Here is a 56,309-nt window from a genome sequence, read left to right on the forward strand (position 1 = left end):
GTTTGCTTGATAGATTGTTAAAGAGCGTTGACCGTTATCGGGTCAGGGCTGCGTATTCTACGCAATCCTTGGTATTCGTCAAGCGGTTAAACCGAAGTTTTTACTGCTTGTTGACGTTGGCGTGTTGCGCCGTGTCAGTGAGGGCGCATTATAGGGAGCCGCCGGATTTGCGCAAGGGCTTTTTTGCAAAAAACGACCATGCGCTCAGTTAACCATCAGATTGAAGTTTATCAGACCAGATTGGGGGTGTTTTGTGCAAATTCCACCAGGGAAGGATAAACGGCATGAGCCATGGCTTCGCCCTCAGGAGTGACCACCTTGCCAGTGCGCACCAGTATCCTGTGCCCCACCCCCGCCGCCTCGGCAGCCTTCAGGTCCGACACTTTGTCGCCTACCATGTAAGAGGCGGTCATGTCGATGTTCAGTTCCCTGGCCGCGTCCAGGAACATGCCCGGGGCCGGCTTGCGGCAGTCACAGGCCATGGTATCGGGTCCGTTACCTTCAGAGGGATGATGGGGACAGAAGTAGATACCGTCCAGATCTACACCCCGGTCCGCCAGGGACCAGTCCATCCATTCGGTCAGGCGCATAAAATCGTCTTCGGTAAAGAGCCCTCGGGCGATTCCCGACTGGTTGGTCACCAGCACCAGCAGGTAGCCCTTCTCTTTGAGCTGCTTGAGGGCATCGATAACGCCGTCGATAAAGACGAAATCATCGGAATGGGAAACATAGCCGGTGTCCTGGTTGATGACACCGTCCCGATCGAGAAAAATTGCCGCTTTTGCCACTGGAAGTTCCTGCCTTCAAAATACTGGTACTGATCGCATAGTATCACAGCCCTGACCCTTGTCAGGCTGTCGCTGACCACTGGCAATCTCCCGGTGGAAATGACAGGCTACCTGATGCTGTCCTTCTTCCAATAGCGGTACTTCCTTGGCACAACGCTCGCCCGCATAGGGGCAACGAGTGCGAAAGTGACAACCGGACGGCGGATCAGCCGGCGACGGCAGCTCGCCGCTTAACATCAGCGGGGCCTTGCGCCGGCGGGGATCCGGTTCGGGAATGGCGGCCAGCAGCGCCCGGGTGTAGGGATGCAACGGGGAGCGATAGAGGGTTTCGGCATCCACCAGCTCGACGATACGTCCCAGGTACATCACCGCTATCCGGTCCGAAACATGCCTGACCACCGACAAATCATGGGCGATAAACAACATGGCCAGCCGGTATTCCTGCTGCAGCGACAGCAGCAGGTTGAGGATCTGCGACTGCACCGACACATCCAGGGCCGACACCGCCTCGTCACATACCAGCAACCGGGGCTTGAGCACCATGGCCCGGGCAATGCCGATGCGCTGGCGCTGGCCGCCGGAAAATTCGTGGGGGTAGCGTTCCAGCGCCGACGCCGGCAGTCCCACCCGTTCCAGCCATTCCGCCGCCCACCGCCGCCGTTCATGGGCTGAGCCAAGACCATGAATAACAAAGGGTTCCTGCAGTATGGTGCCTATGGTATGGCGGGCATTAAGCGATTCGAGAGGATCCTGAAATACCATCTGCATCTGCTGTCGCAAGGATTGCATCCGGACATGGGAATACCGACTGATTTCTTCGCCATCAAAGAAAACACGTCCTGCACTCGGCTCGTTCAGCTTCAGCAAGGCCCTGGCCAGGGTCGACTTGCCGCAACCCGATTCCCCCACCAGCCCCAGGGTTTGCCCTGCCTCCAGCTCAAAGCTGATTCCATCCACCGCATACAAGGTCCGTCCACGGCGCAGCAATCCACCTCCCAGGGTGAAATGCTGCTTCAATCCTTGCACTTTCAGTAATGGGGTCATGAAGGTCGATCCCGCCAGTGATGGCACCACACCTGGTGTGATTCCCCAGCCAGTGAGACCACCGGTTGCTGCTCACACAGATCGGAAGCCCGGGGACAACGGTTGGCAAATCGACATCCCGCCTTTTGCTCCTCAAGGGAAGGGACCTGTCCCTTGATGGTCGGTAACATTGTCTTGCCAGGCCTCTCCAGCCGGGGGATGGCAGACAACAACCCCTGGGTATAGGGGTGCAGGGGGCGCTCGAAGATATCGAACACCCCGGCCTGCTCGGCGCTGCGCCCGGCATACATCACCAAAACCTGGTCGCACACCTGGGCCACCACACCAAGATCATGAGTGATAAAAATAACTCCCATGCCGGTCTTTTGCTGCAGTTCACGGATCAGATGCAGGATCTGCGCCTGCATGGTGACATCCAGCGCCGTGGTCGGTTCGTCACAGATCAGCAAATCCGGCTCACAGGCCAGAGCCATGGCGATCATCACCCGCTGGCGCATGCCGCCGGACAGCTGGTGGGGATAGGCAGCAAGCCGGGCTTCGGCTTCCGGGATGCCAACCTGATGTAGGATGGCCAGCGCCGCCTCACGCCGCTGTGGTTTGTTCAGCTCGGGACGATGCAGCTCATACACCTCCATCAACTGGCAGCCAATGGTATACACCGGATTAAGCGCCGTCATCGGCTCCTGAAAGATCATGGCTATCTTGTTGCCTCGCACGCGGTAGCGCTGCTCGGCGGTCAGGGCTAGTAAATCCTGGCCCTGAAACTGCGCCCGCCCGCCAACCACCCGACCGGCCGGCCTGGGTAACAGCCCCAGCAGGCTCAATGCGGTCACGCTTTTGCCGCAGCCCGACTCCCCCACCAGCCCCAGGGTTTGGCCCGCCGTCACCGTAAAGCTGACGTCGTCCACTACCCGGAAACAGCCCGCTTCGGTGGTAAAGCTTACCGCCAGGTTATCCACGCTCAATAATGTGGCCATCAGGGCTCCTGCCGCCGCCAGGTTTCCACCACCTCCAGCACGGGTTCATAGCGTTTGCCGCCCGCCTTGATCTCGGCCTTCAGCTCCTGGTCGATCCAGAACAGGCCACCGGTGCTGTGCGGATAACCCTCCATCGGCCAGAACAGGGAGGGCGACTGCCGGGTGCCCCGGGATTCGGGCAGTTTAACATAGCGCCAGTAGGCTTCCCGGGTATAGGGCACCTGATAACCGGGAATAAAAATGGCCAGCTCATGCACCCGCTGCTGGATCCGCCGGGAGATAGCCGCCTTGGCTTCAAGGGCCATGGTCACCCGGTATTCTTCGATCAGGTTGTCCAGTTGCTCGTCGCTGACATTGAACAGGTTGTTGGTCTGGGGCTGGCCGGCATTGGCCGAATGGAAAAACTCCCAGTACTGGGGGTAAAGCCCCCCGCCGCCCCAGCCCAGCCAAGCGGCTTCGTGTTTTTTCTCCAGCATGGCCTTGAAGCCGGTGGCACCGTCCACCAGGTTGAGCTGCAGATCCAGCCCTGCCTTGCGCGCCTCTTCCCGCAGTATCGCCAGCCGGGCGGTGTGCTCCTGAGTGGTGTAGGTCACCGCCAGGCTGAGGCGATCGCCCTGGGCGTTCATCAGTATGCCGCCGGGGCCCTGGCGATCGTAGCCGCCCTCGGCGAACAGGGCCCGCGCCCGCTCGATATCGAATTCCCGGGCCCGGATATGGGTGTCGGTAAAGTCGCCATAGCCGGTGCCGAAGGTGTGCATGCGCTCGTAATCGCCGCGCAATATAGTGTCCAGCATGCGCTGCATATTGATGGCATGGGCAATGCCCTGGCGTACACGGATATCTCCCAGCCGCGGGTGGGCGATGTTGAGGTGCAGCCCCTGGGCTCCCTGCTGAATGTCGTTGTAGAACCAGATGCGGTTGATAAGGCCATTGCGGTACTCGGGGGTATCGGTTTTGTCATGCCACCAGTCGGGCAGGATCAGGCCGAAGGTGTCCACATCGCCCCGCAGAAAATGCCGGTAGGCGATATTCATGTCCCGCACCACCGTCAGGCGTATTTGATCCACATTGAAGCGATGTTGGTAGTAGCGGAGATCATTGCCCCACCAGTCGTCCAGACGCTCAAAGGTGATGGAGCGGCCCCGCTTGACGTCGCTGATCACATAGGGACCGGTCACCGGCACCAGTTCCCAGTTGTAGCGGCGCACCCAGTCCTCACTCAGTTCATAGTAGTGGGCCGGCTGCGGCACCAGGCCAACGGTATTGAGCAGTTCGCGCCGGCTCTTGGGGCTGCCGGCGGTCACCGATATGGTGTGCTCGTCGTACTTGGTGATATCGACGATTTCTTCCGTGTAGTAGTTGTTGTACCAGGGCGCACGGATCACCTCGGAGCGCATGAATTCGAGCGCGAACAGGAAATCGTCGGCAGTGACCGGCTCTCCATCGGACCAGCGGGCCGCGGGGTTGAGCCGGAAGTACATGGTCTTGTCATCGTCGCCAAAGGCCCAGTGGGTAGCCAGCGCCGGTATGGGGGTTTCGGTTTCCGGATGTAGGGCGTAGAGCCCGAGCTGATTTTCCAGGATAAAGGAGCGAAAGGCGGTATTGGAGTCCGGTCCCACGGTGCGGAAGGTGAGTGGAAAGCTCAGCAGCATCATGTTGAGCTCCCCGCCCCGCCTGGCCTCGGGCGAGGCGAAGATGGGATCCGTGTCATTGGTCTCCCACTCCAGATCGGCGGGCAGTTCGGCGGCCGACAGGCCGAAAGCCAGGCAACATAGGGTCAGTATCGCAGTCAGTTTTTTCATCGCCATCCCTGCCTATTCGTAACGGGAAAAATGTTTGGGGTCAAAGGCTTCACGAATCGCTTCGCCGATAAAGGACACGGTAATCAGCACCAGCGACACCGCCACCACCACGGAGCCCACTATCCAGGGCGCATCCAGGTTGTTGACTCCCTGGCGCAACAACTCGCCCCAACTGGGAGTCGGTGGTGCCAGGCCAAAACCCAGGTAATCGAGCGCCGTCAGCAAGGAAATGTTGGCCACCACGGTAAAGGGCGCCAGGGTCACGACCATCATCAGGGTATTGGGCAGTATGTGGTGCACTATGATGCGCCAGGTGCCCGCCCCCAAAGCCCGGGCCGCCAGCACATAGTCCCTGGCCTTTTCCTTGTAGGTGAGGGTACGCATATACCAGGTAATGCCCATCCAGCCGAACAGCACGTTGATGCCCACGAACAGCATGAAATTGGGCTGGGTGAGGGACACCAGTATCATGATCACGTAGAGGAAGGGTACCTGGGACCAGATCTCGATAAAACGCTGGAACAAGAGATCGAACTTGCCACCGACAAAGCCCATCAGGCAGCCCAGCATGACGCCGATGGCGTAGCTGGCGGTGAGCGCGATAAAGGCGAAACCCACGGCGGTACGAAAACCGTACACCAGCCGGGCCAGTATGTCCCGCCCCGAGCTGTCGGTACCGAGGAAGTGCCGGCTCTCCAGGCTGGGGGCATTGGGCGGAAAGCTGTCCGCGCTGTAATCCTGTTCATAGGGGCTCCAGGGCACCGGAGGCAGCAGCACCCAGTTACCGGGCTGCTCTGACAAACGCCGCTTCAGCTCCCGGTAGTCGGTTTCGTACTGATAGCCCAGCCCGAAGGTATCACCGGTAATCACCGCCCCATAGGTGGGAAAATAAAGCTGTCCTTCATACTTGACCAGCAGCGCCCTGTTGTTGACCCACAGCTCGGCCAACAGCGCCAGCAGCACCATCAGCATAAACAGGCAGAAGGCATAATAACCGCGGCGGATACCGCGAAAGCGCCGCAGTTTTTTCAGGGTCGGGGCGGAGAAGAAGCTAGCCATCGAAACGCACCCTGGGATCCACCAGCGCCACACAGATATCCGACAGTATATTGCCCACCAGCATCAGCAGCGAGGTAATGGCCAGTATGCCCATCACCACCGGATAGTCCCGCTCCACCACCGCCTCGTAGCCGAGCAGGCCCAGGCCGTCGATGTTGAAGATCACCTCAATCAGGAAGGAACCGGCGAAGAACACCGAAATCACGTTGCCGAAATGGCTGGCGATGGGGATCAGGCTGTTGCGCAGGGCGTGGCGGGTCACGGCCTTGCGAAAGGGCAGGCCCTTGGCCACGGCGGTGCGCACATAGTCGGCGGACAGGTTTTCCATCAGGCTGTTCTTCATGGTCATGGTCAGTACTGCGAAGTCGCCAATGGCGTAGGCGATAAGCGGCAGCAGGGCATGCTGGAACAGGTTGACCACCTTGGGCCAGAAGCCGTCCAGGTAGTAAAAGTCATCACCCACGAAGCCGCCCATGGGAAACCAGCCGAGCTGGAAGGCGAACACGGTGAGCAGGAAAATCCCCACCACATAGGCGGGCAGGGCGTAGCCGGCATAGATCAGCATGGAGCTGATGCTGTCAAAACGGCTATTGTGATGCAACGCCTTGAGGATGCCGAGGGGAATGGATACCAGGTAGCTGAGCAGGAAGGTGCAAATACCAAAGAAAGCGGACACCGGCAGCCGTTCCTTGATCAGCTCCCACACCGGCAGGTAATAGCGGGTCGATTCGCCCAGATCCAGCCGTACCAGCTTGCCCAGCCAGTCCCGGTAGGCTTCCAGTACCGGCTTGTCGAGGCCGTAAAACGCATTCAACTCCGCTATCTGGTCGGCCGACAGCACCTGCCCGCCCCGGCTGCTCTGGCGGAATTCACTGCTTTGCAACTGACTTTCCATCAGCATGCGTTCCACCGGACCGCCGGGCACGAAACGGGTAATGGCGAATACCACCAGGGTAATGCCCAAAAAGGTGGGGATCAGTAACAGTAAGCGGCGCAGAAAGTACTGGCCCATAAGTATCCTTTGCTCTTGTTCCCTGAACGCGGAATAGCCGGAAGAGGTGAACTACCCTATCCCATTCACAACTTCCTTAGCAAGATGAAGAGGATAGGCAAGCCGTGGGAAATATCCGTTGACTTGGACGTCCAGACGGCTTAGCATCCTCTGCCATCATTCATGCTTGCATGACTTGTCTCTATTCCCATCTGTTATTGCAGTGGATAACCATACCGGAAGGGCTCATCCTCCGATGATCAAACTGACCAATATCACCAAACGCTACGGCGAGGGCGCCGCTGCCGTCCATGCCGTCAAAAATATCGACCTGGAGGTTGCCGCCGGCCAGATCATGGGCGTGATCGGCGAATCCGGTGCCGGCAAAAGCACCCTGATCCGCTGTGTCAACATGCTGGAACGTCCCACCGAAGGGAGCGTTATCGTCGACGGCCAGGATCTGACCCGGCTCGGCAACCACCAGTTGCCCCGGGCCCGCCGCAATATCGGCATGATCTTCCAGCATTTCAACCTGCTCTCTTCCCGTACCGTGTTCGCCAACGTGGCGCTGCCCCTGGAACTGGCCGGCATGGACAAGGCCGCCATCCGGCAACGGGTGGATGAGTTGCTGGAGCTGGTGGGGCTGTCGCACCGGGCCAAGGCCTACCCGAGCGAGCTGTCCGGCGGTCAAAAGCAGCGCGTGGCCATCGCCCGCGCCCTGGCACCCAATCCCAGGGTGCTGCTGTGCGACGAGGCCACCTCGGCGCTGGACCCCCAGACCACCCAGTCCATCCTGGCCCTGCTCAAGGACATCAACCAGCGGCTCGGCCTGACCATATTGCTGATCACCCATGAAATGCAGGTGGTCAAGAGCATCTGCGACCGGGTTGCCATCATCAACGACGGCGAACTGATCGAGCAGGGCGAGGTGGCCTGGTTCTTTGCCAACGCCAGGACCGAGCTGGCCCGTCGCTTTATTGCCTCCACCATCCACCTGGAAATCCCGGAGGAATACCAGCGCCGGCTGTCGGCGGAGCCGGTGGCGGATGCCCTGCCCCTGGTGCGCCTGGGCTTTACCGGCGAGACGGTGGACAGCCCGCTGATTTCCATCTTGAGCCGGGATCTGGGGGTAGATGTCACCATCCTCAGCGCCGACATCGAATACGCGGGCGGGGTCAAGTTCGGCTTTATGCTGGCCGAGCTGGATGGCCAGCCCGAGCAGACCCGCAATGCCATCGGCTATCTTCAGGATCATAAAATACAGGTGGAGTTACTCGGTTATGTCCGACGCCATGATTAATCTGCTGCTTTCGGCCCTGTGGGAAACCCTGATCATGACCTTTGGTTCAGGCGCCATCGCCTGTGCCTTAGGCATCCCGCTGGGTATTGCCCTGCATGTGAGCAAGCCCGGTCAAATCTGGGAACACCGGGCCTTCAACAAGGTGCTGGGCACTGTGGTCAACATCGGCCGCTCTGTGCCCTTCATCATTCTGCTGGTGGCCATCATCCCCTTCACCCGGCTGGTGGTCGGCACCAGCATAGGTACGGTCGCGGCGGTGGTGCCGCTGACCGTGGCCGCCATTCCCTTCGTGGCCCGGCTGATGGAGGGCGCCCTGATGGAAATCCCCGCCGGCCTGGTGGAAGCGGCCCAGGCCATGGGCGCCCGGCGCATGCAGATAGTGCTCAAGGTATTGCTGCCTGAAGCCCTGCCCGGCATGCTCAACGGCATCATCATCACCCTGGTGACCCTGGTGAACTATTCGGCCATGGCCGGCGCCATCGGTGGCGGCGGCCTGGGCGATGTGGGTATTCGCTACGGCTATCAGCGCTTTGATCCCCAGATCATGCTGATCACCGTGGTGATGCTGGTAGTACTGGTACAACTCATTCAGAGCGCCGGCGAACGCCTGGTGGCTTATGTGGATCATCGTTGATGTATAAAGGAGTTACCCCATGAAGTTAGGTTTCAAATCGTTCGCCACCGCCAGTGTGCTGGCTTCCGCCCTGGCTCTGGCCGGCTGCGGTGAACAGACCCCGGAAGCAACCCAGGAGGCCGCACCGGCCAAGCCGCTGCGCCTGGGCGTGATCGCCGGTGCCGAAGAGCAGGTGGCCGAGGTTGCGGTCAAGGTTGCCAGGGAGCAATACGGTCTGGAAGTGGAGCTGGTGTCCTTCAGCGACTACGTTACCCCCAACGTGGCCCTGAACGACGGCAGCCTGGACATCAACGCCTTCCAGCACAAGCCCTATCTGGACAAGCAGATTGCCGACCGCGGCTACAAGCTGGTGCCGGTAGCCAATACCTTCGTTTACCCCATCGCCGGCTACTCCAAGTCCATCCAGTCCCTGGATGAGCTGGCCGACGGTGCCAAGGTGGCCGTACCCAACGATCCCACCAACCTGGGCCGCAGCCTGCTGCTGCTGGAACAGCAGGAGCTGATCGAAGTGGATGATGCCGTCGGCCTGGAAGCCACGCCGCTCAACATCACCGCCAACCCGAAGAACCTGCAGATCATCGAGTTGGAGGCACCCCAGTTGCCGCGCTCCCTGGATGACGTGGCCTTCGCGGTGATCAACACCACCTATGCCTCCCAGATCGACCTGCTGCCGACCCGCGACGGCCTGTTCGTGGAAGACAAGGACTCCCCCTACGTCAACCTGATCGTGGCCCGGGAAGACAACCAGAACGACGAGCGGGTGCAGACCTTCGTCAAGGCCTACCAGAGCGAGGAGGTCTACCAGGCCGCCCTCGAGCTGTTCAAGGGCGGCGTGGTCAAGGGCTGGTAAGTACGGTTCACAATATCGCCAGGGTCACGGCTTGCCGTGGCCTTTTTTTTGGGGGCTGTCATAATGACGATTTACCCCTGCGCCAGGATGTTCCATGCACAAGTGGTATCTGGCCCATTGTCGCCCGCGGGAAGAAGACAGGGCCCTGCATAATCTGAACAATCAGAACATCGACGCCTTTTATCCTTTCGTCGAGGTGCAAAAACTGCGCCGCGGCCGCAAGGTACTCAGGACGGAAGCGCTATTCCCGGGATATCTGTTTATCCGGGTAGACCTGGAGGTGACCAGTTCCACCACCATCAGCTCCACCCGGGGCATCCGCAACCTGGTACGCTTCGGCAGCCATCCCTGCGAAGTGCCAGCCGAGCTGGTCTATGAGCTGATGTGTCATTGTGACAGCGACGAACTGCGCGAAAAGCTGAGCGACCTGCCCAAGTGCGGCGACCGGGTGCGGATCAGCGAAGGTCCCTTCGCCGGCCTGGAGGCCATTTACCAGGAAGCCGACGGCGATACCCGGGCCATACTATTGCTGACCCTGCTGCAGAAGGAAACCACCGCCAGTCTCGCCAACACCGACTTCATCCGGCTCTAGCCCAGGGTCAGCGCCGCTCCAGCACCATCACCCCGTGATGTTGCAATGGCCGGTGCTCTTGGTAATCGCGCCTGGCATCGAGCGGCTGCCACCAGCCAACCGGAGCCAGGCGCAGTGGAACCTCCACCGCCAGCCGGAACCGCGATTCGAACCGATCTTTACTGTTACTGAGCAGCGATGTCTGCAGCCTCAGGATCCGCCAGGGTGAATAACTGAGCGACCACTGGCGGGACGCAGCCGCCTTGTGCTTGTCGCCACTGCCGAACAAATCCAGCCGTTGCCCACGCCAGCGGTATTGCTGACCCGACAGGCTGAGACCGGGAATGGCCGCCAGCCTGCCCTCCCCGAACCAGACCCGCCCCCGGGCCGGCCTTTCGGTGCCCATCTCCCCCTGTTGCCAGGTCGATAACGGCCGGTAATCCACCGCGCCCAGGCGAAAGTCCGGATGGCTGAGCCACACCAGCAGCCCGCCGCGCCGATGTGCCCATTCATCCTGATAGTCAAACAACGGTTCCAGATGAAGAGTCAGCCCGTCACCAAGCGGCTCACTGCGGTGTAACCCTGCCTGGTAAGTAAGGCGATCGTCGCGCAAGTCCAGCCCCAGTTCCCCCTGCGCCCCGGGCCATAGCGGCAACGCCATCTGGCTATTGAACCGGGGTTCCCGGTCGAACAGCGGCAACTGGTAATCCCAACGCCAGTCATCGGGGTTGAGCCAGGGCAGAGCGGTCAGTTGGCGGGTACCGAAGGAAAGGGTATCGTCGGCCAGGTGTTCGCTCTGGCTGAGCAGGAACTGGTCCAGCTCATCGGTGGCCGCGGCACGGGCGGCCGAGGCCAGGGTCAGCAGCAGTTGCTCGGTTTTCGGCGCCGCCGCCGGATCCGGCGGTCCCAGGGCAGGCAGGGCGGTGGACAAGGACTCTTGCCGGGATGGCGCCACCGCCGGGCTCGGCGATTCGGCGGCCGCCATGGCCAGAGGAGGACGGTCCGGCACCCAGATCCACTGTCCCGGGCGCAGGGGCGTGAGAAAACGCTCCCTATTGTATTCCAGCCGCAAGCGCCGTTCGCTCAGCTGGTAACGCTCGGCAAGCAGGGCCCAGTGCTCTCCCGCCGCGACCTGGTGCATCACCATGACCGGCCCCGAGGCCGATACCGCCCAGGCCCAGCCACTCAACCACAGGATGATCCATCGCATACCGACCTCCACCGTTGACGGGAGGGAAAAGGCCTCTCAGCCCTGGAAGCCGCACAGCAGGCGATATTCTTCCAGGACATAAGTGTCCGTCATGCCACTGACGAAATCCAGCAGCAGGCGGACCCGGAAGTACCACTCCCGCTCCCGTTCATTTTCAAAAAAGGCCGCGCCCTCGCTGTCGCGCCGATAGGCAGCCAGGTGGCGGGGCGGCAACCGATGGAACAGCCGGCGCAGCACCAGGCCATTGGCGTCCTGACGGCTTTCCAGCCCGGTGAACTCCCGCGCCGGCAGCGCCAGCAGGGGCGCAAAGGCTTCCAGTACCCCCCTGAGTGCCGCATAGCCCGCCAGCTCCAGTGATTCCACTTCCCGCCGTTGAAACACCTGCCGATGAGCGAAGCTCTTCAGCCACTGCAGCGCCTGGGCCGGCGCCTCTTCCACCGCCAGCAGGGGGCTGTCGTGCACCCCGTCCAGGATGGCGTGCTGATGCCGCAGGTACTGCTCGCTGACCAGCGGCAGCAGATCGCGGCTGATACCCTGACGGAAACGGCTGAAAAAACCCGGCCGCTGCACTTGTGAATCGCGCCACAGCCGTCGCAGATAATCATTGCCCTCGCCCAGCAAGGCCTGCTCCAGTTCGGCCAGGCTGAGCACCCCCCTGTCCACCGCGTCCTCCAGGTCGGCCACCCCGTAGGCCATGTCGTCGGCCGCCTCCATCAGGAAAGTCAGCGGATAGCGGCCCCGGGCCGTGGTTGGAAAACGGGCCCGGATTTGCTGCACCAGGGGCCGCTCGCTGAAAAAATGCCCCGGCTTTTGCTGCCACAGCCCGGCGGTCCTGGGCTGATAGGCGCCGCGCACGTATTTTTGCAGGGCCGCCAGTTGGCTCAGGGTCAGGTTCATGTCCTGCAGGCTGTGCAGCAACCGCAGGCTCTGGGCATTGCCCTCAAACTGCTTGAGGTCGGCCATCAGCATGGGCCACTGGCGCGAGCCCTTGCCCACCGCCTGGCGGAACAGGGCCGGCAGCCGCCGGCCCAACCAGTCGATGATCACCGCCTCGCCAAAATGGCCGAAAGGCGGGTTGCCCACGTCATGCAGCAGACAGGCCATTTCCACCAGGCTGACGAAGGCATCCTTGTCCTCCTCCGGCTCCAGCCCGGCCAGCACCTGCAAGGCCAGCTGGCGCCCGGTTTCCTTCACCTCCAGGGAGTGGGTCAGCCGACTGCGTACCGAGGCCTTGACATCAAGCGCGAACACCTGGGTTTTTTGTTGCAGCCGGCGTACCGGCGAGCACTGCACTATGCGGCTGCGGTCCGCTTCTATCGCCGCCCGGGCGGTTTCCGGTTCGCCGGCCGGGCGCAGCCGGTCCGCGAGGATCATTTCCTGATAAAGGCTCATATTCTGCTCTCCAGCCAGTGCCGCAATATTTTGAGATCGGGTGCCAGTTGCCGGTTAAGGGCTTCGATCCGGCCATCCAGTTGCTGCCACCAGTCCGGCCGCTCCGGGCTTTGCACCAGTTGAGCCAACTGCTGTATCCGCTTCAGTCCCACCGAGCCGGCCGCCCCCTTGATTTTGTGCGCCTCTTCCACGATGTCGGGCTGGCTGCGCTCGGCCAGGAAAGCATTGAGGCGTGCCAGGTAGTCTCCCGCCATCGACTCCAGCAGATCCACGCTCGACAGCAAGGCCCGAGCCCCGACCGTGTCCACATAATCCTGCAGGAACAGGGTATCCAGCACCTCGCCGATCTCCTCGGGAGCGGCCACCGGCGACTCTGCCGCCGGCTGGCCGAAAAAGCGCGCCAGCACGCCCTTGATCGCCTTGGAAGACAAGGGCTTGCTGATCGCATCGTCCATACCCTTGGCCAGGTATTGCTGCTTGTCGCTGATCACATTGGCGGTCAGCGCCACCAGCGGCGGCAGCGGGGCGCCGCTGCTCCTGGCCTGCTCCCGCAACCGGGCGGCGATATCGAAGCCGGTCATGTCCGGCAGCTGGATGTCGAGGAAAATGAGCTCGAAGTCCTGGCCCGCCAGCAGGGCGAAGGCCTCGGCCCCGTCCCGCGCCACCGTAACCCTGTGGCCCAGCTTTTCCAGCAAGGCGCGGGCCACGGTAATGTTGAGTTCCACATCCTCCACCAGCAGCACCGACAGGGAGGGCAGATGCGCCACAACGGGATCATCGGCCGGCGGCGCTGCCCGGGGAACCGTGATGGTCACGCTGAAACAGGAGCCCTCGCCCGGTTCGCTGTCCAGCTCTATGGTGCCGTGCATAGCGTCCACCAATTGTTGAGATACCGCCAGGCCGATACCGGTACCGGTGGCGTGCTTCTTGCCTTCGACCTGGAAGTAGAGCGCAAAGATTTTCTGCTGTAGTTCGGCGGGAATACCGATGCCGGTATCTTCAATATCAAAGCGCAGGGTGACCTGGCCGGGGTCCAGTTCGTCGGCCATGCAGCGGATGGTGACCCCACCGTCGTCGGTAAACTTGACCGCGTTGCCCACCAGATTCCACAGCACCTGGCGCAGCCGGGTGCCGTCGGCCAGTATCCACTCGGGAATGTCTCCATCCCGGTCAAAGTGCAGGTAGAGCCCCTTTTGCTCCGCCTGCAACCGGGCCAGACTTTCCAGGTCGTCGAGGAAGGAAGGCAGTTCCAGGGGCTCTGGCGCCAGCTCCAGCCGGCTGCGATCCAGTTTGTCCAGATCGATGATGTCATTGAAGATATTGCCCAGGGTCACGGCGCTGAAATGGATGGTCTTGAGGTGTTGCCGCTGCTCCGTGCTCAGTTCCGTGGCGAGCAGGATACGGCTCAGACCCACTATGCCGTTGAGCGGGGTACGCAGCTCGTGGCTGATGGTGGAGATAAAGGTGGTCTTGTCGCGGCTGGCCTTTTCCAGTTGCTCCTGATAGCGCTTGCGCTCGGTGATGTCGCGGCCGAAGCCGAGCAGTCCCAGTCGCTTGCCGTCCCGGTCGAAAAAGGGCACCTTGCGCAACTCAAAGCAGGCCCGTCGCCCGTCCGGATACTGCAGCCACTGCTCGTAGGTCTGGCTTTCATTGCGGGCGAACACTTCCTTGTCGGTCTCGACCACCTTTTCCGCCACGTCTTCCGGATAGACATCATAGGGCGTCAGACCAATCAGCTCCTTTTCCTGCCGGCCGAGCAGGTCTTCCATCGCCTTGTTGCAGCCCGAAAATTCTTCCAGTTCATTGCGGTAATAGACCAGGTCGGGAGAGGTATCGATAAAGGAGCGCAGCAGGGCCGATCGCTCCTGGGACTCCATCTGCGCCTTCTCGCGCTGGAACACCTCGCTTTCCAGATCCTCTATCGCCTGCTGGCGCGCCGCCTCCGCCCTGTGGGTTTCCTCTATCTGGCGATTGAGCAACTGGATTTTTTCCTGCAGCTCGCCGTTGAGTTCCAGATCCCGCTCCCGCATCTGTTGCAGCCGTTGCACCAGCCGGCTCAGCCGCTGGCGCGAGTCCTCCAATTGGTCCACCACCACCGACAGGAAGTACACCGCCCAGGGGGTCACCAGCAACCCGAAAAAGATGGAGCGCACCAGGTCGATGGACTCGACGGAGCCGCGCAAAAACAGCGTAACCCCGACCTGGATGAAAATGGCCAGCAATATAATGCAGGCCGCCAGCAACATGCTGAAACGGACAATGCCCAGCTTGGTCATCAGATCCACATAATACTGGGCCCAGGTCTTTATGGGTTTCATCGGTTTTTCCTGTCGACAACGGCGATGGGGAAGGATACCGGCTCCAGAGCGGCCTGTCATGTTGCAGCGGCCCGGGCAGCCCCGGTTGCATGGCCTCTCTTCGCCCGCTCTGTGGGCGGTAACGTAACTGAATGCCAGCGCTGGGGAAAATGTTGCCGCCCACCATGAATATGGAAACATTATGCAATTAAAGTGCATTTATAAACGCATGATGGAAAAGCATTTTCTGCCTTGACGGCGCCATAGGGGCAAATTGAAACTGAGACTTAGCTCAAAGCTTGCAAGCACAATGTTGTAATAAAACAACAAAAAACATTGAAATTTATAATATCCCGCAAGCACACAAAAACCAAGACAAAGTAACGAAAAAAACAATAAAAATAAGATTTACAACCAAACAATATCGTTTTCCATTGAAATATCCTACTTGAACCCTTCAAAAAACACCCTTTATCCCTTTATTTCTTTAATTGACCTCACAAAAAAATCACTATAGTTTGGTAAATTAGCCACCAATGGCAACGGACGCTTCAGAGCATGTCGTGCTGACAAAAGTAGTCGCTCGGCCAACGGGCTCGAGCAATGGAGGAATGCAATGTCTCTTTATGACCCCTCGCTTGAGAAGGACAACTGTGGTTTCGGTCTCATCGCCCATACCGAAGGCGAAGCCAGCCACAAGCTTGTCCGTCTCGCCATTTCGGCGCTGGATCGCATGCAGCACAGGGGCGGCATCGCCGCCGACGGCAAGACCGGCGACGGTTGCGGCCTGCTGATGCAAAAACCCGATAGTTTCTTTCGCGCCGTGGCGGAAGACAAAGGATGGAACCTCGGCCGCAAGTACGCCGTCGGCATGCTGTTCCTCAACCCGGATTCGGTGCTGGCCGAACAGGCCCGCCAGCTCATCACCGAAGAGCTGGAACGGGAAACCCTGACCCTGGTCGGCTGGCGAGAGGTGCCGGTCAACACCAAGGTGCTGGGCGAGATCGCCAGGGCCTCACTGCCACGCATCGAGCAAGTGTTCGTCAACGCGCCCGCAGGCTGGGCGGAAAAAGACATAGAACGCCGCCTTTACCTCGTCCGTCGCCGCATTGAAAAGCGCATCAACGACGACTATTTCTACGTAGTCAGCCTGTCCAACCTGGTGATGACCTACAAGGGTCTGTGCATGCCCGCGGATCTACCCCGCTTCTACCTGGATCTGGCCGACATCCGCATGCAGTCCGCCATCTGCGTGTTCCACCAGCGCTTCTCCACCAACACCCAGCCCCGTTGGCCCCTGGCGCAACCGTTCCGCTTTCTGGCCCATAACGGTGAAATCAACACCATCGGCGGCAACCGCCAGTGGGCCCAGGCGCGGGCCTACAAGTTCGCCTCGCCACTGTTGCCGGACCTGTATGACGCTGCCCCCTTTGTAAACACCTCGGGCTCCGACTCCTCCAGCCTGGACAACATGCTGGAGCTGTTTCTCGCCGGCGGCATGGACCTGTTCCGCGCCATGCGCATGCTGATCCCGCCCGCCTGGCAGAAAAACCCGGCCATGGACGAGGATCTGCGTGCCTTTTACGACTTCAATTCCATGCACATGGAGCCTTGGGACGGCCCCGCCGGCATCGTCATGTCCGACGGCCGCTTCGCCGCCTGCGCCCTGGATCGCAACGGCCTGCGCCCGGCGCGTTTCGTCAAGACCAAGGATGGCTTCATCACCCTGGCGTCCGAAATCGGCATCTGGGACTACACCCCGGACGAGGTGCTGGAAAAGGGCCGGGTCGGTCCCGGCGAGCTGTTCGTGGTGGATACCGCCAACGGCAAAATCTGGACCAGCTTCGAGATTGACGACGATCTCAAGAGCCGCCACCCCTACCAGGAGTGGATGACCAAGCACAAACGCCGCCTGACCCGTTTCGAGGATCTGCCCGACGCCGAAGCCGGCCAGGCCGAACTGGACGAAGCCCGGCTGCGTACCTACCAGAAGCTGTTCGGCTATTCCATGGAAGAGCTGGATCAGGTGATCCGGGTGATGGGCGAAAACGGCCAGGAGGCGGTTGGCTCCATGGGTGACGACGCCCCCATGGCGGTACTCTCGAGCCGGGCCCGCTCGGTTTACGACTACTTCCGCCAGATGTTCGCCCAGGTGACCAACCCGCCCATCGATCCGCTGCGGGAAAACCACGTGATGTCCCTGGCCACCCTGATCGGCCGGGAGCAGAACGTGTTCAACGAGACCCATGGCCATGCCCACAGGGTTCAGTTTGAATCGCCCATCCTGCTCTATTCCGATTTCCACCAGTTGATGGGACTGGATCAGACCTACCACAAGCACTGCGTTCTGGATTTGAACTTTGCCCCCGAGGAAGGCCTGGAAGCAGCCATCCGCCGGCTGTGCGAGGAAGCCAAGGCCGCCGTGCGCGACGGCAGCGTGCTGCTGGTGCTGTCGGATCGCGCCATCAGCCAGGATCGCCTGCCGATCCCGGCCGCCATGGCGGTGGGCGCGGTGCAGCGCACCCTGGTCGAGAACAACCTGCGCTGCGACTCCAATATTATCGTGGAAACCGCCAGCACCCGGGATCCGCACCAGTTCGCGGTGCTGCTCGGATTTGGCGCCACTGCCATCTATCCCTACCTGGCCTACGAGACCCTGGCCCGCATGGTGGAAGACGGCGTGCTCAAGATGCCCCTGCGCGAGGCCTTGCTCAACTTCCGCAACAGCATCAACAAGGGCCTGTACAAGGTGATGTCCAAGATGGGCATCAGCACCGTCGCTTCCTACCGCTGCTCCCAACTGTTCGAAGCCATCGGCCTGCACCAGGACGTGGTGGATCTGTGCTTCAAGGGCGTCGCCAGTCGGGTGCAGGGCGCCAGCTTCGAGGATTTCCAGCAGGACCTGTTCAACCTGGCCAAACTGGCCTGGATCACCCGCAAGCCCCTGAACCAGGGCGGCCTGCTCAAGTATGTGCACGGCGGCGAATATCACAGCTACAACCCGGACGTGGTCAACAGTCTGCAGCAGGCGGTGCGTTCCGGCAGTTACGAGCACTACAAGACCTACGCCAGGCTGGTGAACGAGCGGCCCGTGGCCATGCTGCGCGACCTGCTGGCCCTGAAAGACAGCGGCCAGGGCATCCCCCTGGAGCAGGTCGAACCCGCTGCCGAACTGTTCCCGCGCTTCGACAGCGCCGCCATGTCCATCGGCGCCCTGGGCCCCGAGGCCCACGAGGCCCTGGCCATCGCCATGAACCGCCTCGGCGGCCAGAGCAACTCCGGCGAAGGCGGCGAGGATCCCCGCCGCTTCAACAGCCTGAAGAACTCCAAGATCAAACAGGTGGCCTCCGGCCGTTTCGGGGTGACGCCCCATTACCTGATGAACGCCGAAGTCATCCAGATCAAGGTGGCCCAGGGCGCCAAGCCCGGCGAAGGCGGCCAGCTGCCCGGCCACAAGGTGACCGCCGAGATCGCCAAGCTGCGTTATGCGGTGCCGGGGGTAACCCTGATCTCGCCGCCGCCGCACCACGACATTTACTCCATCGAGGATCTGGCCCAGCTGATCTTCGACATCAAGCAGATCAACCCGGACTGCCTGGTGTCGGTGAAACTGGTGTCCGAGCCCGGCGTCGGTACCATCGCCACCGGCGTGGCCAAGGCCTATGCGGACCTGATCACCATCTCCGGCTACGACGGCGGCACCGGCGCCAGCCCGCTGACCTCGGTCAAGTACGCCGGCTCCCCCTGGGAGCTGGGCCTGGCCGAAACCCAGCAGGCGCTGGTGGCCAACGGCCTGCGCCACAAGGTGCGGCTGCAGGTGGACGGCGGCCTCAAGACCGGTCTGGACATCATCAAGGCCGCCATCCTGGGCGCCGAAAGCTTCGGCTTCGGCACCGGCCCCATGGTGGCCCTGGGCTGCAAGTACCTGCGTATCTGTCACCTGAACAACTGCGCCACCGGCGTCGCTACCCAGGATGAAAAACTGCGCCGGGATCATTTCCTCGGCCTGCCGGAGATGGTGGAGAACTACTTTAAATTCATCGCCGAGGAAACCCGCGAGCTGATGGCGATGCTCGGCGTGGCCAGGCTCACCGACCTGATCGGCCGCACCGACCTGCTCGAGGTGCTGCCCGGCCTCACCGCCAAGCAGCAAAAGCTGGACCTGTCCGGCATTCTGGCCAAACCCGAACCCAAACCGGGCCTGGCGGTGTTCTGCCAGGAGTCCAACCCCAGCTTCGACAAGGGACCGCTCAACCTCAAGCTGGTCGAGGAGATCCTGCCGGCGGTGGAAGCGAGGAGCGGCGGCGATTTTTACTACAGCATCCGCAACACCGACCGCTCGGTGGGCGCCCGCCTGTCCGGCGAAATCGCCAAACGCCACGGCAACCAGGGCATGGCGGCGGATCCGGTGCGCATCCACCTGGACGGCACCGCCGGCCAGAGCTTTGGGGTGTGGAATGCCGGCGGCCTGGAGATGATCCTCACCGGCGACGCCAACGACTACGTGGGCAAGGGCATGACCGGCGGCAAGCTGGTGATCAAGTCCCACCTGGGTGTGGCCTTCGCCTCACATGAAGCCACCCTGGCGGGCAACACCTGCCTGTACGGCGCCACCGGTGGCCACCTCTATGTGGCCGGTAGGGCCGGCGAGCGCTTCGCGGTGCGCAACTCCGGCGCCATCGCCGTGGTAGAGGGCCTGGGCGACAATGGCTGCGAATATATGACCAGCGGTATCGTCACCGTACTGGGCCGCACCGGCGTCAACTTCGCTGCGGGCATGACCGGCGGTTTCGCCTATGTGCTGGATGAGGACGACAACTTCCACCTCAAGACCAATCATGAGCTGGTGGAGCTGCTGGCGCTGGACGAGCTGGTGATCCATCAGGAGCACCTGCGCGGCATCATCACCCAACATCTGCAGGAAACCGGCAGCGACCGGGCGCAGGAGATACTGGCCGACTTCGACCGTTACCTGCCCAAGTTCAAGCTGGTCAAACCCAAGTCCAGCGATGTGAAATCCCTGCTGGGCCACCAGAGCCGCTCCGCCGCGGAGCTGCGGGTCCACGCGCAGTAAAGGAACAGAGTGATGAGCCAGAACGTATTCCAGTTTATAGACGTGCAACGTGTCGATCCGCCCAAAAAGGCCATCGGCACCCGTAAAATCGAGTTTGTGGAGATCTACGAGCCGTTCTCCGACAGCCAGGCCCAGATGCAGGCCGATCGCTGCCTGGATTGCGGCAATCCCTACTGCGAGTGGAAGTGCCCGGTACACAACTACATTCCCAACTGGCTGAAACTGGCCAACGAGGGGCGCATCATGGAAGCGGCGGATCTGTGTCACCAGACCAACAGCCTGCCCGAGGTGTGCGGCCGGGTCTGCCCCCAGGACAGGTTGTGCGAAGGCTCCTGCACCCTCAACGATCAGTTCGGTGCCGTGACCATCGGCAACATCGAAAAGTACATCACCGACAAGGCGTTCGAGATGGGCTGGCGCCCGGACATGTCCCAGGTGGTGAAGACCGACAAGAAGGTCGCCATCATCGGTGCCGGCCCCGCCGGCCTGGCCTGCGCCGACATCCTGGTGCGCAACGGCGTCACCCCTGTGGTGTTCGACCGCTACCAGGAAATCGGCGGCCTGCTGACCTTCGGTATTCCCGCCTTCAAGCTGGAAAAAACCGTAATGAGCCGTCGCCGTGACATCTTCACCGAAATGGGTGTGGAATTCCGTCTCGGCACCGAAGTGGGCAAGGACGTGTCCTTCCAGAACCTGGTGGACGACTACGATGCCGTCTTCCTGGCCGTGGGTACTTACAAGTACCTGCGCGGCGGCCTGGCCAACGAAGACGCCGACGGCGTGTTCGACGCCCTGCCCTTCCTGATCTCCAATGCCAACCGGCTGCTGGGTTTCGAGAAGCAGGCGTCCGACTACATCGACATGACCGGCAAGAAGGTGGTGGTACTGGGTGGCGGCGACACCGCCATGGACTGTGTGCGCACCTCCATCCGCCAGGGAGCCGAGCACGTGGTCTGTGCCTATCGCCGGGACGAAGCCAACATGCCCGGCTCCCGCCGCGAGGTGCAGAACGCCCGGGAAGAAGGGGTGAACTTCATGTTCAACCTGCAGCCCACCGGTATCCGGGTGGGCGACAACGGCAAGGTCACCGGCGTGGAAGTGGTCACCACCCAGTTGGGCGAGCCCGACGCCAACGGCCGCCGCCGCCCCGAGGCCGTGCCCGGCTCCGAGCAGGTGCTGCCGGCCGATGCGGTAATCATGGCCTTTGGCTTCCAGCCCCATGAGCAGCCCTGGCTGAAGGAATATGGCATCGAGGCCGACCAGTGGGGCCGCATCATCGCCCCCGAGCAGGCCGAGTTTGCCTTCCAGACCAGCAACCCGCGCATCTTCGCCGGCGGCGATGCCGTGCGCGGCTCCGACCTGGTGGTCACCGCCATCGCCGAAGGCCGCAAGGCCGCCGAGGGCATCATGGACTATCTCGGCGTGTAAGCCTGACCGGCTTCCTGTGCAAAGGCCGCTCATCGAGCGGCCTTTTTGTTTTAACTGTCGGTTGAGTCATGCAAATACGTCGGCCAAAGGGCACTGCTTCTCCGGCTCGCCGTAGACCCATCCCTGGGGGCTCCGTCGCGCCATCCTTGGCGCAAAGGGCACGCCGAAGCAAACACCCTTTGCCCTCCTTGTTTACCACCGAGCTGTCTGAAGTTATTTGCTGGCAACACTGGAGTTACCTGAAGCAACAGCAGGGATTGCCGGAGCCGACCGTCAAATGCCAGGGATGGCATTTGCCTAGCGTCCCAAGGATGGGCTCGAAGCGTGTCGGCGCAGGCAACCCTGCTGGTGCTTCGCAATACGAACCCAACAGACGATTTTCAACCCTGTGCAATCGGCCTTTTTCCTTGATGGTGTTACACTTGCGACCATCATTTTTGCGGAACTCAGTGTTATGACTATCGGAATTATCGGGGCCATGGAGCAGGAAGTGGCCGAGCTGCGCGCCCAGCTGGAAAACGCTACCACCACCACCGTGGGCGGATGTGAATTCTACCAGGGCACCCTTGCCGGCAAGGAGGTGGTGATCACCCGTTCCGGCATCGGCAAGGTCGCCGCCAGCGTGGCCACCACCCTGCTGCTGGAGCGCTTCAGCCCCAATTGCGTGATCAACACCGGCTCCGCCGGCGGCTTTGATCCGGCCCTGCGCGTGGGTGACGTGGTGGTGTCCAGCGAAGTACGCTTCCACGATGTGGACGTCACCGCCTTCGGCTACGAAATGGGGCAGATGGCCCAACAACCGGCCGCCTTCACCGCCGATCCGGCGCTGATCGAGCTGGCCCGTGCCTGCCTGGCCGAGCAGCAGGACATCCGCTCGGCGGTGGGCCTGATCTGCACCGGCGATCAATTTATGCACCGCCAGGATCAACTGCAAAAAGCCGTGGCCGATTTTCCGGCCATGAAGGCCTGCGAAATGGAGGCCGCGGCCATCGCCCAGGTATGCCACCAGTTTCAGGTTCCCTTTGTGGTGGTACGAGCCCTGTCGGACATCGCCGGCAAGGAGCAGGCCGAATCCTTTGACGCCTTTCTGGAGGTGGCCGCCCGCCATTCCTCGGCCATGGTACTAGCCATGGTGGCACAGCGACAGGACTAATCCCCATGCCCGCCCTGCTGGAACACCCGCTGACCCTGCTGAGCCTGGCCCTGTTGCTCAGCCTGGTCATGCCGGCCCAGCGCCTGCCGCCACTGCTGGTGACCGGCCTGCAGCGGCTTGGCCGGCGCCTCAACCGGCCCGCTTACTCCCCGGGCTACCTGACGGTAGCGGGGGGAGCCCTGTTGCTGTGTCTGTGGCTGCCGCTGGTGTCCGCCTGGTGGGCCCTGGCCACCCTGGCGCCCTGGCCGGCCCTGCTCGATGTATTGCTGCTGTGGGCCGGTCTCGACCTGGGCCGGCTCGGCCGGGCGCTGCCCCTGTGCCTGCGCCAGATCCCGCAGCAACGCCACCTGGCCCGGCTGACACTGGCCCCCCTGTGTCTGCGCCAGACCGACCCCTTATCCGAACTGGGCCTGCGCAAGGCCCTGGCGGAGACAGCCCTGCTGCGCCTGGCCGGAGACTTCACCCTCGCCTGCTGGTATCTGGCGGGCGGGGCTTACGCGGCGCTGGGGGTTATCCTGCTGCGGGCCACTGCCCAGGCCTGGCCGCGCAAGCTGGTGGACTGGCGCCATTTCGGGGCCCTGCCTTCGGCCCTGTACCGGGCCCTGGCCTGGCTGCCCTTTCATCTGCTGGCGCTGACCCTGCTGATTTATCCCGGCTCCTTGCGTGCCCTGCGCGCCTGGCCCAAGGGCGGGCTCTGGGCCTTCCCCGCCGCCGGACGGCTGCTGGCGGTGGCCGGCGGCGGACTGGGGGCCGGGCTGGGTGGCCCGCGCCGCTATACCGCCGGCACCGATTATTATCCCAAGCTGGGCGGAACTGCACCCCTGGGCCAGGCCGAGGTCGCGGCCCTGCTCCGGCGCCTGGTGCTGGCATTGCTGTTCTGGCTTTCCCTGGCCTGGACCCTGACCCTGGTGCCCCTGCTCCATGGTTAGGGTGCTCGGTATTCTGCTGCTGCTGGCGGCCAATCACGCCTGCGCCAGGCCCGAGCGCATTGTCAGCCTGTCGCCCCACATCACCGAAATGCTGTTTGCCATCGGAGCCGGCGAGCAGGTCGTCGCCACCGACGAGGCCAGCGACTATCCGGCCCGGGTGGCATCGCTGCCCAAGGTGGCCAACTACCGTTCGCTCAACCTGGAGCGGATACTGGCGTTGCAGCCGGACCTGGTGGTGGCCTGGCGCAGCGCCCAGTCCCTGCAGGTGGCGCCGCTGGAGCAACTGGGCATTCGCGTTGTCTATTCGGAGCCCAGGCGGCTGCATGACCTGGCTGACGAGCTGGAATACCTGGGCCGCCTTACCGGTCAGGAACACCAGGCCAGCCAGGTGGCGGCCCACTATCGCCGGGAACTGGACCAGCTTGCCCGGCAATACCGGGACGCGGCTGCGGTATCGGTGTTTTACCAGCTCGGCGAGTCGCCGCTGATGTCGGTCAACGGCGATACCTGGATGGGGCAGGCGGTTCGCCTGTGCGGGGGCGAGAACATCACCGAACACAGCCTGTCACCCTATCCGCAGATCGACCCCGAATTCGTGCTGGCACAAAACCCCGGGGTGATACTGGCGGAAAACCGGGCGCAGCTGCGCCGCTGGCTGGATTGGCCCGAGCTGAAAGCGGTGCAGAAGCGCCAGCTGTTCACCATAGATGCGGACAGCCTGCACCGTTTTACCCCACGTACTCCGGCGGGCATTGCCACCCTGTGCCGGCAACTCGAACTCGCCCGCTAGCCGATTGTGTTCCACCGGGCCCCTCTATACAATGGCGCCCCTTTTGTCTTGAGGTAGAAACAAGTGCCCCTGCTGGTTGAGTCCGTGTTCTACTGGAGTGATTTGTTCGGCACCGCCGTATTCGCCTTTTCCGGCGTACTGGTGGCGGGCCGTTTGCGCATGGACGGCTTTGGCGTCATCGTGCTGGCGGCGGTGACCGCCATCGGTGGCGGTACCATACGGGATCTGATCATCGGCGCCGAACAGGTGTTCTGGGTCGGCAACCCCGTCTATCTGTGGGTCATCCTGGCCACCGCCCTGATCGGCCAATACCTGGCCCGGCTGCCGCGACGCCTGCCCTGGTACATATTGCCCCTGGCCGACGCCTTCGGGTTGGCACTGTTTACCGTGATCGGCGCCGAGAAGGCGCTCAATCACGGCACCTCTGGCATGGTAGCAGTAGTGATGGGGGTCATCACCGGCGTCGCCGGCGGCATGATCCGGGACGTACTGGCCCGGGAAGTGCCCATGGTGCTGCAACGGGAAATCTATGCCACTGCCTGCATCCTGGGTGGCGTGCTCTATACCGGCGCCCTGGCCCTGGGCCTGCCTGCCCTGCTGGCCACGGCACTCGGCATGCTGGGCACCTTTGTACTGCGCATCGCGGCCATTCGCTGGCACCTGTCGCTGCCCGCCTTTTCGCTGACCCGGTGAGGATGCTCGGCTGAAATAATCGCGCGAAGCATCAGCGGGTTACCTTCGCCGCTCGGTTGCACTAACCGCACAAAAAAGGCAGCGCATGTGAGCTGCCCTTTGGCATGGGTCGGTGGTCAGGCTCAGGCTACTGTGACTTTGGCGAACTTGCGCTTGCCCACCTGGTATACCGCCTGGCCGGGCTGCACCACAAGCTTGCCGTCGTCCAGCTTGTCGCCGTCCACCTTGACCGCCCCCTGCCTGATCATCCGCAGCGCTTCCGAGGTGGAATCCACCAGGCCGGCGTCCTTCAGCAGGTTGGCAATGGCAATGCCCTCCCCCCCCGCCTGCAGGGTCACCTCGGGCAGATCGTCGGGAATGGCGTTTTTCTGGAAGCGCAGCACAAAGTCCTGGTGCGCCTGCTCGGCCGCCGCCTCGCTGTGATAGCGGGTGATGATCTCCTTGGCCAGCAGGATCTTGATGTCCCGCGGGTTGGCGCCCTCAGCCACCTGTTGCCGGAGTGTGGCCAACTGGTCCAGGCTGCGACGGGACAGCAGTTCAAAGTAACGCCACATCAGCTCATCGGACAGGGACATGATTTTGCCGAACATTTCGCCCGGCGCTTCGTCCACGCCAATGTAGTTGCCGGCGGACTTGGACATTTTCTTGACACCATCGAGGCCTTCCAGCAACGGCATGGTCAGCACCACCTGGGGCGGCTGGCCGGCATCCTTTTGCAGCTCGCGGCCCATCAGCAGGTTGAACTTCTGATCGGTTCCCCCCAGCTCCACGTCCGCCTTCAGCGCCACCGAATCATAGCCCTGCAGCAGCGGATACATGAATTCGTGGATGGCGATGGACTGGCCCGAACTGTAGCGTTTTTTAAAGTCGTCCCGCTCCAGCATGCGCGCTACGGTCAGCTTGGAGGCCAGCTTGATCATGCCGGTGGCGCCCAGTTCGCCCAACCAGCTGGAGTTGTAGACGATCTGGGTCTTGTGCGGATCCAGTACCTTGAACGCCTGCTCGGCGTAGGTCTTGGCGTTGTCCGCCACCTGCTCAGGGGTCAGCGGCGGCCGGGTTCTGTTTTTGCCGGAAGGATCGCCCACCTGGGCGGTAAAATCGCCGATCAGCAGCAAAACCTCATGGCCCAGATCCTGAAACTGGCGCAGCTTGTTGAGAATCACGGTGTGGCCCAGATGGATATCGGGGGCGGTGGGATCCATGCCCAGTTTGACCCGCAGCGGGCGCCCTTCCTTCAGTTTGGCAACCAGCTCTTCTTCAACCAGTATCTCTTCGGCACCGCGTTTGATCTCCGCTAATGCCGCTTCCAGCTGGGACATGGCTTCTATACTCCTGTGCTGTGAACGTAGACGACCTAAACAGATAAGGAGGGCATATTACTGGAATGGCGGATAAATTGGAAAGGCTGTAAAATCCTGACAGTATTCAGGGAAGAGCCCAAGATGCCCGTGATCAGACTATTCAAGATACTGCCCCGCGGCCACAGGATTGCCATCGGTACGCTCAGCGCGGCCATGGGACTGTTGCTGCTGGCCCCGACCGAGTCGGCCCTGGCCAGCCGGGATCAGGCGGCCGCCAGCACCTCGCAACGCCTCGACCTGGCGCTGGAGGTCAAGGACAAGCCCGTGACCGAAGACGCCGCCGCGGCCCGCGAACTGGTCGTGCAGGTCAAGCCCGGCGATACCCTGTCCTCCATTTTTGCCCGTCAGGGCCTGCCTTCCACCCTGCTGCACGACATCAGCCGGCTCGGTGGCGAGGCCGATGCCCTGAAAAGGATCCATCCCGGTGACCGCCTCACCCTGGCACTCGATCACCAGGGCGGCCTGCGCGCGCTAAGCTATCCGCTGGACGCCGCCCGCACCCTGGAAATCCGCCACCGCCAGGACGGACTCGAAAGCCGTATCCACAGTGCCGAACTGGAAAACCGCCATCGTTTTGCCCAGGCCGAGGTCAGTTCCAACTTCTGGAGCGCCGGCGTAGGAGCTGGACTCAATCCTGGCCAGATACTGGGACTGGCCGCCATGTTTGCCTGGGACCTGGATTTTGCCCTCGATATCCGCGCCGGCGATCGCTTTTCCGTGCTTTATGAAGAGAGCTACAAAGACGGTATCCGCGTCGCCACCGGCAACATTCTCGCCGCCGAATTCATCAACCAGGGCAAGGTTTACCGGGCCGTGCGCCACGAGGATGGCAATTACTACTCGCCCGAAGGCCGGGCCATGCGCAAGAGCTTCCTGCGGGCGCCGGTAAACTTCAGCCACATCAGCTCCAACTTCAATCCCCGCCGGCTGCACCCGGTGACCGGCCAGGTCAAGGCCCACAGGGGAATCGACTATGCCGCCCGCACCGGTACTCCCGTGGTGGCGGCCGGCGGCGGCGTAGTGGTGGAGTCGGGCTACAGCCAGTTCAACGGCAACTATGTGGTGATCCGCCACGACGGCACCTACCTCACCAAATACCTGCACCTGCACCAGCGCATGGTCAAGAAAGGGGAAAAGGTGAAGCAGGAGCAGCAAATCGGCACCGTCGGCGCCACCGGCCGGGTAACCGGCCCCCACCTGCACTACGAATTCCTGGTCAACGGTGTGCACCAGGATCCCAAGACCGTCAAACTGCCCCAGGCGGCCATACTGTCCCGGGAGGAACTGGCCCGCTTCCGGCCCAAGGCGGAACGGCTGCTGGCCCAGCTCGACAGGATCAGCGAGGTGATGCTGGCCAGCAACTGAGGCCGGCCTAGCGCTCAGGCGGGAGTGAAACCGTCCAGCCCCGCGAGGCACAGGCGCCACTGGCGGGCCTGCTGCTCCGGCTCGGCATAGGGCTGTGCCGGGTGGCGGCCCCAGACCGGGCCAGGCCAGGCATCGTCGGTGGTAAAGCGCGCCAGATGATGCAGGTGCAGCTGGGGCACCATGTTGCCCAGTGCCGCCACATTAATCTTGTCGGGGGAAAGCGTCCGCTCCAGCAGCCCGGCCAGGGCGCAGGACTCACGCATCAGCTGCAATTGATCCTTTTCCTCCAGCCAGTGGATTTCCCGGATGCCGGGTCGCCGGGGCACCAGGATCAGCCAGGGATAACGCCCATCCTTCGCCAGCAGCACACGGCACAGGGGCAGATCACCCAGCACCAGGCAGTCTTCCGCCAGCCGGGGATGGAGCGCAAACCCGGACTCACTCATGACTGACCGCCGCAGTGCTGCCTCAGGTAGGCGATGATGTCCATCGATTCATACAGCCAGTAGTAGTGCCCCGGCTCCTGCTCGATGCGCAGGCAAGGCACCATGCGCTGGCCACCGCCGGCCAGCAGCGCCTGCAGGTGCTCGGGCTCATTGGTGTCGTACTCGGTGATCTCCAGCCCCAGCTCGGCAATGACCGCCTTGACCCGCTGGCAATAGGGGCACCAGGCCCTCTGGTACAGGGCCAGGCGCTCACAGCTGTCCACCGCCGGAGCGGATGCGTCGGGCTTGTCGGCGCCCTTGAGCCAATCAAACATGGACATAGCCGCCTCAGATGCTCAGATGCTGAAAGATGAGCCGCAACCACAGGTGCTGGTGGCGTTGGGATTGGTGACCAGGAAGCGGGAGCCTTCCAGACCGTCGACATAATCGACGGTCCCGCCCACCAGGTATTGCAGGCTCATGGCGTCGATCACCATAATGACACCGTTTTTCTCGATCACGGTATCACCGTCGTTGCTTTTTTCATCGAAGGTGAAGCCATACTGGAAGCCGGAACAACCACCACCGGTGATGTAAACCCTGAGCTTGAGTTCGGGATTTTCTTCCTCGGCGATCAGGGCCTTGACCTTGTTGGCGGCCGCATCGCTCATCTGGATCGGCAAGGGGGTTGCTTCGCTCATCACTACCTCTTGTGGTTGGTCATCGGCCGAAATTATCCAATACCCGAGTAAACAGTTCAAGTATTGTCCGGACCCGGCCAGTTCAGGCTCAGGGTGCGCCGCCCGCCGCCGGACAGCTCCAGCAACAGTTCCAGCCTCTGGCCACGGGCCCCCGGCGGCAGCCGCAAGGTGCCGGACAGCATCTGGAAATGCCGGAAATCCAGGCTAAAGGGCGCTACGCCGAGCTGTTCGGCATCCAGGGTCACCGTCTGATCACCAGACAGGGCCCGCACCTGCAGCCTGGCCTGGCCGCGGATCCGGCCGGCCCTATCGCCCGGCTGCAGCAGCACCAGCCGAAAGCCGAACAGCTCGGCCTGCTCCTGGGCAACGATGGCCTCCTGTACCAGCATCAACTCGGGCCCCTGGTCCGGCGCCAGCACCTGGCGGTAAAGAGCCAATTGCTGGGCCTGTTCGGCCAGTTGCCTGGCCTGCTGTTCCAGTTGCGCCAGCTGGCTGCTTTCGGCACTCAACAATGCCTGCAGTTCCAGCTTTAGCGTCAACAGTTCCTGGCGGCTTCGCTCCGTCTGTGCCAGCGCCTGTTCGGCGCGCTCCTGCTGTTGCTGATAATGCAATCCCAGATAGGCCAGCACCGCCAGCAGGACGGCATTCGCCACCAGTGACATCCTAAGCCCCATGGTCCCTTTCATCATCCGCCTCCCCTAAAGAGCGCGCATTGTGCCAAAGCCCCCGGACCGGCGCCAGCACGGTCATTCTCGCCCGCCGCGGATTTTGTTATAGTCGGGACACCCTGGCCGCCAGTGCCTCTCTGACCCTGAATACCAAAGGATGACCCATGTCCAAGTCTGATGATCTGTTTACCCAGGCCCGCCGCTTCATCCCCGGCGGCGTCAACTCTCCCGTGCGCGCCTTCAACGGTGTGGGCGGCACGCCCCGCTTTATCGAACGGGCCGACGGCGCCTACCTCTATGATGTGGACGGCAAGGCCTACGTCGATTACATCGGCTCCTGGGGCCCCATGATCCTGGGCCACAACGCCCCCGTTGTGCGCGAAGCGGTAATGGAAGCGGTGTCCCGCGGCCTGAGCTACGGCGCCCCCACCGGCGTGGAAGTGACCATGGCCGAAATGGTCAACCGGCTGGTGCCTTCCATGGAGCAGGTGCGCATGGTCAACTCCGGCACCGAAGCCACCATGAGCGCCATCCGCCTGGCCCGGGGCTTTACCGGCCGTGACAAAATCCTCAAGTTCGAGGGCTGCTATCACGGCCACGCCGACTGCCTGCTGGTCAAGGCCGGTTCCGGTGCCCTCACCCTGGGCCAGCCCAACTCCCCGGGCGTGCCCGCCGATTTCGCCAAGCACACCCTGACCGCCACCTTCAATGACCTGGAGTCGGTCAAGACCGCCTTTGAAGCCGCTCCCGCCGACATCGCCTGCATCATAGTGGAGCCGGTGGCCGGCAACATGAACTGCATTCCGCCCGTCCCCGGTTTCCTCGAAGGCCTGCGCGCCCTGTGCGACCAGTACGGCGCCCTGCTGATTTTCGATGAAGTGATGTGCGGTTTCCGCGCCGCCCTGGGCGGTGCCCAGCAGCGCTACGGGGTCAAGCCGGATTTGACCACCCTGGGCAAGATCATCGGCGGCGGCATGCCGGTAGGCGCCTTCGGTGGCCGGCGCGAGGTGATGGAGCACCTGGCGCCCACCGGCCCCGTCTACCAGGCCGGCACCCTGTCCGGTAACCCGGTGGCCATGGCCGCCGGCCTGGCCACCCTCAACGCCATCAGCCAGCCCGGTGTTTACGAAGCCCTGGAACAGAAAACCAGGACCCTGGTGGACGGCCTGCAGGCCGCCGCCGACAAGCATGGCATCCCCTTCACCACCACCCGGGTTGGCGCCATGTTCGGCTTCTTCTTTACCGACGAGCAAGCCATCAGCCGCTATGACCAGGTCACCCGCTGTGATCTGGACGCCTTCAAGCGCTTCTTCCACCTGATGCTGGAAGAGGGCGTCTACCTGGCGCCCAGCGCCTTCGAGGCGGGTTTCATGTCGCTGGCCCACGGCGACGGCGAACTGGCCCACACCCTGGCCGCGGCCGACCGCGCCTTCGCCGCCCTCAAGGGCTGACCCTAACGGCCCAGGCTGTCCGACTCCGGCCGCTGGATCTCCACCAGCGGCCCTTCCAGCAATTCCACACTGTTGCCATCCGGATCCAGAATAAACACATAGCGGGCGCAGGTCTGTCCCTTGACCGGCGACGGCTTGTCCACCAGCATGCCGGCCCCGTGCAAGGCATTGAGCGCCCGGTCGAGATCGTCTACCTGGAGTGCAAAATGTCTCAGCCCCAGACGGAAACCGTGGGCCCAGGGAGGCATGGCGGAGAGTTCGGGATCGTCTACCGGACGGAAGCAATAGAGTTCAAGCAGCGCCTGGCCCAGGCGCAGATGGCAGATCTGCAGCTGGCCCTCATCATCCTGCCAGCGATAGGCAGGGACGAAGCCCAGCCCCCGGTAAAATCCCTCTGCGGTATCCAGCTCCCGGACACTGATAGTCACGTGATGAAAAGCGAACATGGCGGGCTCCTCCGTCTCCATATTGTTCAGCATATACGGAGACGGAGGCTTTCACCGCTCAGCGGGCGAAATTGAAGATGTCGCGCAGCCAGTCACTGACCGGCTGCTCCTGGGAAGGTTGGGTCGGGCGAGACGGGGTGGCCGGACGGCAGTCCCGCACCGCAGGCAACGAGGCGGCCCGGGCCGGCAGCAGCCGGGTCTGCTCACAGCGGGGATCCGCGGGCTGGCCGTCGCGCAGAGCAAAATTCACCTGATCAATGCCGGCAGGCGGAGCCAGCTCCAGCGAGTCCACTCCCCGGCCGTCCAGATAACGGCTATACAGCCGCAGGGCGCCGCTGGCACCGGTCAGGCCGGTCACGCCGTTGTCGTCGCGGCCAACCCAGACGCTGACCAGCTCTTCGTTATCCAGCCCCGCATACCAGGTGTCGCGCAGATCGTTGGTGGTGCCGGTCTTGCCCGCCATGACCCGGTTGGGAAAACGGGCAGCCAGATGGGCCGCTGTACCGCCGCCCACGGCCCGGGTCATGGCATAGAGGGCCAAGTAGCCCGCCTCCGGCTCCAACACCTGGGTGGCCCGGGCGCTGTGCTGGTAGATAAGCTCGCCCTGCTCATCCTGAATGGCGCGGATCGAGGTCAGCGGCTGGTACAGCCCCTGGTTGGCCAGGGTCAGATAAAGCTGATTGACCTCCAGCGGCGACAGCTCCAAAGTACCCAGCAGCAGCGAAGGATAGGCCTGGATCGGCTGCTGTACTCCCATCCGCCTGAGGCCCTCCACGACCTTGTCCAGGCCCAGTGCCATGCCCAGGTTGACGGTCGGCACGTTGAGCGACTTGGCCAGGGCGTCCACCAGCATGACCTGGCCACGGAACTGGCGGTCATAGTTGTTGGGCCGCCACACCTGGCCCGCATCGCTGCGCAGGGCAATGGGCTCGTCCTTGATCGGGGAAGCCAGGGTATAGCCATGAGCCAAGGCCTCGGCAAACACCGGCGGCTTGATCAGGGAGCCGATAGGGCGGCGAGCGGCCAGGGCCCGGTTGAAACCGGCAAAGCTGGGGTCGGCCCCACCGACCACGGCGCTCACCTCCCCCTTGCGCCAGTTGGAGACGACCACCGCCGCTTCCAGGTCATTGCGCTTGGTGTTGGCCCTGAGCTGCTTGATCTGCTCAATCACCGCCTGCTCGGCGGTATGCTGGGCGATAGGATCAAGACTGCTGAAAATCTTGAGACCGTTCTGGCGCAGAAAGTCATCGCCGAAACGCTCACGCAATTCCTGGCGCAGCAGCCCCATAAAGGCCGGGGTACGGCCATACCCCATGCGACCGCGCTCAATCAGCCCCAGTGCCCGGCTGCTGGACTGCTCGTAGGTGTCCCGGTCGATGTGGCCTTCGTTGGCCAGCAGGCGCAGAACCAGATCGCGCCGTTCCCTGGCCCGTTCCGGATTACGCCAGGGATCGTAGAAGGAAGGTCCCTTCACCAGCCCCACCAGCAGGGCAATCTGATCCGGGTTGAGTTCGTTCAGGGGCAGGCCGAAATAGAAATAGCTGGCCAGGCCAAAGCCGTAGACACCCTGGGCACCGTTCTGGCCCAGGTAAACCTCGTTAAGGTAGGCCTCGAGGATTTCATCCTTGCCGTAACGGAAATCGATGATCAGCGCCATATAGGCTTCCTGCACCTTGCGCCACAAGCTGCGATCCTGGGTCAGGAAGAAGTTCTTGGCCAACTGCTGGGTCAGGGTACTGCCGCCCTGCACGGTGCGGCCGGCCTTGATGTTGACCACCAGGGCGCGCAGGATCGCCAGCGGCGACACCCCGTCGTGGCGGTAAAAATCCCTGTCCTCCACCGTCAGCAGCGTGGTCACCAGCAGCTCGGGCACCTGATCGAGGCGCACCAGCAAACGGTCTTCCCGCTGTTCCACATTGAGCCGGTCGAGCAGCACCGGATCCATGCGGGCATAACCCAGCTCCCGGCCGTTGGCCGGATTTTGCATTCGCGCCAGGCGCTGGCCGTCGAAGGTCAGCAGGATGGAGCGGGCGGCCTCGGCGCCGTCGGCGAAATTGAAGGGCCGGCGGTGAATCTCGATGCGATTGTTGGCCACGGCGTACTCGCCGGGCCGGTCGGGGCTGGCCACCTTGCGGTAGTTGAGCAGCTGCAACTCCCGCAGCATCTGCTGGTAAGACAGCTTCTGCCCCGGGAACAGCTCCAGCGGCCGGCTGTAGACCAGCGCCGGCAAGGCCCATTTTTGGCCCTCGAAACGGGCTCGGACCTGGCTGTCCAGATAGATGCCGAATACCCCGATCAGCACGGCACACACCAGACCGAGCTTGAACACCAGCCCCCACCAGGAGCGGCGCTGTTTAACGGGTTTTTTGCGAGACCTGGAGGTCCGGGTTTGTTTTGCCATAATCAGTGCTTCATCTGCCTCTTGGTATGTCGGGTCGGCGCCGTATTGGCGGGATCGTCCGGCCATACATGCTTGGGATAGCGTCCCTTCATCTCTTTTTTCACGTCCTGGTAGGAACCGGCCCAAAACGCCGCCAGATCCCGGGTTACCTGCAGAGGCCGGCGGGCCGGCGACAACAGCTCCAGCACCAGCGCCACCCGGCCATGCGCCAGCTCGGGCGTGCCCGACTGGCCGAACATCTCCTGCAACCGCACCGGCAGCACAGGATCGTCCCCCTCCCGATAGCGGATATCGGCACGGGTTCCGGTGGCCAGTTCAATCCGGGCGGGTAGCAGGGTATCCAGCATTTGCTGCCGTTGCCAGTCCAGTCTGCCGCGCAGCAGCGCACTCCAGTCCAGCCGGGCCAGCTCGTCCCAGCGGCCAAGCCCGTGCAGACGGGGCAACAACCAGTCTTCCGCCTGCGCCAGCCATTCCGCTTCATCACAGGGGGAAAAGCCGCAGTCGGCCAGTTTTTGTCCGGCAAGCTTCAGCCGCAGCCATAGTTGCCGGGCCGCCTCATCCAGCGGCAGGCTGTCCCAGCCCCGCCGGCGGATTTCCTGCAGCAGGCAATGTGCCCGCTGCTCCGGACTCACCTCTGCCAGGGGTATCCGTTGCAGCACCAGGCTGCCGAAGCACCATTGCCGCTCGGCCCTCACCCGGTTGGCGTCATCGTCCCACTGCAGTTGCTCCCGCTCACTGAAGCGCCCGGGCAGGTATTGCCGCAGCGCTTCCAGCGTGATCGGCTCCGCCGCCTGGATCACGACGCCCCGCTCGCCCCGGCCCAGGGCCGCCACCGCCAGCATGGGCTTGCCGGCCAGGGGGCTGGCCTGGGGCAGGTCGGCGCTCAGTCCGCCAGCCAGCGCATAGCGGCCCTGCTGGCGCAACAGCCCCACCCACTCCGGTCGGGCATTGGCCAGCAGCAGCCCCAGGTAATGGCCCACGGGCTCCGCCGGCGTCATCTCGAGACGCTGAAACCAGCGCCGGGCCGAGGCGGCCAGCCGGCTCCGGGCAGCCAGCACCTGGCCCGACAGGGGGCCCTCGCCGAAACGCCCTTCCTCTACCAGCGCCGCCAGCCAGACGGCATCGGCCAGGGCGCCTTCCCGGCCCTGCCCTTGCCAGTCGGCGGCAGTGAGCAGCAACTGCCCCAGCCAGGGCTCGGTGCCCAGCCGCCACACCCGCCGGCCAAGGGGAGTGAGCTGGCTGCCGTGCAGCAGCCCCAGCTCCGCCAACTGTCGCCGGGCCGCGGCCAGCAGCGGCGCCGGCGGTGATGTCAGCAACGGCAGTTGTTCCGGCTCGGCGCCCCAGGCGGCACATTCCAGCACGAAGGCGGCCAGGCAGCTCTGCTCGATTTCCGCCGCCCGCCGGGGCGCCAGCCGCTCCTGTTGTTCCCGGCTCCACAACCGCAGGCAGACACCAGGCCCCAGCCGGCCGGCCCGGCCGGCCCGCTGGGTGGCCGAGGCCTGGCCTATCTGCCGGCTCAGCAGCCGGGTGATGCCGGCCTCGGGATCGAACTGGGCCTGGCGCTCCAGGCCCGAATCCACCACTATGCCGATACCGTCTATGGTCAGCGAGGTCTCCGCCACATTGGTGGCCAGCACCACCTTGCGCCGGCCGCTCGCCGCCGGAGCTATCGCCGCCTGCTGCTCGGCCAGGGTAAGCCGGCCATAAAGAGGGCGGAGCTCGGTATCGCCGGGCACCCGGTCGAGCAGCCAGTCGTGGGCGGCGCGAATTTCCCGCTCGCCGGGCAGGAAGGCCAGTACGCTGCCTTCGTGGCCGGAGAGGGCGGCGAGCACCGCCCGCCCCAGGCACTCATCGAGCCGGCTGTGCTGGTTGCGCGGCAGGTACTCGATGCTCACCGGAAAGGCACGCCCGGCGCTGCGCACGATGGCGGCATCGGGCAGCAGTTGCTCCAGCGCCAGCCCTTCGAGGGTGGCGGACATCACCAGTATGCGCAGATCTTCGCGCAGGGCCTGGCACTCCAGGGCGAAGGCCAGGGCCAAATCCGCCTGCAGGCTGCGCTCGTGGAATTCATCGAAAATCAGCAGGGACACACCGGCCAGTTCGGGATCCGCCTGCAGCATCCGGGTCAGCACCCCCTCGGTCACCACTTCCAGCCGGGTAGATTTGCCGATCCGGCTCTCGCCGCGCATGCGATAGCCGACCCGGCCGCCCGGCGCCTCGCCCAGTTGCCGGGCCAGGTATTGGGCTATGGTGCGGGCCGCCAGCCGGCGCGGCTCCAGCATGATGATGCGGCCGGTGATCTCCGGACGCTCCAGCAGCCACAGGGGCAGCCAGGTGGACTTGCCGGCACCGGGCGGCGCTTCGAGGATGATACGGGAGGACGCCAGCGCCTGCTGCAGCCGGGGCAGGGCTTCGGTTATGGGTAGCTGGTTCACGCTGTTACCTGAGGACGGTTAAACCGTTATATTGTGCCAAAAGCCCAGCAAAAGGACTATGCCGATGGCAAGCGACGACAACCGGCTGTTTTTGGCCTTTCCCGCCAGGGAGCTGGCTTCGCCCCTGGCTCGGTTGCAGGACAGGCTCAGCCTGCCCGGACGACGCATCCCCGCCGCCCAACTGCACCTGACCCTGCTGTTTATCGGCCGGCTCGGGCACGACGACCGGGCGGCCTTGCTGCGCAGGCTGGCGAGGATGCCCATGCCCGGCTTCGAACTCGTCCTCGACCGGCTGGGCTGTTTCCCCCGCGCCGGCGTGGTCTGGGCCGGACCCTCGGCACCGCCAGCCGTACTGATGACGCTGGCCGGGGCAGTGGAACTGGCCTGCCGCACCCTGGGGCAGCCCAGGCCACACCGGGCCTATCGTCCCCATATCACCCTGTTTCGCCACTGCACCACCGACACCCTGCCCCCGATGTCGCCCCTGGTTTACCGGCCACGGGAACTCTGCCTGTACCATTCGGAACTCACCGCCGAAGGGCCGCTTTACCACTGCCTGCAACGCTGGCCGCTCACGGACTGAACGGCAGCGGCACCGCCAGTTGCATCCCCTCGGGAGAAATGTCGGCACGCCAGGCCAGGCATTCCACGCCGGCCGCCAGGGCCTCGTCCAGCAGCCTGCCGTAGGCCGGATCCAGGTGCCGGGCGGGAGCAACCCGCTCGATGCCGGTATGCAACACGCAAAACAGCAGCACCGCCCTGTGTCCGGCCCGGGCTTGGACCATCAGCTCGCGCACGTGCTTTTGCGCCCGCAGGCTCTGGGTGTCGGGAAAATAACCCTGGCCCCCCGGGGCCAGCAGGGTCACGCTTTTCACCTCCACATAGCAATCGGGGGCACCGCCCTGGCTCAGCAAGAAGTCGATACGGCTACCTTCCTCGCCGTAGCGGACCTCGGCCCGGTGCCGGCGGTAACCGGCCAGTTCGGGGATCAGGCCTTGCTCCAGCGCCTCGGCCGCCAGCTGGTTGGCCCGGATGGTGTTGACACAAATAAAGTCGCCCCCCGGATTGCGGCTCAACTCCCAGGTATGGGCGTACTTTCGCCTGGGGTTGTCGGAGGTGGAATAATAGACCTCCCAGCCGGGCTCGCCACAGGCGGTCATGCGTCCGGTATTGGGGCAATGCAGGGTGAGGTGGTGATCACCGGCCTGAACGTCGGCCAGGAAGCGCTGGTAGCGGCGGATCAGCCGGCCCCGGCGCAAGCAAGAGGAAAACTGCACAATTCTACCTATAGTTCCTAAAATGAAGGGAGATGGTAACCGGTCGGCAGAGCCCGACTCCACTCTTGAAAAGCGCACCGACCGCCCTCATCTGATGGGCTCGGCCATGCCCGGCGAGCCGGCGCAGGATGGAGGGGCGGCCGCAAAAGCAGGCGATTTCTGATTTAAGGGAGCCATTCCCCAGAAATCACACGGCAAAATTGCCTTGTTAACATGCTTTCTGCTATAGATAGCCGCTTCTCAAATTTGGTTGGCGCAATATTGCTTTTTAGGAGATACGGAATGCCAGCAGTCGAAACCAAAAAATCTCTCGGTATTCTGGCTATTGCCGGTGTTGAGCCCTACCAGGCGAAGCCCGACGAAGAATACATGAACGAAGCGCAGAAAACGCACTTCCGCAAGATTCTGGGCGCCTGGCGCAATCAATTGCGCGAAGAAGTGGACCGCACCGTGGGCCACATGAAGGACGAAGCCGCCAACTTCCCCGATCCGGTGGACAGGGCCGCCCAGGAAGAAGAATTCGCCCTCGAGCTGCGGGCCCGGGATCGGGAGCGCAAGCTGATCAAGAAAATCGAAAAGACCCTGCAAAAAATCGAGGACGACGATTTCGGTTATTGCGAACACTGCGGCGTGGAAATCGGTATCCGCCGGCTGGAAGCCCGCCCCACTGCCGATCTGTGCATCGACTGCAAAACCCTGGCCGAGATCAAGGAAAAACAGATGGCCGGTTACTGAACCGGCCCCCTCGTCATGAACCACACCGCGCCCGACCGCTATATTGGGCGCTTTGCTCCCTCTCCCAGCGGTCCCCTCCATTTTGGTTCCCTTATCGCCGCCCTCGGCAGCTACCTCAGGGCCAGCGCTTGCCGTGGCCAGTGGCGGGTGCGCATCGAGGATCTGGACCCGCCCCGGGAAGTCCCCGGCGCCGCCGACGACATACTGCGTACCCTGGAAGTCTTTGGCCTGCACTGGGACGGCGATGTGGTCTATCAAAGCCGGCGTCATGGCCGCTACCAGGAGGTGCTGGATGACTGGGCGGCCCGGGGGCTGACCTATTACTGCCACTGCCCGCGCCGGCGTATTGCCGAGACCGGCGGTTTTTACGACGGCCATTGCCGCCGGCTCAAGCTGGGCGCCGACGGCGCAGCGGTGCGCCTGCGCATGGCGCGGCCGGTGTACGGCTTCGAGGATTGCCTGCAGGGCCGGATCACAGTGCCCGCGGCCCTGGCGGAAGAAGACTTTATCGTGCGCCGGCGCGACGGCCTTTACGCCTACAACCTGGCCGTGGTGATCGACGATTGGGACGCGGGAGTGACGGAAGTGGTGCGCGGCGCCGACCTGCTCGAACCCACGGTACGCCAGATAGCCCTCTACCACCTGCTCGGCGCCCCCGAGCCGGGCTGGCTGCACCTGCCCCTGGCCACTTATGGCGGCCACAAGCTGTCCAAGCAGAACCATGCCCCGGCCCTGGACAAGCATCGTCCGGGCCGGGCCCTGTGGCAGGCCCTGGCCTTTCTCGGCCAACATCCGCCCACCGTACTGTTTGGTGCCGGTGCCACCGAGCTGCTGGCCTGGGCCAGGTCGCACTGGTGTCTCGAACAGGTGCCCAAAGGCCCTCATATTGCGTTGCCCTGCGCGGATAGTTCGCATTTAGAACGCCCTGCGCTATCATAGGGCGCCCATTTTTCTTTACCCAAGGCCCTGCGAGGTGTCCCATTTTTTCCCAGATCGCCGGCTTTTGTAAAAAGCTGCTTACCCGACAACAGGAGGCGTTGCCCTTGCAACCCGTGGTGCTAGAGCGCGACCAGCACGGTATATCGCGCCGACAAATCAGTGAAAACGCCCTCAAAGTGCTGTATCGCCTGAACAAGGCGGGCTTTGACGCCTACCTGGTCGGCGGCGGTGTGCGTGACTTGCTGCTGGGTCGCCAGCCCAAGGATTTCGATATCGCCACCAACGCCACCCCGGAGCAGGTCAAGCAGCTGTTCAGCAATTGCCGGCTGGTGGGGCGTCGTTTCCGCCTGGCCCATGTGCTGTTCGGCCGGGACGTGATCGAGGTGGCCACCTTTCGCGGCCACCATCATCAGGTCAACACCAACAAACACATCTCGGCCCAGTCCGCCGAGGGCATGCTGCTGCGCGACAATGTCTACGGCACCATAGAGGAAGATGCCGAGCGACGCGACTTTACCGTCAACGCCCTCTACTACAATATCGCCGATTTCAGCGTGCTCGGATTCGCCGGCGGCCTCAAGGATCTGGAAGCCCGCCGCCTGGAGCTTATCGGCGATCCCGAAACCCGCTACCGGGAAGACCCGGTGCGCATGCTGCGGGCGGTGCGCTTCTCCGCCAAGCTGGGGCTGAGCATCAGCCCGCGCACCGAGGCCCCCATCCGGGAGCTGGCGCCGCTGCTGTCCGACATTCCCCCGGCCCGGCTGTTCGAGGAAACCCTCAAGCTGTTTCTCGCCGGCCAGGGCCTGGAAACCTATCGCCAGATGCAGCACTACGGCCTGTTCGCGCCCCTGTTCCCGGAAACCGCCGAGGTTATGGGCCGGGGCAACAACCGTTACGGCCGCTTTATCGAGCTGGCCCTGGCCAACACCGACGAGCGTATCGCCCAGGAACTGAGGGTCACCCCCGCCTTCCTCTATGCCGCCCTGCTGTGGGGACCGGTGGAAACCCGCACCCAGGAATTCGTCAACGACGGCGGACTCGGCTACCACGACGCCTTTATGCTGGCCGCCGACGAAGTGATCGGCCGCCAGGTGAAAACCGTAGCCATCCCCCGCCGTTTCAGCACAATTGTGCGCGATATCTGGCAATTGCAGGACCGGCTGACCAAGCGCGCCGGCAAACGCCCCCACCGGCTGCTGGAGCATCCCAAGTTCCGCGCCGGCTACGATTTCCTGCTGTTGCGGGCCGAGCTTGATCCCCGGCTCAAGGAACTGGCCGAGTGGTGGACCGACTTCCAGGTCGCCAACCCGGTGGACCAGAAAAAACTGAGTCAGGTGGCAGCCCGCGAGCAGGATAACGACATGACCGAAGCCGCCCCGCGCAAGTCGCCACGCAAGCGGCCCCGCCGCCGTCCGCGCCGGAGACGGGAAGGGTGAAACGGGTTTTTGTCGCCCTCGGCGCCAACCTGAACGACCCCGAGGCCCAAATCCGTGCCGCCCGGCAGGCACTGGCGGCCCTGGCCGTGCCCGCCAGCCTTTGCCATTCGCCCCTGTATCTGAGCCGTCCCATGGGGCCGGCGGATCAGCCGGCCTATGTCAACGGCGTGTCGGCCTTCGACACCCGGCTCTCGCCCCATGCCCTGCTCGACGCCCTGCAGGCGATAGAACTGGCCCAGGGGCGGGAGCGCAAGGATGAACGCTGGGGCCCCCGCACCCTGGATCTGGACATACTGCTCTATGGCGACCAGCAGATCGAGGACGAGCGGCTGACCATACCCCACTATGGCATGAAGCAAAGGGAATTCGTGCTTTATCCGCTGGCCGACCTGGCACCGGAACTGGTGCTGCCCTGCGGCACCCCCCTGGCCCGGCTGCTGCGGGATTGCCCGCAAAACGGCATGACCCGGTTGCCGGCGCAGTAACAGGAAACCACCATGAGCAAAATCACTACCGCACGCCTGCAGGCGATGAAGCAGGCCGGCCAGAAAATCGCCATGATTACCGCCTACGACGCCACTTTCGCCGGCCTGTTCGAACAGGCCGGGGTCCACTCCATCCTGATCGGCGACTCCCTCGGCATGGTGCTGCAGGGCGAAGCCAGCACCCTTAAGGTGAGCGTGGGCGACATCGCCTATCACACCCGTTGCGTGGCCAACGGCAGTCAAAGTGCGTTCATCGTCGCCGATATGCCGTTCATGAGCTATAGCACCCCGGAGCAGGCCTGCGCCAGCGCCGCCGCCCTGATGCGGGCCGGCGCCCATATGGTCAAGCTGGAAGGCGGCGACTGGCTGGCGGAGACCGTTACCCAACTGACCCGCCAGGGTGTGCCGGTATGCGGCCATCTGGGGCTCACCCCCCAGTCGGTACACGTGTTCGGCGGCTTCAAGCTGCAGGGCCGTGAGGCTGAGCAGGCGGAGCAGATCAAGCGCCACGCCAGGGCCCTGGAGGCGGCCGGTATCCAGCTACTGGTGCTGGAGTGCGTGCCCAGCCAACTGGGCGCCGACATCAGCCGGGAACTCCGCATCCCGGTGATCGGCATTGGCGCCGGCCCGGACACCGACGGCCAGGTGCTGGTGATGCAGGACGCCCTGGGGCTGACCTCCGGCTATGTGCCCAAGTTCACCAAGAACTTCCTGGCCGAGAGCGGCAACGTCCGGGCCGCCATCGAAACCTATGTGGCCGAGGTGGCCGAGGGCCGCTTTCCCGGCCCCGAGCACAGTTTTAACTGAGGACAGAAGATGCAACTGGTCAGCACCATAGAGGAACTGAGGAGCATCATCGGCGGCTGGCGCCGAGGCGGCGATCGCATCGGCTTCGTGCCCACCATGGGCAACCTGCACCAGGGTCACCTGGAGCTGGTGCAGCAGGCCAGGGCCCGCACCGACCGGGTGGTGGTGAGCATTTTCGTCAATCCGCTGCAGTTCGACCGGGCCGCCGATCTGGCCGCCTACCCGCGCACCCTGAAGCAGGACTGTGAGCGCCTCGGCGACCAGGCGGATCTGGTGTTCACCCCCACTCCCGAGCTGATGTACCCGCACGGCCAGCAGCAGCAGACCAGGGTCAGCGTGCCCGGCATTTCGCAGGTGCTGGAAGGCGCTCTGCGCCCGGGCCACTTCGACGGGGTCAGCACAGTGGTGTGCAAGCTGTTCAACCTGGTGCAGCCGGATCTGGCCTGCTTCGGCGAAAAGGACTACCAGCAGCTGGCACTGATCCGTAAAATGACCGCCGATCTGAACCTGCCGGTGGAGATCCTGGGCGTGCCCACGGTACGCGCCGAGGACGGCCTGGCGCTCAGCTCCCGCAACGGTTACCTGACCGAGTCGGAGCGGGCCCTGGCACCCGAGTTGGCCGCCACCATGCACCGGCTGGCCAAGCGCCTGGCCGCGGGCGAGCGGGATCTCGAACTGCTGGTAAAGGAAGGCGCCGCCCGGCTGGACGGCGCCGGCTTTCGCACCGACGGCATCGATATCGTCGATGCCGACACCCTGGCGCCGCTTGACGAGCACAGCCGGGCGGCGGTGATTTTAATGGCCGCCTTTCTGGGCAAGGCCAGACTGATAGATAACCAGGTAGTGCCCCTGTAGTGACACTCAGGTCTTGCTGGGAGGGGGAGCCAGGCTCTAAGCCGACCGTTGGCGCCAGGGATGGCGCCGTCGAGCCCCCAGGGATGGGTTCACGGCGAGTCGGCGTGAGCCTGGCTCCCCCCTCCGGGCACTGTCGCAAAACCATAAGCCCTCAGGGCGGTAATTGACGGAGACAAGCTAAACATGGATATGCAACGCATCATGCTCAGGGGCAAGCTGCACCAGGCCCGGGTCACCCACGCCGAGCTCAACTACGAAGGCTCCTGCGCCATCGATCAGGATCTGCTGGACGCGGTCAATATCCGCGAGTACGAGCAGATCGACATCTACAACATCGAGAACGGCGAGCGCTTCCACACCTACGCCATTTCCGGCGAGCGCGGCTCCAAGATGATCTCCCTGAACGGCGCCGCCGCCCGCAAGGCCGCGGTGGGCGATCGCATCATCATCTGCGCCTACGCGCCCATGACCGAGCAGCAGATCGCCGGCTACAAGCCCAGCCTGGTGTACCTGGATGCCCACAACAACATAGTGCGCACCAGCAAGGACATCCCCCTGCAGCTGGCCTGATCGCGGGTTTTCCCTTTCAGTTCAAGACAAAAGGCAGCCGATTGGCTGCCTTTTTCTTCAAACTGAAGCATCATGGTTCACGGTGAAAGGGATTGGGCTTCCTTTGCCCGACACCTGTGGTTATAACAAACGGCATTGGCAACCAGTGGAAAGGCAGCCAACCGGCTGCTTTTGGACTCAGTGCCGCAATCCCCGTCCGGTCCGGATCAGGTACCAGGCCGCGCCGTAGAACAGGGCGATAAAGCCGAGGATGATGCCGTAGGCCAGGGTCAGAGGCACGTCGCTGATGCCGAGGAAGCCGTAGCGGAAGGCGTTCACCATGTACAGCACCGGGTTGGCCTGGGACAGCCCCTGCCAGAAGCCGGGCAGCAGCTCGATGGAGTAGAAAACCCCGCCCAGGTAGGTCAGCGGCGTCAGCACGAAGGTGGGGATAATGCTGATATCGTCAAAACTGCGGGCAAAAATCGCATTAAGCAGGCCCGCCAGGGAAAACAGCACTGCGGTCAGAAAGACGGTGAAGACAATGCTGAACAGGTGACTCACCTGCAAGTCCACGAAAAACAGCGACACCAGGCTGACGATTAACCCCACCGCCAGTCCCCGCACCACGCCGCCGCCCACGTAGCCGGCGATGATCACATAGGTCGGCACCGGCGCTACCAGCAGCTCTTCCACGTTGCGCTGGAACTTGGCGCTGAAAAACGACGAGGCCACGTTGGAGTAGGAGTTGGTGATCACCGACATCATGATAAGGCCAGGCACGATAAAGGCCATGTAGGAATAGCCGCCCATTTCGCCGATACGGCTGCCGATCAGGCTGCCGAAAATCACGAAATAGAGGGTCATGGTGATGGCGGGCGGCACCAGTGTCTGTACCCAGATACGGGTGAAACGCACTATTTCTTTGTGCAAGATGCTGCGAAAGGCGATGTAATACTGCCTGGCGTTCATGCTTTCCTCCCCTGCTCCACCAGTGTCACGAACAATTCCTCCAGCCGGTTGGCCTTGTTGCGCATGCTCAGCACCCGGATGCCCTGCTCGTTGAGCTGGCCGAACACGCCGTTGAGCCCCTGCTCCTTCTTCACCTCCACCTCAAGGGTGTGATCGTCCAGCAGTTGCCAGTTGAAGCCGGACAGGAAGGGCTCCCGGCAGTCGGGAGCCAGATCCAGGATAAAGGTTTCCACGTTGAGCTTGCCGAGCAGCCCCTTCATGGTGGTGTTTTCCACCAGCCGGCCCTTGTCGATGATGCCGATATGGCGGCACAGCATCTCCGCCTCTTCCAGATAGTGGGTAGTGAGGATGATGGTGATGCCCTCACCGTTGATTTCCTTGAGAAAATCCCACATGGCCCGGCGAATTTCGATATCCACCCCGGCGGTGGGCTCGTCCAGGATCAGCAGGCGGGGCTGGTGCATCAGGGCGCGGGCGATCATCAGCCGGCGCTTCATGCCGCCGGACAGGGTGCGCGCCGGCAGATCCCGCTTTTCCCACAGATCCAGCTGCTTGAGGTAACGCTCGGCCCGGATCAGGGCTTCCTTGCGCTCCACCCCGTACAGGCCGGCCTGATTGACCACAATCTGGCGCACTTTTTCAAACTGGTTGAAGTTGAACTCCTGGGGCACCAGGCCAATCTGGGACTTGGCCAGCTCCAGCTGGCTGTCGAGATCGTAACCGAACACCTTCACCTTGCCCCCGCTCTTGTTGACCAGGGAGGAAATGATGCCGATGGTGGTGGATTTTCCGGCCCCGTTGGGCCCGAGCAGGGCATAGAAGTCGCCCTGCTCCACGGTCAGATCGATGCCCCTGAGCGCCTCCACGCCGCCGGCGTAGGTTTTGCGCAGGCCCTCGATCTCCAGTGCTTTGGTCATGCTTGGCTCCGGTTCAAAAACATATGCCTGGACAAGGACCAGGCATATGAGGGATTTCTTGTTATCGGGAAGTCGACTGCCGGGGATTACTCCAGCGGCACCACCTTGCCGATATAGGGCAGGTTGCGGTAACGCTGGGCATAGTCGATGCCGTAGCCTACCACGAACTCGTCGGGGATGGTAAAGCCGACCCAGTCCACCGGCACCTGGGCCTCGCGCCGCTCGGGCTTGTCGAGCAGGGTGCAGATGCTGAGCGACGCCGGGGCGCGCAAGGACAGGATCTCCTTCACCTTGCTCAGGGTGTAGCCGGTATCGATGATGTCCTCGACGATCAGCACATGCTTGCCGTGGATCTCGTCGTCCAGATCTTTGAGGATACGCACATCCCGGTTACTGTCCATGCTGTTGCCGTAGCTGGAGGCGGTCATAAAGTCGAGCCGCACCGGCAGCGCTATCCGGCGGCACAAATCGGCCATAAACACGCAGGAGCCGCGCAACAACCCGACCATCACCAGTTCGTCAACGCCCGCGAAGTGGGCGTTGATCTGCTCGCCCAGGGCCCGGATCCTGGCGTCCACCTCTTCGGTGCTGATCAGGACATCCACTCGATGCTTCATGTTTTCGCTCCGTTCGGGTCCAAAAACCCGGCTGTTGTTAAAGCGGTATTTTAGCGGAATTCGCAGAAATCTGCATTCCGGGTCAGCTTTCTGGTCCGCCATAGCCCCAGCGTTGCACCAGGGCCTGATCCAGCCCCAGGTGATCCAGGATCCGCGCCACCATAAAGTCGACCAGATCCGCGATGGATTGGGGCTGATGATAAAAACCCGGCGCCGCCGGCATGATGGTGACCCCCATGCGCGCCAGTTTCAGCAGATTCTCCAGATGGATCTCCGACAAGGGCGACTCCCGGGGCACCAGGATCAACTGCCCCTTCTCCTTGATTACCACGTCGGCGGCCCGCTCGATGAGGTTGTCGGAAGCACCGCTGGCAATGGCCGCTACCGTGCCCATGGAGCAGGGGCAAATCACCATGCGCTTGGGCGCCCCCGAGCCCGAGGCCACCGGCGAGAACCATTCCTCCTTGCCATAGGCCCGTATCTGACCGGGGTCGGCACCAAACCGCTCGGCCAGCCAGGCGGCCAGCGCTTCCGGCTTGCCCGGCCATTGCTCCCCCTGCTCGGTGGCCAGCACCACCCGGGCGGCGCCGGACACCAGCAAATGCACCTGGATGCCGGCCTTGACCAGACACTGCAGCAAGGCAAGAGCATAGGGGGCACCGGACGCGCCACTTAGCGCCAGGGTGACCTGCCGCTCACGCGGATACTCAGCCATGAGCCGCCTCCAGCGCCGCCAGCAGCTTGCCGTGAATACCGCCAAAGCCACCGTTGCTCATAACCAGAATTTCGTCACCGGCCTTCGCCTCGCTCACCAGGGCGGCAATCAGACTGTCAAGCTCGTCAAAGACCCGGCCTTGTGGGCAGCTCGCAGCCACGGCCTTAAGGTCCCACTCCAGCCCCGGCGGCTGAAACAGATAAGAGGCATTGGCCTGTTGCAGGGAATCGGCCAGTTCCTGTTGATGCACCCCCATCTTCATGGTGTTGGAGCGGGGCTCCAGCACCGCCAGCACGCGGCGGCCTTCACTCCGGGCACACAGGCCGGCCAGGGTGGTGGCGATGGCGGTGGGATGGTGGGCGAAATCGTCCCATACCCGGATGCCGGCCACCTCGCCCTTTTGTTCCATGCGCCGTTTGGGCGGCACGAAGCGGCACAGGGCGGCGATGCCGTCGGCCACCGGCACCCCGGCATGGCGGGCGGCGGCCAGGGCCATCAGGCCGTTGTGCACGTTATGATGGCCCATGCAGGGCCAGCTCACCTCGCCCACCGGCCGGCCCTCGAGCAGCACGGTAAACCGGCTACCGTCGGCGACCAGGGGCTCGGCCTGCCAGAGGCCGTCGTCGCCCACGTATTCCAGTTCGCTCCAGCAGCCCATGTCCTTGACGGCTTCCAGCACCGGGGTACGGGTCGGCAGCAGGATGCGGCCATGGCCGGGCACCATCCGCAACAAGTGGTGGAACTGCCGCTGGATCGCCGCCAGATCGGGGAAGATGTCCGCGTGATCAAACTCCAGGTTGTTGAGGATCAGGGTGCTGGGCCGGTAGTGCACGAACTTGGAGCGCTTGTCGAAGAAAGCGCTGTCGTACTCGTCCGCCTCGATCACGAAAAAGGGCGCCTCGCCCAGGCGGGCGGAGACCTCAAAATTGCCGGGCACGCCGCCGATCAGAAAGCCGGGCTTGAGGCCGCAATCCTCCAGGATCCAGGCCAGCATGCCGGAAGTGGTGGTCTTGCCGTGGGTACCGGCCACCGCCAGCACCCAGCGGTGTTGCAGCACGTGCTCCAGCAGCCACTGGGGACCGGAGGTATAGGGGATGCGCCGGTTCAGCACGGCTTCCACGCAGGGGTTGCCCCGGCTCATGGCGTTGCCGATCACCACCAGATCGGGAGCCGGCTCCAGCTGGGCTGGATCATAGCCTTCGATCAGCGCTATGCCCTGCTGCTCGAGCTGGGTGCTCATGGGTGGATAGACGTTGGCATCGCTGCCGGTCACCTGGTAGCCGAGCTGGCGGGCCAGCACCGCCAGCCCGCCCATGAAAGTGCCGCAAATACCGAGAATATGAATATGCATAACCTGCCCCTGGCTGCTGTGAAGGCCGCATTCTAACAATCCGCGGCGGCTTTGGGCACTTGTATGGTGATCCCTGCGACAGCGGTTATAATGTTGTCCCCGACCCGCCCTTACCCCTTGGTATAACAGATACCCGGGAGCAAGGGTGGTAAACTCGAGTCGCAACTCCGTTACTGACCATATAAAGGAAACGTCATGAGCCTGAACCAGGTACCGGCCGGAAAGAGCCTGCCCGAAGATATCTATGTAGTCATTGAGATCCCGCAGAACGCCGATCCCATCAAGTACGAGATCGACAAGGACACCGGCGCCGTGTTCGTGGATCGCTTCATGGCCACCCCCATGTTCTACCCCTGCAACTACGGCTACGTGAACCAGACCCTGTCCCTGGACGGCGACCCGGTGGACGTGCTGGTACCCACCCCGCATCCGCTGGTGCCCGGCGCGGTGATCCGCTGCCGCCCGGTGGGCGTGCTGAAGATGACCGATGAATCCGGTGAAGACGCCAAGATCGTGGCCGTGCCCCACAGCAAGCTGACCAAGGAATACGACCATATCCAGGACGTGAACGACCTGCCCGAGCTGCTCAAGGCCCAGATCAAGCACTTCTTCGAGCGCTACAAGGAGCTGGAAGCGGGCAAGTGGGTGAAAGTGGAGGGATGGGAAGACAAAGCCGCCGCCGAAGCCGAGATCCTGGCCTCCGCCGAGCGTTACAGCAAAGCCTGATCGCCTCCGGCCTCCGGATTCCAAAAGAGCACTGCGGTGCTCTTTTTTTATGTGTAAGGGTTTGACAAAAAATTAACACTCCCTAGGCTGAGAGGTCAGACCTCAAACCACAAGGAGAGTAACCGATGAAAACATGGATGCTGCTGGCCTGCCTGCCCTTTATGGCCTCGGCCCACAACCTGCAGCTCGAGCAGCCTTTGCCTCCGGTCAGCGTCGGCGACCGGGGCGAACTGGTGCTAGAGCAGGATCGCCTCACCACCCGCAGTTGGGGCGTGGATACCCTGCCGGGCAAGGTACGGATACTCCAGCATATCGCCGGGCGCGGCAGCGCCAAGGCGCTGAATGCGCCGCTGATCGAGGCGATCAAGGCCGCCGGACTGCCCCGGGATCGTTACCAGACGGTGACCATCATCAACCTGGACGACGCCGTCTTCGGCACCTCCGCCTTAGTGCGCAGCAGCGCCGAAAGCAGTAAACGGGAATATCCCTGGTCGTCGATCGTGCTGGATGAACAGGGCCGGGTGGCTCAGAGCTGGCAACTGAGGTCCAATGGCTCCGCCATAGTGGCGCTCGACCGTCAGGGCCGGGTAATGTTCGTCAAGGAAGGGGCGCTGGATACTGCGGAAATCAGGGACCTGATGCAACGGCTCAGGACGGCGCTGAACAACTGACAGACAAGGCCCTCGACGGGCCTTATCTTTTGTGACCGGTTACTCTATCATGGTGGCCAGGATCCCGAGGCTTGAGACATAGCCGACAAACAGAAGCAACCAGGTCATCCTGGACCTACCTTTCTGCATCCGGTGCTCCTTTTAAAACTTGCAGCCGAATTTTAACATGGCGAAAACATCGTTAACAACCAAAGCCGACACCGATGGCCCAGAAATCCCTGTCAGTGGATCACAAAATCAGAAACAGCAGGACACTGCTGTTACAACTGGCCGAGCAACGCGGCCTGGCCGGGCTGCTGCATGGTGACTCGCCCCAGAGTTTCGGCACCCGCTATGAAGTGCGCCGGCAGCTGGAAGCCGCTGCCCGGCAAAAGAACCTAGAAACCATCGTCAGCCTGGCCAGTCAGCAGTGCGGCACCGACGTTGGCAGCGAGCCGGATCCGGACTGGCTGAGCCATTTCCTGGCGTTGGCAGAAAATATCCGCCATCCGGCCATGCAGCAGTTCTGGGCCAGCATTCTCAGCCAGGAAATCAGCCGGCCGGGGCGCTGCTCGGTGCAGGCGCTCAACTGTCTCACCCAGATGACCCAAAAAGATGCCCTGCTGCTGCAAAAGGCCAGCGCGCTCGGCTGCCATTTCGGCGACGATAACCTGAGGCTCATTTTCGGTTACCGGCAAAAAGCGCTGCTGCAGGGGCTGCGCCAGCAAAAAATCAACCTGGGGAAATACCGGTTGCCCTATGCCGGCCTGATGCAGTTGTTTGAGCTTGGTCTGCTGCATCAGACCGAGCTGGAATCGGGGGAACTGACGACACTGCCGCCCTTGAAGCTGGTACTGGGCCAGCACCGTCTGTTGCTGGACCCCTACCGCAAGGGGGTCCGGCTGCTGTATTACCGCTTCACCGCTACCGGCAACGAGCTTGCCGCCCTGATGACGGAACCGGCGCCGGCCGACTATCTCAGGGAGCTGGCCGATTTACTGTCTCCCCTGGGCCGGCTGGAGCAGACAGCCGGCTAGCCGCAGCAGCGCGCCATCACGTCGGTCGACTCGACGGCGCCGCCGAACCAGGCCAGGCTGTCCGCCAACGACGCCACCGAACCGATCACCATCAGCGCCGGGCTGGCCACCTGCCCGGCCAGCTCGGCCAGTTCCCGCAACTCGCCCCGCACCACTTTTTGCTGGGCCGTGGTGCCTCGCTCGATCAGCGCGACCGGAGTATCGGGGCTCAGGCCATGTTCCAGCAACCGCTGCCGGATATGTGCCGAACGCATCAGTCCCATGTAAATGACCAGGGTCTGCCGCCCCCGGGCCAGGGAGGCCCAGTCCGGCTCCTCGCCGTCCTGCTTGCAGTGGCCGGTAATAAAGACCGCGCTCTGGGCGTGGTCCCTGTGGGTCAGGGGAATGCCGGCATAGGCGGTGGCGCCGGCGGCGGCGGTGATGCCGGGCACCACCTGGTAACGGATGCCGGCGGCCTTCAGGCTCTGCAGTTCCTCGGCGCCGCGACCGAACATAAAGGGATCGCCCCCCTTGAGCCGCACTACCCGCTTGCCGGCCAGGGCCTGCTCCACCAGCAGTTGGTTGATCTGCTCCTGGGGCACACTGTGGTGGCCCGCCTTCTTGCCCACGGCGATCCGCTCGGCCTCGGGACGGATCAGCGCCAGTATTTCCTCGGACACCAGTTGATCGAACAGCACTACCTCGGCCTTCTGCAGTTCGTTCAGCGCCTTGACGGTAAGCAGATCCGGATCGCCAGGCCCCGCCCCCACCAGTATCACCTCGCCCCGGGAAGGTTGCTGCATTTCCCGCCGCAGCCAGGCCTCGGCCCCGGGTTCGTCCTGTTGCTGCAGCAGGGCGGTGAGGGCCGGCTGGTCCTGCACCCGGGCCCAGAACCGGCGCCGCTCGGCGGGGCTGGCAAAGGCCTGCCGTGCCTGCCGGCGCAGACGACCCGCCACCCGGGCCAGGGCGCCCCAGTGGCGGGGCAACAGGGCATCCAGCCGGGCCCGCAACAAGCGGGCCAGCCAGGGAGCGCAGCCACCGGTGCTGAAGGCGACTTGCAGGGGAAAGCGTTCCACTATGGAGGGGAAGATAACCGCCGAACGTTTGCTGTCGTCAGCCTTGTTGACCAGGATGCCGCGCCGGTTGGCAAGCTGATAGACCCGGGCATTGACCTCGGCGCTGTCGGTGGCCGCCACCACCAGGAAGATGCCATCCAGGTGCGCTTCGGCGAAGGGCTCGGCCCGCCAGTCGAAGCGTTCACGCAGGCCGGCCAGCTCCTCGCCCAGGGTGGGCGACACCACCGTCAGCCGGGCGCCCCGTGCCAGCAGCAGGCGGGCCTTGCGGGCCGCCACGGCACCACCGCCGACAATCAGGCAGGGACGATGTTGGATACTGATGAAAAGAGGCAGGTGTTCCATGGCCGGTTCCGCTGGTTCGCTGAGATAGACCGACTATAGACAGGAATTGTTATCCCACAAAATACTAAAAAATAATTTTTTATGCCTTTAGGTTATTTCATAAGGGCACACAGCAGATCCTTCCAGGACAACACCCCAAGCAGTTGCTGGCGATCCACCACCGGCAGGCAGCTGATGTTGCGCTCCAGCATCAGGCTGGCCGCCGCCGCCAGGCTGGCATCGGCGGCAATGGTCACGGGATCGCGGCTCATCACCTGATGGGCGCGCCGCTGCAGGGTTTCCCGATCCCGCTCCAGCTCGGCATCGGTGGCCAGGTAGGGGCTGAGCGCCCGGTACATGTCCGCATGGGTAATCACACCGCACAACCGGTCTTCGTCATCCACCACCAGCAGGTGTCGAAAGGGCGCCTGGTCGAAAATATCGCGTACCAGCGCCAGCCGGTCGTCCTGCTGAACGGTGGCGATACGCCGGGTCATGATGTCCTGTACCTGCATCGAACCTCCTTGCCCGGAGCCGCAGGCTCAGATACCGCTGCCGTCGGATTCCGGTATTTCGTGAAGACCGCATTCCCGCTTCATGCCGAAGAAACGGGTATCCGCCTCGCTCATGCCCGGCTCCCACCTGACGGTGGTGTGAACATCGCCGATCGAGACATAACCCTGCTCCCACAGCGGATGGTAGGGAAGGTCGAATTCCTTCAGGTAATAATGCACATCTTTGTTGCTCCAGTCGATGATCGGCAGGAACTTGAACAGACCATTCTGAATCCCGAGCACCTGCAGTCCTTCCCGGGTATCGGACTGGCTGCGGCGCAGGCCGGAAAACCAGGTGCTGGCCTTGAGCTCGCGCAGGGCCCGCTGCATGGGCTCTACTTTGTTAAGCTGGTTGTAGCGGCTGATGCCCTCCACCCCCTGCTCCCACAGCTTGCCGAAGCGGGCCTCCTGCCAGGCGGCAGAAGTCCGGGCCCGATAGACCTTGAGATTGAGGCCAAGCCGATCGGTCAGCTCGTCGATAAAACGGTAGGTTTCGGGAAAAAGATAGCCAGTATCGGTAAGAATAACGGGGGTATCCGGCTTTTCCCGGGTCACCAGGTGCAGCATCACCGCCGCCTGGATACCGAAGCTGGAGGAGAGCACATGCTCTCCTTCCAGGGTTTCCAGTGCCCAGCGCACCCGCTCGGGGGCGCTCATGGCCGCCAGCTCGCGGTTAAGCGAGGCCAGGGCCTGGGCCTGGTCGGCCCGGGACAGCTCATTCAGCTCTTCCAGGCTGGGCAACAGGCTATACGGCATAGAAGTCCCTCGCGGAGTCCACCACCGGCGCTATGATGCCGGCCCGGATCACAAAGTCACCGAAACCCTCGCCCGCTTCCCGCTCCTGGGCCCAGCGGCCCACCAGGGCGTCGATATCCTCGAGGATCTGGCGGTCGGTGATGTTTTCCTTGTACATGCGCGGAATGCGGGTCCCTTCCCGGTTGCCGCCCAGGTGCAGGTTGTAGCGCCCGGGCGCCTTGCCCACCAGGCCGATTTCGGCCAGCATGGCGCGGCCGCAGCCGTTGGGGCAGCCGGTGACCCGGAAGATGATGCTGTCGTCGGTCACCCCGTGTTTGGCCAGCACGCCCTCGATTTCGGTGACGAACTCCGGCAGGAAACGCTCGGCCTCGGCCATCGCCAGCGGGCAGGTGGGCAGGGCCACGCAGGCCATGGAGTTCTTGCGCTGCTCGGACACGCTGTCGTCGATCAGGCCATGGGCCAGGGCCAGCTTCTCGATCTTGGCCTTGTCCTTCTTGGGCACGCCGGCGATGATCAGGTTCTGGTTGGCGGTCAGGCGGAAGTCGCCCTTGTGTATCTTGGCGATCTCGCGCAGGCCGGTCTTGAGCGGCTTGCCGGGGAAGTCCAGGATACGGCCGTTCTCGATAAACAGGGTCAGGTGCTGCTTGCCGTCGATGCCGTCCACCCAGCCGAAACGGTCGCCGCGGCCGGTAAATTCATAGGGGCGGCTCTCGGCGAACTGGATGCCGGCCCGCTTCTCCACCTCGGCCTTGAACACCTCCACGCCCACCCGCTCCAGGGTGTACTTGGTCTTGGCGTTCTTGCGCTCGACCCGGTTGCCCATGTCACGCTGGGTGGTGACCACGGCTTCCGCCACCGCCAGGGTGTGGGACAACGGGATAAAGCCGAAGTCGGTGGCCTTGCGCGGATAGGTGGCGGTGTCGCCGTGGGTCATGGCCAGGCCGCCGCCCACCAGCACGTTGAAGCCCACCAGCTTGCTGTTGTCGGCGATGGCCACGAAGTTCAGATCATTGGCGTGCACGTCCACGTCGTTCTGGGGCGGGATCACTACCGTGGTCTTGAACTTGCGCGGCAGGTAGGTGGAACCCAGGATCGGCTCCTGGTCCGGCGTGTCCAGGCGCTCGCCGTCCAGCCAGACTTCCAGGTAGGCCCGGGTCTTGGGCAGCAGGTGCTCGGAGATCTTTTTGGCCCAGTCGTAGGCTTCCTGGTGCAGCTCGGATTCCACCGGGTTGCTGGTGCACAGCACGTTGCGGTTGACGTCGCCGGCGGTGGCGATGGAGTCGATGCCGGTGCTGTTCAGGGTCTGGTGCATGTGCTTGATGTCGCGCTTGAGCACCCCGTGGAACTGGAAGGTCTGGCGGGTGGTCAGGCGGATGCTGCCGTACATGGTGCTTTCTTCCGCGAACTTGTCGATCACCAGCCACTGCTTGGGGGTGATGATGCCGCCGGGCAGGCGGGCGCGCAGCATGACGTTGTGCAGCGGCTCCAGCTTCTGGGCGGTGCGCTCGTTGCGGATGTCGCGGTCGTCCTGCTGGTACATGCCGTGGAAGCGGATCAGCATGAAGTTGTCGCCGTTGAAGCCGCCGGTCAGTTCGTCCTGCAGATCCTGGGTGATGGTGCCGCGCAGAAAATTGCTCTGCCCCTTGAGGCGTTCGTTATCGGACAGTTTTTGTTCGCTCATCTTAGTAAACATCCCTTTGGTAACGCTTGGCGCTGCGCAGCGCATCAACATATTCTTCGGCCTGCTCACGGCTCTTGTTGCCATGCTCGGCCACCAGCTCGATCAGGGCCTCGTGCACGTCCTTGGCCATCTTGTTGGCATCGCCGCAGACGTAAAAATGGGCGCCCTGCTCCAGCCAGGCATAGACCTCGGCACCCTGCTGCCGGAGCTTGTGCTGTACATACACCTTGTCGGCCTGATCCCGGCTGAACGCCAGGGAGATCCGGCTCAGCAGGCCGGACTTGACGTAGCGCTGCCACTCCAACTGGTAGAGGAAGTCCTGGGTGAAGTGGGGATTGCCGAAGAACAGCCAGTTCTTGCCCTCGGCATCCCGCGCTTCCCGCTCCTGCATAAAGGCGCGGAAGGGGGCGATGCCGGTGCCTGGCCCCACCATGATCACCGGGGTGTTGTCGTCGGCGGGCAGGCGGAAGTTGTCGTTGTGCTCCACGAACACCCGCACCTGGCCGCCCTCGGCCAGCCGGTCGGCCAGGAAGGAGGAAGCACCGCCGGCGCGGGGCTCGCCCTTGTTGTCGTAGCGCACCACACCCACGGTCAGGTGCACTTCTTCCTCCACCTCGGCCTGGGCGGAGGCGATGGAGTAAAGCCGCGGCGTCAGTCGGCGCAGGACGCCCTGCAGTTGCTCTGCGGTGAGTTTGGTTTTCTTCTCCCGAACGATGTCCAGGATCTGGTGGCCGGCGCAGTACTCGCGCAGGGCAGCCTTGTCCTCCACCAGCTTTTGCAGCTTCTTGGCACCGGACAGTTCGGCATAGGCCTGCACGAAGCCGGCATAGCCCTGGGTCAGCTCATAGTGGTGGATCAGCGCCTCGCGGATGGAGAGCAACTCATCGTCCACCTTGACCTTGGCGTCGGCGGCCACGCCCACTTGGGCCAGCAGGGCATCCACCAGGGCCTCGTCGTTGCTGAACCAGACCCCCAGGGCGTCACCGGGCTGATAGGTCAGGCCGGAGCCTTCCAGGGAGATCTCGATATGGCGGATATCCTTGTCGGAGTCCCGGCCGGTGATTTTCTGGTTGGTGACCAGCTCGGCGGCGAAGGGATGCTTTTTGGTGTAGAGGCTGGCCACGCCCTGGGTGGCGACGGCCGGAAGCGCCTGGTTGGCGGCCTCCACTTGCAAGGCGTCCTTCAGCAGGCCCAGGGCCGACTTGCTCCAGCCTTCGGCGGCGCCTTCGTAGTCCACGTCGCAGTCGATGCGCTCCAGCAGACGGGTGGCACCGGCCTTGGCCAGGTAGTCGTCGAAGTCCTTACCGGTCTGGCAGAAGAATTCGTAGGACGAATCCCCCAGCGCCAGTATGCCGTAGTGCAGGCCTTCAAGCTTGCCGACCTTGCCGGTTTTCAGCTGTTTGTGGAATTCAATGGCATCATCGGGCGGCTCACCCTCGCCGTTGGTGCTGGTAACGATCAGCACATGGGTTTCTTTCTTGAGCTGCTTGACCTTGTAATCGGCCACATTGAACAGCTCTGCCGCAACCCCGGCGGCGTCGGCCTGGGCCTTGAGCGTCTCGGCCACCCCCTTGGCGTTGCCGGTCTGGGAGGCATAGAGGATGGTCAGCTTGCCGGACGGCTGGACGGCGGCGCTGGC

Annotated in this window: 51 protein-coding genes (1 of these 51 running past the window's edge); 23 read left to right on the forward strand and 28 right to left on the reverse strand. The window is 63.1% G+C overall.

Translation table 11 applies throughout. The annotated features are described in order from the left end of the window. Nucleotides 1-230: 230 nt before the first annotated feature. Genes gmhB through C7I36_RS09895 form a run of 6 tightly spaced genes read right to left on the reverse strand, consistent with a single transcriptional unit; the run spans nucleotide 231 to nucleotide 6,682 of the window. Nucleotides 231-788, reverse strand: a complete 558-nt coding sequence (gene gmhB / locus C7I36_RS09870; protein ID WP_106453557.1) for a D-glycero-beta-D-manno-heptose 1,7-bisphosphate 7-phosphatase — start codon at nucleotides 786-788, stop codon at nucleotides 231-233. Between the two features lie 15 nt (nucleotides 789-803). After that, entirely contained in the window at nucleotides 804-1,832 is a 1,029-nt protein-coding gene (locus C7I36_RS09875) for an ABC transporter ATP-binding protein (RefSeq protein WP_106453558.1), read from the reverse strand. Then, on the reverse strand, nucleotides 1,829-2,809 hold the full coding sequence (locus C7I36_RS09880; protein ID WP_106453559.1) for an ABC transporter ATP-binding protein: 981 nt from the start codon (nucleotides 2,807-2,809) through the stop codon (nucleotides 1,829-1,831). The genes C7I36_RS09875 and C7I36_RS09880 overlap by 4 nt, the downstream gene beginning before the upstream one ends. Further along, a complete protein-coding gene (locus C7I36_RS09885) occupies nucleotides 2,809-4,611 on the reverse strand; it encodes an extracellular solute-binding protein (protein ID WP_106453560.1) in 1,803 nt (600 codons plus the stop codon). The genes C7I36_RS09880 and C7I36_RS09885 overlap by 1 nt, the downstream gene beginning before the upstream one ends. A gap of 12 nt (nucleotides 4,612-4,623) precedes the next feature. Next, a complete protein-coding gene (locus tag C7I36_RS09890; protein ID WP_106453561.1) occupies nucleotides 4,624-5,670 on the reverse strand; it encodes an ABC transporter permease subunit in 1,047 nt (348 codons plus the stop codon). After that, entirely contained in the window at nucleotides 5,663-6,682 is a 1,020-nt protein-coding gene (locus C7I36_RS09895) for an ABC transporter permease subunit (protein WP_106453562.1), read from the reverse strand. The genes C7I36_RS09890 and C7I36_RS09895 overlap by 8 nt, the downstream gene beginning before the upstream one ends. 235 nt (nucleotides 6,683-6,917) lie before the next feature. Here C7I36_RS09895 and metN point away from each other — a divergent pair, with 235 nt between their 5' ends. The 4 genes from metN to rfaH all read left to right on the forward strand — a co-directional run bounded on the left by metN (nucleotide 6,918) and on the right by rfaH (nucleotide 10,037). Further along, the gene (metN, locus tag C7I36_RS09900; RefSeq protein ID WP_106453563.1) at nucleotides 6,918-7,961 is read left to right on the forward strand and encodes a methionine ABC transporter ATP-binding protein MetN; all 1,044 of its coding nucleotides are present in this window, start codon (nucleotides 6,918-6,920) and stop codon (nucleotides 7,959-7,961) included. After that, complete coding sequence (locus tag C7I36_RS09905) at nucleotides 7,942-8,595, forward strand: methionine ABC transporter permease (protein ID WP_106453564.1); 654 nt, start codon at nucleotides 7,942-7,944, stop codon at nucleotides 8,593-8,595. Before metN ends, C7I36_RS09905 begins: the two co-directional genes overlap by 20 nt. A gap of 19 nt (nucleotides 8,596-8,614) precedes the next feature. Beyond that, nucleotides 8,615-9,445, forward strand: coding sequence for a methionine ABC transporter substrate-binding lipoprotein MetQ (gene metQ, locus C7I36_RS09910; RefSeq protein WP_106453565.1), 831 nt, complete (start codon nucleotides 8,615-8,617; stop codon nucleotides 9,443-9,445). Nucleotides 9,446-9,539: 94 nt separating this feature from the next. Then, nucleotides 9,540-10,037, forward strand: coding sequence for a transcription/translation regulatory transformer protein RfaH (gene rfaH / locus C7I36_RS09915; RefSeq protein WP_106453566.1), 498 nt, complete (start codon nucleotides 9,540-9,542; stop codon nucleotides 10,035-10,037). A 7-nt stretch (nucleotides 10,038-10,044) separates the two neighbouring features. Here rfaH and C7I36_RS09920 read toward each other — a convergent pair whose 3' ends face one another. From C7I36_RS09920 to arcB, 3 genes are read right to left on the reverse strand one after another with little or no spacing between them, the layout of a single operon-like run. Next, nucleotides 10,045-11,226, reverse strand: a complete 1,182-nt coding sequence (locus C7I36_RS09920; protein ID WP_106453567.1) for an inverse autotransporter beta domain-containing protein — start codon at nucleotides 11,224-11,226, stop codon at nucleotides 10,045-10,047. 36 nt (nucleotides 11,227-11,262) lie between these two features. Beyond that, complete coding sequence (dgt, locus tag C7I36_RS09925) at nucleotides 11,263-12,618, reverse strand: dGTPase (RefSeq protein ID WP_106453568.1); 1,356 nt, start codon at nucleotides 12,616-12,618, stop codon at nucleotides 11,263-11,265. Further along, the gene (arcB, locus tag C7I36_RS09930; RefSeq protein ID WP_106453569.1) at nucleotides 12,615-14,936 is read right to left on the reverse strand and encodes an aerobic respiration two-component sensor histidine kinase ArcB; all 2,322 of its coding nucleotides are present in this window, start codon (nucleotides 14,934-14,936) and stop codon (nucleotides 12,615-12,617) included. The genes dgt and arcB overlap by 4 nt, the downstream gene beginning before the upstream one ends. 595 nt (nucleotides 14,937-15,531) lie before the next feature. Here arcB and gltB point away from each other — a divergent pair. The 6 genes from gltB (at nucleotide 15,532) to C7I36_RS09960 (ending at nucleotide 24,982) form a co-directional block, all read left to right on the forward strand. Further along, nucleotides 15,532-19,989 carry a glutamate synthase large subunit gene (gene gltB, locus C7I36_RS09935; protein ID WP_106453570.1) on the forward strand — a complete coding sequence of 1,486 codons (4,458 nt, stop codon included), beginning with the start codon at nucleotides 15,532-15,534 and terminating at the stop codon, nucleotides 19,987-19,989. 12 nt (nucleotides 19,990-20,001) lie between these two features. After that, nucleotides 20,002-21,417, forward strand: coding sequence for an FAD-dependent oxidoreductase (locus C7I36_RS09940; RefSeq protein ID WP_106453571.1), 1,416 nt, complete (start codon nucleotides 20,002-20,004; stop codon nucleotides 21,415-21,417). Between the two features lie 454 nt (nucleotides 21,418-21,871). After that, entirely contained in the window at nucleotides 21,872-22,570 is a 699-nt protein-coding gene (mtnN, locus tag C7I36_RS09945) for a 5'-methylthioadenosine/S-adenosylhomocysteine nucleosidase (RefSeq protein WP_106453572.1), read from the forward strand. Between the two features lie 5 nt (nucleotides 22,571-22,575). Then, on the forward strand, nucleotides 22,576-23,499 hold the full coding sequence (locus tag C7I36_RS09950; protein WP_106453573.1) for a cobalamin biosynthesis protein: 924 nt from the start codon (nucleotides 22,576-22,578) through the stop codon (nucleotides 23,497-23,499). Then, nucleotides 23,492-24,289: a cobalamin-binding protein gene (locus tag C7I36_RS09955; RefSeq protein ID WP_106453574.1), complete on the forward strand. Its 798-nt coding sequence runs from the start codon at nucleotides 23,492-23,494 to the stop codon at nucleotides 24,287-24,289. Before C7I36_RS09950 ends, C7I36_RS09955 begins: the two co-directional genes overlap by 8 nt. A gap of 63 nt (nucleotides 24,290-24,352) precedes the next feature. After that, on the forward strand, nucleotides 24,353-24,982 hold the full coding sequence (locus C7I36_RS09960; RefSeq protein ID WP_106453575.1) for a trimeric intracellular cation channel family protein: 630 nt from the start codon (nucleotides 24,353-24,355) through the stop codon (nucleotides 24,980-24,982). A gap of 122 nt (nucleotides 24,983-25,104) precedes the next feature. Here C7I36_RS09960 and tyrS read toward each other — a convergent pair whose 3' ends face one another. Continuing rightward, complete coding sequence (tyrS, locus tag C7I36_RS09965; protein WP_106453576.1) at nucleotides 25,105-26,301, reverse strand: tyrosine--tRNA ligase; 1,197 nt, start codon at nucleotides 26,299-26,301, stop codon at nucleotides 25,105-25,107. Nucleotides 26,302-26,424: 123 nt separating this feature from the next. On the opposite strand from tyrS, the gene C7I36_RS09970 reads away from it, so the two are divergent. Continuing rightward, entirely contained in the window at nucleotides 26,425-27,708 is a 1,284-nt protein-coding gene (locus tag C7I36_RS09970) for a peptidoglycan DD-metalloendopeptidase family protein (protein WP_106453577.1), read from the forward strand. A gap of 14 nt (nucleotides 27,709-27,722) precedes the next feature. Here the strand turns inward: C7I36_RS09970 and C7I36_RS09975 are convergent, their stop codons facing one another. Genes C7I36_RS09975 through C7I36_RS09990 form a run of 4 tightly spaced genes read right to left on the reverse strand, consistent with a single transcriptional unit; the run spans nucleotide 27,723 to nucleotide 29,487 of the window. Then, nucleotides 27,723-28,154, reverse strand: a complete 432-nt coding sequence (locus C7I36_RS09975; RefSeq protein WP_106453578.1) for an HIT domain-containing protein — start codon at nucleotides 28,152-28,154, stop codon at nucleotides 27,723-27,725. Beyond that, the gene (locus C7I36_RS09980) at nucleotides 28,151-28,474 is read right to left on the reverse strand and encodes a glutaredoxin family protein (protein ID WP_106453579.1); all 324 of its coding nucleotides are present in this window, start codon (nucleotides 28,472-28,474) and stop codon (nucleotides 28,151-28,153) included. The genes C7I36_RS09975 and C7I36_RS09980 overlap by 4 nt, the downstream gene beginning before the upstream one ends. 15 nt (nucleotides 28,475-28,489) lie before the next feature. Continuing rightward, nucleotides 28,490-28,834, reverse strand: coding sequence for an iron-sulfur cluster insertion protein ErpA (erpA, locus tag C7I36_RS09985; protein ID WP_106453580.1), 345 nt, complete (start codon nucleotides 28,832-28,834; stop codon nucleotides 28,490-28,492). Between the two features lie 56 nt (nucleotides 28,835-28,890). Beyond that, the gene (locus C7I36_RS09990) at nucleotides 28,891-29,487 is read right to left on the reverse strand and encodes a DUF6776 family protein (RefSeq protein ID WP_219899636.1); all 597 of its coding nucleotides are present in this window, start codon (nucleotides 29,485-29,487) and stop codon (nucleotides 28,891-28,893) included. 179 nt (nucleotides 29,488-29,666) lie between these two features. Here C7I36_RS09990 and hemL point away from each other — a divergent pair, with 179 nt between their 5' ends. Further along, a complete protein-coding gene (gene hemL / locus C7I36_RS09995) occupies nucleotides 29,667-30,953 on the forward strand; it encodes a glutamate-1-semialdehyde 2,1-aminomutase (RefSeq protein ID WP_106453582.1) in 1,287 nt (428 codons plus the stop codon). A gap of 2 nt (nucleotides 30,954-30,955) precedes the next feature. On the opposite strand, the gene C7I36_RS10000 is transcribed toward hemL, so the two are convergent. The 3 genes from C7I36_RS10000 to hrpB are packed head-to-tail and all read right to left on the reverse strand — an operon-like array spanning nucleotide 30,956 to nucleotide 36,235. After that, nucleotides 30,956-31,399, reverse strand: a complete 444-nt coding sequence (locus tag C7I36_RS10000; protein WP_106453583.1) for a VOC family protein — start codon at nucleotides 31,397-31,399, stop codon at nucleotides 30,956-30,958. Nucleotides 31,400-31,457: 58 nt separating this feature from the next. Next, nucleotides 31,458-33,800, reverse strand: coding sequence for a penicillin-binding protein 1B (gene mrcB / locus C7I36_RS10005; RefSeq protein ID WP_106453584.1), 2,343 nt, complete (start codon nucleotides 33,798-33,800; stop codon nucleotides 31,458-31,460). A 2-nt stretch (nucleotides 33,801-33,802) separates the two neighbouring features. Next, nucleotides 33,803-36,235, reverse strand: coding sequence for an ATP-dependent helicase HrpB (hrpB, locus tag C7I36_RS10010; protein ID WP_106453585.1), 2,433 nt, complete (start codon nucleotides 36,233-36,235; stop codon nucleotides 33,803-33,805). A 64-nt stretch (nucleotides 36,236-36,299) separates the two neighbouring features. On the opposite strand from hrpB, the gene thpR reads away from it, so the two are divergent. Further along, entirely contained in the window at nucleotides 36,300-36,818 is a 519-nt protein-coding gene (gene thpR, locus C7I36_RS10015) for an RNA 2',3'-cyclic phosphodiesterase (RefSeq protein ID WP_106453586.1), read from the forward strand. Here thpR and sfsA read toward each other — a convergent pair. Further along, the gene (sfsA, locus tag C7I36_RS10020) at nucleotides 36,808-37,512 is read right to left on the reverse strand and encodes a DNA/RNA nuclease SfsA (RefSeq protein ID WP_106453587.1); all 705 of its coding nucleotides are present in this window, start codon (nucleotides 37,510-37,512) and stop codon (nucleotides 36,808-36,810) included. The genes thpR and sfsA overlap by 11 nt on opposite strands. 282 nt (nucleotides 37,513-37,794) lie before the next feature. Between sfsA and dksA the strand changes: the two genes are divergently transcribed. From dksA to panD, 7 genes are all read left to right on the forward strand, one after another. Next, nucleotides 37,795-38,247, forward strand: coding sequence for an RNA polymerase-binding protein DksA (dksA, locus tag C7I36_RS10025; protein ID WP_094039516.1), 453 nt, complete (start codon nucleotides 37,795-37,797; stop codon nucleotides 38,245-38,247). A gap of 15 nt (nucleotides 38,248-38,262) precedes the next feature. After that, entirely contained in the window at nucleotides 38,263-39,186 is a 924-nt protein-coding gene (gluQRS, locus tag C7I36_RS10030) for a tRNA glutamyl-Q(34) synthetase GluQRS (protein ID WP_106453588.1), read from the forward strand. Nucleotides 39,187-39,260: 74 nt separating this feature from the next. Next, nucleotides 39,261-40,622, forward strand: a complete 1,362-nt coding sequence (gene pcnB / locus C7I36_RS10035) for a polynucleotide adenylyltransferase PcnB (RefSeq protein ID WP_245880091.1) — start codon at nucleotides 39,261-39,263, stop codon at nucleotides 40,620-40,622. After that, entirely contained in the window at nucleotides 40,619-41,107 is a 489-nt protein-coding gene (folK, locus tag C7I36_RS10040) for a 2-amino-4-hydroxy-6-hydroxymethyldihydropteridine diphosphokinase (RefSeq protein WP_106453590.1), read from the forward strand. The genes pcnB and folK overlap by 4 nt, the downstream gene beginning before the upstream one ends. A 12-nt stretch (nucleotides 41,108-41,119) precedes the next feature. Beyond that, the gene (gene panB, locus C7I36_RS10045) at nucleotides 41,120-41,914 is read left to right on the forward strand and encodes a 3-methyl-2-oxobutanoate hydroxymethyltransferase (RefSeq protein WP_106453591.1); all 795 of its coding nucleotides are present in this window, start codon (nucleotides 41,120-41,122) and stop codon (nucleotides 41,912-41,914) included. Nucleotides 41,915-41,923: 9 nt separating this feature from the next. Further along, nucleotides 41,924-42,769: a pantoate--beta-alanine ligase gene (panC, locus tag C7I36_RS10050; RefSeq protein ID WP_106453592.1), complete on the forward strand. Its 846-nt coding sequence runs from the start codon at nucleotides 41,924-41,926 to the stop codon at nucleotides 42,767-42,769. A 183-nt stretch (nucleotides 42,770-42,952) separates the two neighbouring features. Further along, complete coding sequence (panD, locus tag C7I36_RS10055; RefSeq protein WP_425445044.1) at nucleotides 42,953-43,339, forward strand: aspartate 1-decarboxylase; 387 nt, start codon at nucleotides 42,953-42,955, stop codon at nucleotides 43,337-43,339. A 177-nt stretch (nucleotides 43,340-43,516) separates the two neighbouring features. Here the strand turns inward: panD and C7I36_RS10060 are convergent, their stop codons facing one another. The 5 genes from C7I36_RS10060 to mpl all read right to left on the reverse strand — a co-directional run bounded on the left by C7I36_RS10060 (nucleotide 43,517) and on the right by mpl (nucleotide 47,890). Further along, the gene (locus C7I36_RS10060; RefSeq protein WP_106453593.1) at nucleotides 43,517-44,290 is read right to left on the reverse strand and encodes an ABC transporter permease; all 774 of its coding nucleotides are present in this window, start codon (nucleotides 44,288-44,290) and stop codon (nucleotides 43,517-43,519) included. Beyond that, complete coding sequence (locus tag C7I36_RS10065; RefSeq protein WP_106453594.1) at nucleotides 44,287-45,207, reverse strand: ABC transporter ATP-binding protein; 921 nt, start codon at nucleotides 45,205-45,207, stop codon at nucleotides 44,287-44,289. Before C7I36_RS10065 ends, C7I36_RS10060 begins: the two co-directional genes overlap by 4 nt. Before the next feature lie 86 nt (nucleotides 45,208-45,293). Further along, complete coding sequence (gene hpt / locus C7I36_RS10070) at nucleotides 45,294-45,824, reverse strand: hypoxanthine phosphoribosyltransferase (protein ID WP_106453595.1); 531 nt, start codon at nucleotides 45,822-45,824, stop codon at nucleotides 45,294-45,296. Nucleotides 45,825-45,906: 82 nt separating this feature from the next. Then, the gene (locus C7I36_RS10075; protein ID WP_106453596.1) at nucleotides 45,907-46,539 is read right to left on the reverse strand and encodes a flavin prenyltransferase UbiX; all 633 of its coding nucleotides are present in this window, start codon (nucleotides 46,537-46,539) and stop codon (nucleotides 45,907-45,909) included. Continuing rightward, nucleotides 46,532-47,890: a UDP-N-acetylmuramate:L-alanyl-gamma-D-glutamyl-meso-diaminopimelate ligase gene (mpl, locus tag C7I36_RS10080; protein ID WP_106453597.1), complete on the reverse strand. Its 1,359-nt coding sequence runs from the start codon at nucleotides 47,888-47,890 to the stop codon at nucleotides 46,532-46,534. Before mpl ends, C7I36_RS10075 begins: the two co-directional genes overlap by 8 nt. A gap of 195 nt (nucleotides 47,891-48,085) precedes the next feature. On the opposite strand from mpl, the gene ppa reads away from it, so the two are divergent. The 3 genes from ppa to C7I36_RS10095 all read left to right on the forward strand — a co-directional run bounded on the left by ppa (nucleotide 48,086) and on the right by C7I36_RS10095 (nucleotide 50,303). Then, nucleotides 48,086-48,616: an inorganic diphosphatase gene (gene ppa / locus C7I36_RS10085; protein ID WP_106453598.1), complete on the forward strand. Its 531-nt coding sequence runs from the start codon at nucleotides 48,086-48,088 to the stop codon at nucleotides 48,614-48,616. Between the two features lie 125 nt (nucleotides 48,617-48,741). Next, the gene (locus C7I36_RS10090) at nucleotides 48,742-49,287 is read left to right on the forward strand and encodes a YtfJ family protein (RefSeq protein ID WP_106453599.1); all 546 of its coding nucleotides are present in this window, start codon (nucleotides 48,742-48,744) and stop codon (nucleotides 49,285-49,287) included. A gap of 203 nt (nucleotides 49,288-49,490) precedes the next feature. Then, nucleotides 49,491-50,303 carry a TIGR03899 family protein gene (locus C7I36_RS10095; protein WP_106453600.1) on the forward strand — a complete coding sequence of 271 codons (813 nt, stop codon included), beginning with the start codon at nucleotides 49,491-49,493 and terminating at the stop codon, nucleotides 50,301-50,303. Here the strand turns inward: C7I36_RS10095 and cysG are convergent. The 5 genes from cysG to C7I36_RS10120 all read right to left on the reverse strand — a co-directional run. Then, the gene (gene cysG, locus C7I36_RS10100; protein WP_106453601.1) at nucleotides 50,300-51,700 is read right to left on the reverse strand and encodes a siroheme synthase CysG; all 1,401 of its coding nucleotides are present in this window, start codon (nucleotides 51,698-51,700) and stop codon (nucleotides 50,300-50,302) included. The two genes, C7I36_RS10095 and cysG, sit on opposite strands and share 4 nt — an antisense overlap. Nucleotides 51,701-51,792: 92 nt before the next feature. Further along, entirely contained in the window at nucleotides 51,793-52,194 is a 402-nt protein-coding gene (locus tag C7I36_RS10105; protein WP_106453602.1) for a CBS domain-containing protein, read from the reverse strand. A 27-nt stretch (nucleotides 52,195-52,221) separates the two neighbouring features. After that, the gene (locus tag C7I36_RS10110) at nucleotides 52,222-52,989 is read right to left on the reverse strand and encodes a phosphoadenylyl-sulfate reductase (protein ID WP_106453603.1); all 768 of its coding nucleotides are present in this window, start codon (nucleotides 52,987-52,989) and stop codon (nucleotides 52,222-52,224) included. Continuing rightward, entirely contained in the window at nucleotides 52,979-54,682 is a 1,704-nt protein-coding gene (gene cysI, locus C7I36_RS10115) for an assimilatory sulfite reductase (NADPH) hemoprotein subunit (RefSeq protein WP_245880089.1), read from the reverse strand. The genes C7I36_RS10110 and cysI overlap by 11 nt, the downstream gene beginning before the upstream one ends. Beyond that, nucleotides 54,672-56,309 carry the 3' portion of an assimilatory sulfite reductase (NADPH) flavoprotein subunit gene (locus C7I36_RS10120; RefSeq protein ID WP_106453605.1) on the reverse strand. 162 nt of this gene lie beyond the right edge of the window, so 1,638 of the gene's 1,800 nt are visible here — the last part of the coding sequence; the start codon falls outside the window, past its right edge — the gene reads right to left on this strand; its stop codon occupies nucleotides 54,672-54,674. Before C7I36_RS10120 ends, cysI begins: the two co-directional genes overlap by 11 nt.

The sequence above is a fragment of the Zobellella taiwanensis genome, from assembly GCF_003012795.1.
Lineage (GTDB): Bacteria > Pseudomonadota > Gammaproteobacteria > Enterobacterales > Aeromonadaceae > Oceanimonas > Oceanimonas taiwanensis.

What these genes read in the sequence shown, in the direction of transcription:
- C7I36_RS09875 (WP_106453558.1), bottom strand. Translation starts at nt 1,832, where the DNA reads ATGACCCCATTACTGAAAGTGCAAGGATTGAAGCAGCATTTCACCCTG.
- C7I36_RS09880 (WP_106453559.1), bottom strand. Translation starts at nt 2,809, where the DNA reads ATGGCCACATTATTGAGCGTGGATAACCTGGCGGTAAGCTTTACCACC.
- C7I36_RS09885 (WP_106453560.1), bottom strand. Translation starts at nt 4,611, where the DNA reads ATGAAAAAACTGACTGCGATACTGACCCTATGTTGCCTGGCTTTCGGC.
- C7I36_RS09890 (WP_106453561.1), bottom strand. Translation starts at nt 5,670, where the DNA reads ATGGCTAGCTTCTTCTCCGCCCCGACCCTGAAAAAACTGCGGCGCTTT.
- C7I36_RS09895 (WP_106453562.1), bottom strand. Translation starts at nt 6,682, where the DNA reads ATGGGCCAGTACTTTCTGCGCCGCTTACTGTTACTGATCCCCACCTTT.
- metN (WP_106453563.1), top strand. Translation starts at nt 6,918, where the DNA reads ATGATCAAACTGACCAATATCACCAAACGCTACGGCGAGGGCGCCGCT.
- C7I36_RS09905 (WP_106453564.1), top strand. Translation starts at nt 7,942, where the DNA reads ATGTCCGACGCCATGATTAATCTGCTGCTTTCGGCCCTGTGGGAAACC.
- metQ (WP_106453565.1), top strand. Translation starts at nt 8,615, where the DNA reads ATGAAGTTAGGTTTCAAATCGTTCGCCACCGCCAGTGTGCTGGCTTCC.
- rfaH (WP_106453566.1), top strand. Translation starts at nt 9,540, where the DNA reads ATGCACAAGTGGTATCTGGCCCATTGTCGCCCGCGGGAAGAAGACAGG.
- C7I36_RS09920 (WP_106453567.1), bottom strand. Translation starts at nt 11,226, where the DNA reads ATGCGATGGATCATCCTGTGGTTGAGTGGCTGGGCCTGGGCGGTATCG.
- dgt (WP_106453568.1), bottom strand. Translation starts at nt 12,618, where the DNA reads ATGAGCCTTTATCAGGAAATGATCCTCGCGGACCGGCTGCGCCCGGCC.
- arcB (WP_106453569.1), bottom strand. Translation starts at nt 14,936, where the DNA reads ATGAAACCCATAAAGACCTGGGCCCAGTATTATGTGGATCTGATGACC.
- gltB (WP_106453570.1), top strand. Translation starts at nt 15,532, where the DNA reads ATGTCTCTTTATGACCCCTCGCTTGAGAAGGACAACTGTGGTTTCGGT.
- C7I36_RS09940 (WP_106453571.1), top strand. Translation starts at nt 20,002, where the DNA reads ATGAGCCAGAACGTATTCCAGTTTATAGACGTGCAACGTGTCGATCCG.
- mtnN (WP_106453572.1), top strand. Translation starts at nt 21,872, where the DNA reads ATGACTATCGGAATTATCGGGGCCATGGAGCAGGAAGTGGCCGAGCTG.
- C7I36_RS09950 (WP_106453573.1), top strand. Translation starts at nt 22,576, where the DNA reads ATGCCCGCCCTGCTGGAACACCCGCTGACCCTGCTGAGCCTGGCCCTG.
- C7I36_RS09955 (WP_106453574.1), top strand. Translation starts at nt 23,492, where the DNA reads ATGGTTAGGGTGCTCGGTATTCTGCTGCTGCTGGCGGCCAATCACGCC.
- tyrS (WP_106453576.1), bottom strand. Translation starts at nt 26,301, where the DNA reads ATGTCCCAGCTGGAAGCGGCATTAGCGGAGATCAAACGCGGTGCCGAA.
- C7I36_RS09970 (WP_106453577.1), top strand. Translation starts at nt 26,425, where the DNA reads ATGCCCGTGATCAGACTATTCAAGATACTGCCCCGCGGCCACAGGATT.
- C7I36_RS09975 (WP_106453578.1), bottom strand. Translation starts at nt 28,154, where the DNA reads ATGAGTGAGTCCGGGTTTGCGCTCCATCCCCGGCTGGCGGAAGACTGC.
- C7I36_RS09980 (WP_106453579.1), bottom strand. Translation starts at nt 28,474, where the DNA reads ATGTCCATGTTTGATTGGCTCAAGGGCGCCGACAAGCCCGACGCATCC.
- erpA (WP_106453580.1), bottom strand. Translation starts at nt 28,834, where the DNA reads ATGAGCGAAGCAACCCCCTTGCCGATCCAGATGAGCGATGCGGCCGCC.
- hemL (WP_106453582.1), top strand. Translation starts at nt 29,667, where the DNA reads ATGTCCAAGTCTGATGATCTGTTTACCCAGGCCCGCCGCTTCATCCCC.
- C7I36_RS10000 (WP_106453583.1), bottom strand. Translation starts at nt 31,399, where the DNA reads ATGTTCGCTTTTCATCACGTGACTATCAGTGTCCGGGAGCTGGATACC.
- mrcB (WP_106453584.1), bottom strand. Translation starts at nt 33,800, where the DNA reads ATGGCAAAACAAACCCGGACCTCCAGGTCTCGCAAAAAACCCGTTAAA.
- thpR (WP_106453586.1), top strand. Translation starts at nt 36,300, where the DNA reads ATGGCAAGCGACGACAACCGGCTGTTTTTGGCCTTTCCCGCCAGGGAG.
- dksA (WP_094039516.1), top strand. Translation starts at nt 37,795, where the DNA reads ATGCCAGCAGTCGAAACCAAAAAATCTCTCGGTATTCTGGCTATTGCC.
- gluQRS (WP_106453588.1), top strand. Translation starts at nt 38,263, where the DNA reads ATGAACCACACCGCGCCCGACCGCTATATTGGGCGCTTTGCTCCCTCT.
- panB (WP_106453591.1), top strand. Translation starts at nt 41,120, where the DNA reads ATGAGCAAAATCACTACCGCACGCCTGCAGGCGATGAAGCAGGCCGGC.
- panC (WP_106453592.1), top strand. Translation starts at nt 41,924, where the DNA reads ATGCAACTGGTCAGCACCATAGAGGAACTGAGGAGCATCATCGGCGGC.
- panD (WP_425445044.1), top strand. Translation starts at nt 42,953, where the DNA reads ATGGATATGCAACGCATCATGCTCAGGGGCAAGCTGCACCAGGCCCGG.
- C7I36_RS10060 (WP_106453593.1), bottom strand. Translation starts at nt 44,290, where the DNA reads ATGAACGCCAGGCAGTATTACATCGCCTTTCGCAGCATCTTGCACAAA.
- C7I36_RS10065 (WP_106453594.1), bottom strand. Translation starts at nt 45,207, where the DNA reads ATGACCAAAGCACTGGAGATCGAGGGCCTGCGCAAAACCTACGCCGGC.
- hpt (WP_106453595.1), bottom strand. Translation starts at nt 45,824, where the DNA reads ATGAAGCATCGAGTGGATGTCCTGATCAGCACCGAAGAGGTGGACGCC.
- C7I36_RS10075 (WP_106453596.1), bottom strand. Translation starts at nt 46,539, where the DNA reads ATGGCTGAGTATCCGCGTGAGCGGCAGGTCACCCTGGCGCTAAGTGGC.
- mpl (WP_106453597.1), bottom strand. Translation starts at nt 47,890, where the DNA reads ATGCATATTCATATTCTCGGTATTTGCGGCACTTTCATGGGCGGGCTG.
- ppa (WP_106453598.1), top strand. Translation starts at nt 48,086, where the DNA reads ATGAGCCTGAACCAGGTACCGGCCGGAAAGAGCCTGCCCGAAGATATC.
- C7I36_RS10090 (WP_106453599.1), top strand. Translation starts at nt 48,742, where the DNA reads ATGAAAACATGGATGCTGCTGGCCTGCCTGCCCTTTATGGCCTCGGCC.
- C7I36_RS10095 (WP_106453600.1), top strand. Translation starts at nt 49,491, where the DNA reads ATGGCCCAGAAATCCCTGTCAGTGGATCACAAAATCAGAAACAGCAGG.
- cysG (WP_106453601.1), bottom strand. Translation starts at nt 51,700, where the DNA reads ATGGAACACCTGCCTCTTTTCATCAGTATCCAACATCGTCCCTGCCTG.
- C7I36_RS10105 (WP_106453602.1), bottom strand. Translation starts at nt 52,194, where the DNA reads ATGCAGGTACAGGACATCATGACCCGGCGTATCGCCACCGTTCAGCAG.
- C7I36_RS10110 (WP_106453603.1), bottom strand. Translation starts at nt 52,989, where the DNA reads ATGCCGTATAGCCTGTTGCCCAGCCTGGAAGAGCTGAATGAGCTGTCC.
- cysI (WP_245880089.1), bottom strand. Translation starts at nt 54,682, where the DNA reads ATGTTTACTAAGATGAGCGAACAAAAACTGTCCGATAACGAACGCCTC.